57 protein-coding genes, 1 pseudogene and 2 riboswitches (1 of these 60 running past the window's edge) are annotated in these 57,671 nt (G+C 37.8%); of the genes and pseudogenes, 40 read left to right on the top strand and 18 right to left on the bottom strand.

Annotated features, from left to right (window positions below):
- Positions 1-190, top strand: the final stretch of a protein-coding gene (locus ACN6NE_RS24865) for an acyl-CoA thioesterase (RefSeq protein WP_028408348.1). It extends 233 nt beyond the left edge of the window; 190 of the gene's 423 nt are visible here — the last part of the coding sequence; its start codon lies off the left edge, out of view; its stop codon occupies positions 188-190.
- 41 nt (positions 191-231) lie between these two features.
- Here ACN6NE_RS24865 and ACN6NE_RS24860 read toward each other — a convergent pair whose 3' ends face one another.
- Together ACN6NE_RS24860 and plsY are read right to left on the bottom strand one after the other, a co-directional pair.
- Complete coding sequence (locus ACN6NE_RS24860; protein WP_129709608.1) at positions 232-522, bottom strand: HesB/YadR/YfhF family protein; 291 nt, start codon at positions 520-522, stop codon at positions 232-234.
- A 373-nt stretch (positions 523-895) separates the two neighbouring features.
- Complete coding sequence (gene plsY / locus ACN6NE_RS24855) at positions 896-1,489, bottom strand: glycerol-3-phosphate 1-O-acyltransferase PlsY (RefSeq protein WP_474327964.1); 594 nt, start codon at positions 1,487-1,489, stop codon at positions 896-898.
- Positions 1,490-1,694: 205 nt separating this feature from the next.
- On the opposite strand from plsY, the gene ACN6NE_RS24850 reads away from it, so the two are divergent.
- From ACN6NE_RS24850 to ACN6NE_RS24835, 4 genes are all read left to right on the top strand, one after another.
- Positions 1,695-2,108, top strand: a complete 414-nt coding sequence (locus ACN6NE_RS24850) for a CoA-binding protein (RefSeq protein ID WP_129709606.1) — start codon at positions 1,695-1,697, stop codon at positions 2,106-2,108.
- 333 nt (positions 2,109-2,441) lie between these two features.
- Entirely contained in the window at positions 2,442-4,418 is a 1,977-nt protein-coding gene (parE, locus tag ACN6NE_RS24845) for a DNA topoisomerase IV subunit B (protein WP_013057241.1), read from the top strand.
- Complete coding sequence (gene parC / locus ACN6NE_RS24840) at positions 4,415-6,841, top strand: DNA topoisomerase IV subunit A (protein WP_474327961.1); 2,427 nt, start codon at positions 4,415-4,417, stop codon at positions 6,839-6,841. The genes parE and parC overlap by 4 nt, the downstream gene beginning before the upstream one ends.
- Before the next feature lie 212 nt (positions 6,842-7,053).
- Positions 7,054-7,875 carry an alpha/beta fold hydrolase gene (locus ACN6NE_RS24835; RefSeq protein WP_129709602.1) on the top strand — a complete coding sequence of 274 codons (822 nt, stop codon included), beginning with the start codon at positions 7,054-7,056 and terminating at the stop codon, positions 7,873-7,875.
- Here the strand turns inward: ACN6NE_RS24835 and ACN6NE_RS24830 are convergent.
- A pseudogene (locus tag ACN6NE_RS24830) lies at positions 7,861-8,503 on the bottom strand (LysE family transporter). The gene ACN6NE_RS24835 and the pseudogene ACN6NE_RS24830 sit on opposite strands and share 15 nt — an antisense overlap.
- Positions 8,504-8,653: 150 nt before the next feature.
- On the opposite strand from ACN6NE_RS24830, the gene ACN6NE_RS24825 reads away from it, so the two are divergent.
- From ACN6NE_RS24825 to ACN6NE_RS24805, 5 genes are all read left to right on the top strand, one after another.
- Complete coding sequence (locus ACN6NE_RS24825) at positions 8,654-9,421, top strand: YqcI/YcgG family protein (RefSeq protein ID WP_129709600.1); 768 nt, start codon at positions 8,654-8,656, stop codon at positions 9,419-9,421.
- On the top strand, positions 9,396-9,704 hold the full coding sequence (locus tag ACN6NE_RS24820; RefSeq protein WP_129709598.1) for a cupin domain-containing protein: 309 nt from the start codon (positions 9,396-9,398) through the stop codon (positions 9,702-9,704). The genes ACN6NE_RS24825 and ACN6NE_RS24820 overlap by 26 nt, the downstream gene beginning before the upstream one ends.
- A gap of 21 nt (positions 9,705-9,725) precedes the next feature.
- Positions 9,726-10,313 (top strand): cysteine hydrolase family protein, encoded by a 588-nt coding sequence (locus tag ACN6NE_RS24815; RefSeq protein WP_474327959.1) that lies wholly within the window; start codon positions 9,726-9,728, stop codon positions 10,311-10,313.
- A 90-nt stretch (positions 10,314-10,403) separates the two neighbouring features.
- A complete protein-coding gene (locus ACN6NE_RS24810) occupies positions 10,404-10,895 on the top strand; it encodes a GNAT family N-acetyltransferase (RefSeq protein WP_129709594.1) in 492 nt (163 codons plus the stop codon).
- A gap of 103 nt (positions 10,896-10,998) precedes the next feature.
- Complete coding sequence (locus tag ACN6NE_RS24805; protein ID WP_474327957.1) at positions 10,999-11,367, top strand: hypothetical protein; 369 nt, start codon at positions 10,999-11,001, stop codon at positions 11,365-11,367.
- 36 nt (positions 11,368-11,403) lie between these two features.
- Here ACN6NE_RS24805 and ACN6NE_RS24800 read toward each other — a convergent pair whose 3' ends face one another.
- Positions 11,404-12,843, bottom strand: a complete 1,440-nt coding sequence (locus ACN6NE_RS24800; protein ID WP_474327955.1) for an amino acid permease — start codon at positions 12,841-12,843, stop codon at positions 11,404-11,406.
- Positions 12,844-12,945: 102 nt separating this feature from the next.
- Positions 12,946-13,130, bottom strand: a riboswitch (Lysine riboswitch).
- A 174-nt stretch (positions 13,131-13,304) separates the two neighbouring features.
- A riboswitch (TPP riboswitch) is annotated at positions 13,305-13,405 on the top strand.
- 63 nt (positions 13,406-13,468) lie between these two features.
- Here ACN6NE_RS24800 and thiT point away from each other — a divergent pair.
- The 9 genes from thiT to ACN6NE_RS24755 all read left to right on the top strand — a co-directional run bounded on the left by thiT (position 13,469) and on the right by ACN6NE_RS24755 (position 23,499).
- Positions 13,469-14,047 carry an energy-coupled thiamine transporter ThiT gene (gene thiT, locus ACN6NE_RS24795; protein ID WP_474327953.1) on the top strand — a complete coding sequence of 193 codons (579 nt, stop codon included), beginning with the start codon at positions 13,469-13,471 and terminating at the stop codon, positions 14,045-14,047.
- A gap of 155 nt (positions 14,048-14,202) precedes the next feature.
- Positions 14,203-15,621, top strand: coding sequence for an ethanolamine ammonia-lyase reactivating factor EutA (locus ACN6NE_RS24790; protein WP_129709586.1), 1,419 nt, complete (start codon positions 14,203-14,205; stop codon positions 15,619-15,621).
- Between the two features lie 26 nt (positions 15,622-15,647).
- Positions 15,648-17,018, top strand: coding sequence for an ethanolamine ammonia-lyase subunit EutB (locus tag ACN6NE_RS24785; RefSeq protein WP_129709584.1), 1,371 nt, complete (start codon positions 15,648-15,650; stop codon positions 17,016-17,018).
- Between the two features lie 14 nt (positions 17,019-17,032).
- A complete protein-coding gene (gene eutC / locus ACN6NE_RS24780; protein ID WP_116071989.1) occupies positions 17,033-17,746 on the top strand; it encodes an ethanolamine ammonia-lyase subunit EutC in 714 nt (237 codons plus the stop codon).
- A 21-nt stretch (positions 17,747-17,767) separates the two neighbouring features.
- A complete protein-coding gene (gene eat / locus ACN6NE_RS24775) occupies positions 17,768-19,117 on the top strand; it encodes an ethanolamine permease (RefSeq protein ID WP_129709580.1) in 1,350 nt (449 codons plus the stop codon).
- Between the two features lie 140 nt (positions 19,118-19,257).
- Positions 19,258-20,190: a TcaA NTF2-like domain-containing protein gene (locus ACN6NE_RS24770; RefSeq protein ID WP_129709578.1), complete on the top strand. Its 933-nt coding sequence runs from the start codon at positions 19,258-19,260 to the stop codon at positions 20,188-20,190.
- 48 nt (positions 20,191-20,238) lie between these two features.
- Positions 20,239-21,429, top strand: a complete 1,191-nt coding sequence (locus ACN6NE_RS24765; RefSeq protein ID WP_474327950.1) for a TcaA NTF2-like domain-containing protein — start codon at positions 20,239-20,241, stop codon at positions 21,427-21,429.
- A 411-nt stretch (positions 21,430-21,840) separates the two neighbouring features.
- On the top strand, positions 21,841-22,923 hold the full coding sequence (locus ACN6NE_RS24760; RefSeq protein ID WP_474327948.1) for a tyrosine-type recombinase/integrase: 1,083 nt from the start codon (positions 21,841-21,843) through the stop codon (positions 22,921-22,923).
- A gap of 141 nt (positions 22,924-23,064) precedes the next feature.
- Positions 23,065-23,499: a hypothetical protein gene (locus ACN6NE_RS24755; protein ID WP_474327946.1), complete on the top strand. Its 435-nt coding sequence runs from the start codon at positions 23,065-23,067 to the stop codon at positions 23,497-23,499.
- Between the two features lie 36 nt (positions 23,500-23,535).
- On the opposite strand, the gene ACN6NE_RS24750 is transcribed toward ACN6NE_RS24755, so the two are convergent.
- Positions 23,536-23,988, bottom strand: a complete 453-nt coding sequence (locus ACN6NE_RS24750) for a MarR family winged helix-turn-helix transcriptional regulator (RefSeq protein WP_013083345.1) — start codon at positions 23,986-23,988, stop codon at positions 23,536-23,538.
- A 198-nt stretch (positions 23,989-24,186) separates the two neighbouring features.
- Between ACN6NE_RS24750 and ACN6NE_RS24745 the strand changes: the two genes are divergently transcribed.
- From ACN6NE_RS24745 to ACN6NE_RS24735, 3 genes are all read left to right on the top strand, one after another.
- Positions 24,187-24,975 carry an HAD family hydrolase gene (locus tag ACN6NE_RS24745; RefSeq protein ID WP_474327944.1) on the top strand — a complete coding sequence of 263 codons (789 nt, stop codon included), beginning with the start codon at positions 24,187-24,189 and terminating at the stop codon, positions 24,973-24,975.
- A gap of 83 nt (positions 24,976-25,058) precedes the next feature.
- Positions 25,059-25,454 carry a hypothetical protein gene (locus ACN6NE_RS24740; RefSeq protein WP_474327942.1) on the top strand — a complete coding sequence of 132 codons (396 nt, stop codon included), beginning with the start codon at positions 25,059-25,061 and terminating at the stop codon, positions 25,452-25,454.
- Positions 25,455-25,758: 304 nt separating this feature from the next.
- Positions 25,759-26,268, top strand: a complete 510-nt coding sequence (locus tag ACN6NE_RS24735) for a hypothetical protein (protein WP_474327940.1) — start codon at positions 25,759-25,761, stop codon at positions 26,266-26,268.
- 115 nt (positions 26,269-26,383) lie between these two features.
- Here ACN6NE_RS24735 and ACN6NE_RS24730 read toward each other — a convergent pair whose 3' ends face one another.
- From ACN6NE_RS24730 to ACN6NE_RS24720, 3 genes are all read right to left on the bottom strand, one after another.
- Complete coding sequence (locus ACN6NE_RS24730) at positions 26,384-27,664, bottom strand: Nramp family divalent metal transporter (protein ID WP_474327938.1); 1,281 nt, start codon at positions 27,662-27,664, stop codon at positions 26,384-26,386.
- A gap of 156 nt (positions 27,665-27,820) precedes the next feature.
- Positions 27,821-28,759, bottom strand: a complete 939-nt coding sequence (locus ACN6NE_RS24725) for a PD-(D/E)XK nuclease family protein (protein ID WP_474327936.1) — start codon at positions 28,757-28,759, stop codon at positions 27,821-27,823.
- Between the two features lie 503 nt (positions 28,760-29,262).
- A complete protein-coding gene (locus ACN6NE_RS24720; RefSeq protein ID WP_474327934.1) occupies positions 29,263-29,757 on the bottom strand; it encodes a hypothetical protein in 495 nt (164 codons plus the stop codon).
- Between the two features lie 416 nt (positions 29,758-30,173).
- On the opposite strand from ACN6NE_RS24720, the gene ACN6NE_RS24715 reads away from it, so the two are divergent.
- Complete coding sequence (locus ACN6NE_RS24715; RefSeq protein ID WP_129709558.1) at positions 30,174-30,674, top strand: GNAT family N-acetyltransferase; 501 nt, start codon at positions 30,174-30,176, stop codon at positions 30,672-30,674.
- A 35-nt stretch (positions 30,675-30,709) separates the two neighbouring features.
- On the opposite strand, the gene uraH is transcribed toward ACN6NE_RS24715, so the two are convergent.
- From uraH to ACN6NE_RS24700, 3 genes are read right to left on the bottom strand one after another with little or no spacing between them, the layout of a single operon-like run.
- Positions 30,710-31,066, bottom strand: a complete 357-nt coding sequence (gene uraH / locus ACN6NE_RS24710; RefSeq protein ID WP_013057215.1) for a hydroxyisourate hydrolase — start codon at positions 31,064-31,066, stop codon at positions 30,710-30,712.
- Positions 31,063-31,590 carry a 2-oxo-4-hydroxy-4-carboxy-5-ureidoimidazoline decarboxylase gene (uraD, locus tag ACN6NE_RS24705; RefSeq protein ID WP_474327932.1) on the bottom strand — a complete coding sequence of 176 codons (528 nt, stop codon included), beginning with the start codon at positions 31,588-31,590 and terminating at the stop codon, positions 31,063-31,065. The genes uraH and uraD overlap by 4 nt, the downstream gene beginning before the upstream one ends.
- Before the next feature lie 12 nt (positions 31,591-31,602).
- Positions 31,603-32,925 carry a nucleobase:cation symporter-2 family protein gene (locus ACN6NE_RS24700; RefSeq protein WP_474327930.1) on the bottom strand — a complete coding sequence of 441 codons (1,323 nt, stop codon included), beginning with the start codon at positions 32,923-32,925 and terminating at the stop codon, positions 31,603-31,605.
- A 268-nt stretch (positions 32,926-33,193) separates the two neighbouring features.
- On the opposite strand from ACN6NE_RS24700, the gene ACN6NE_RS24695 reads away from it, so the two are divergent.
- The 6 genes from ACN6NE_RS24695 to ACN6NE_RS24670 all read left to right on the top strand — a co-directional run bounded on the left by ACN6NE_RS24695 (position 33,194) and on the right by ACN6NE_RS24670 (position 37,788).
- Positions 33,194-33,781 carry a lysophospholipid acyltransferase family protein gene (locus ACN6NE_RS24695; protein WP_129709550.1) on the top strand — a complete coding sequence of 196 codons (588 nt, stop codon included), beginning with the start codon at positions 33,194-33,196 and terminating at the stop codon, positions 33,779-33,781.
- Between the two features lie 20 nt (positions 33,782-33,801).
- Positions 33,802-34,287 (top strand): hypothetical protein, encoded by a 486-nt coding sequence (locus ACN6NE_RS24690; protein ID WP_013057211.1) that lies wholly within the window; start codon positions 33,802-33,804, stop codon positions 34,285-34,287.
- Positions 34,288-34,506: 219 nt separating this feature from the next.
- Complete coding sequence (locus ACN6NE_RS24685) at positions 34,507-35,580, top strand: branched-chain amino acid aminotransferase (RefSeq protein ID WP_129709548.1); 1,074 nt, start codon at positions 34,507-34,509, stop codon at positions 35,578-35,580.
- 223 nt (positions 35,581-35,803) lie between these two features.
- Positions 35,804-36,031, top strand: a complete 228-nt coding sequence (locus ACN6NE_RS24680; RefSeq protein ID WP_014459922.1) for a hypothetical protein — start codon at positions 35,804-35,806, stop codon at positions 36,029-36,031.
- A gap of 137 nt (positions 36,032-36,168) precedes the next feature.
- Positions 36,169-36,450, top strand: coding sequence for a hypothetical protein (locus ACN6NE_RS24675; RefSeq protein ID WP_129709546.1), 282 nt, complete (start codon positions 36,169-36,171; stop codon positions 36,448-36,450).
- A gap of 411 nt (positions 36,451-36,861) precedes the next feature.
- Positions 36,862-37,788: a manganese-dependent inorganic pyrophosphatase gene (locus ACN6NE_RS24670; protein ID WP_013057209.1), complete on the top strand. Its 927-nt coding sequence runs from the start codon at positions 36,862-36,864 to the stop codon at positions 37,786-37,788.
- Between the two features lie 19 nt (positions 37,789-37,807).
- Here ACN6NE_RS24670 and ACN6NE_RS24665 read toward each other — a convergent pair whose 3' ends face one another.
- Entirely contained in the window at positions 37,808-38,752 is a 945-nt protein-coding gene (locus ACN6NE_RS24665) for a lysophospholipase (RefSeq protein WP_474327927.1), read from the bottom strand.
- A gap of 225 nt (positions 38,753-38,977) precedes the next feature.
- Here ACN6NE_RS24665 and ilvD point away from each other — a divergent pair, with 225 nt between their 5' ends.
- Positions 38,978-40,654 (top strand): dihydroxy-acid dehydratase, encoded by a 1,677-nt coding sequence (gene ilvD / locus ACN6NE_RS24660; RefSeq protein ID WP_474327925.1) that lies wholly within the window; start codon positions 38,978-38,980, stop codon positions 40,652-40,654.
- A 67-nt stretch (positions 40,655-40,721) separates the two neighbouring features.
- Here ilvD and ACN6NE_RS24655 read toward each other — a convergent pair whose 3' ends face one another.
- Positions 40,722-41,150 (bottom strand): GNAT family N-acetyltransferase, encoded by a 429-nt coding sequence (locus ACN6NE_RS24655; protein ID WP_474327923.1) that lies wholly within the window; start codon positions 41,148-41,150, stop codon positions 40,722-40,724.
- Positions 41,151-41,518: 368 nt separating this feature from the next.
- Between ACN6NE_RS24655 and ACN6NE_RS24650 the strand changes: the two genes are divergently transcribed.
- Positions 41,519-42,307, top strand: a complete 789-nt coding sequence (locus tag ACN6NE_RS24650) for a DUF4240 domain-containing protein (RefSeq protein ID WP_474327921.1) — start codon at positions 41,519-41,521, stop codon at positions 42,305-42,307.
- Between the two features lie 46 nt (positions 42,308-42,353).
- Here ACN6NE_RS24650 and ACN6NE_RS24645 read toward each other — a convergent pair whose 3' ends face one another.
- A complete protein-coding gene (locus ACN6NE_RS24645) occupies positions 42,354-43,331 on the bottom strand; it encodes a DMT family transporter (protein ID WP_474327919.1) in 978 nt (325 codons plus the stop codon).
- 85 nt (positions 43,332-43,416) lie between these two features.
- Here ACN6NE_RS24645 and ACN6NE_RS24640 point away from each other — a divergent pair, with 85 nt between their 5' ends.
- A complete protein-coding gene (locus ACN6NE_RS24640) occupies positions 43,417-43,974 on the top strand; it encodes a helix-turn-helix domain-containing protein (RefSeq protein WP_129709536.1) in 558 nt (185 codons plus the stop codon).
- Positions 43,975-44,018: 44 nt separating this feature from the next.
- On the opposite strand, the gene ACN6NE_RS24635 is transcribed toward ACN6NE_RS24640, so the two are convergent.
- Both ACN6NE_RS24635 and ACN6NE_RS24630 read right to left on the bottom strand, forming a co-directional pair.
- On the bottom strand, positions 44,019-44,303 hold the full coding sequence (locus ACN6NE_RS24635; RefSeq protein WP_029321972.1) for a hypothetical protein: 285 nt from the start codon (positions 44,301-44,303) through the stop codon (positions 44,019-44,021).
- A 95-nt stretch (positions 44,304-44,398) separates the two neighbouring features.
- Positions 44,399-44,737 carry a hypothetical protein gene (locus ACN6NE_RS24630; RefSeq protein WP_013057201.1) on the bottom strand — a complete coding sequence of 113 codons (339 nt, stop codon included), beginning with the start codon at positions 44,735-44,737 and terminating at the stop codon, positions 44,399-44,401.
- Positions 44,738-45,073: 336 nt separating this feature from the next.
- Between ACN6NE_RS24630 and ACN6NE_RS24625 the strand changes: the two genes are divergently transcribed.
- The 6 genes from ACN6NE_RS24625 to ACN6NE_RS24600 all read left to right on the top strand — a co-directional run bounded on the left by ACN6NE_RS24625 (position 45,074) and on the right by ACN6NE_RS24600 (position 52,755).
- Positions 45,074-46,192, top strand: a complete 1,119-nt coding sequence (locus ACN6NE_RS24625; RefSeq protein WP_129709534.1) for a GAF domain-containing sensor histidine kinase — start codon at positions 45,074-45,076, stop codon at positions 46,190-46,192.
- Positions 46,193-46,207: 15 nt separating this feature from the next.
- A complete protein-coding gene (locus ACN6NE_RS24620; protein WP_474327915.1) occupies positions 46,208-46,846 on the top strand; it encodes a response regulator in 639 nt (212 codons plus the stop codon).
- A gap of 139 nt (positions 46,847-46,985) precedes the next feature.
- Positions 46,986-47,525, top strand: a complete 540-nt coding sequence (locus ACN6NE_RS24615) for an NADPH-dependent FMN reductase (protein ID WP_129709530.1) — start codon at positions 46,986-46,988, stop codon at positions 47,523-47,525.
- Positions 47,525-48,742 carry an MFS transporter gene (locus tag ACN6NE_RS24610; protein ID WP_474327912.1) on the top strand — a complete coding sequence of 406 codons (1,218 nt, stop codon included), beginning with the start codon at positions 47,525-47,527 and terminating at the stop codon, positions 48,740-48,742. Before ACN6NE_RS24615 ends, ACN6NE_RS24610 begins: the two co-directional genes overlap by 1 nt.
- A 132-nt stretch (positions 48,743-48,874) precedes the next feature.
- A complete protein-coding gene (locus ACN6NE_RS24605; RefSeq protein WP_474327910.1) occupies positions 48,875-52,081 on the top strand; it encodes an SNF2 helicase associated domain-containing protein in 3,207 nt (1,068 codons plus the stop codon).
- A 17-nt stretch (positions 52,082-52,098) separates the two neighbouring features.
- The gene (locus tag ACN6NE_RS24600) at positions 52,099-52,755 is read left to right on the top strand and encodes an MtnX-like HAD-IB family phosphatase (protein ID WP_129709524.1); all 657 of its coding nucleotides are present in this window, start codon (positions 52,099-52,101) and stop codon (positions 52,753-52,755) included.
- An 11-nt stretch (positions 52,756-52,766) separates the two neighbouring features.
- Here the strand turns inward: ACN6NE_RS24600 and ACN6NE_RS24595 are convergent, their stop codons facing one another.
- Positions 52,767-53,861 (bottom strand): acetyl-CoA C-acyltransferase, encoded by a 1,095-nt coding sequence (locus tag ACN6NE_RS24595; RefSeq protein ID WP_474328504.1) that lies wholly within the window; start codon positions 53,859-53,861, stop codon positions 52,767-52,769.
- 13 nt (positions 53,862-53,874) lie between these two features.
- Positions 53,875-54,432: a biotin transporter BioY gene (locus ACN6NE_RS24590; RefSeq protein WP_474327908.1), complete on the bottom strand. Its 558-nt coding sequence runs from the start codon at positions 54,430-54,432 to the stop codon at positions 53,875-53,877.
- Between the two features lie 149 nt (positions 54,433-54,581).
- Here ACN6NE_RS24590 and ACN6NE_RS24585 point away from each other — a divergent pair, with 149 nt between their 5' ends.
- Positions 54,582-56,015, top strand: coding sequence for a class I adenylate-forming enzyme family protein (locus ACN6NE_RS24585; RefSeq protein ID WP_474327906.1), 1,434 nt, complete (start codon positions 54,582-54,584; stop codon positions 56,013-56,015).
- Entirely contained in the window at positions 56,002-56,460 is a 459-nt protein-coding gene (locus tag ACN6NE_RS24580; RefSeq protein ID WP_474327904.1) for a GNAT family N-acetyltransferase, read from the top strand. The genes ACN6NE_RS24585 and ACN6NE_RS24580 overlap by 14 nt, the downstream gene beginning before the upstream one ends.
- Positions 56,461-57,671 lie beyond the last annotated feature (1,211 nt).

Raw genomic sequence — 57,671 nt, 5'->3', positions numbered from 1 at the left:
TTGGGTTGAGAACTATGACGGTCTACGCGTTGTGTACGGCTACGAAATTTTTAATTCAAATGAAGAACTTGCGTTAACAGGAACATCGTCACACGTATGTGTGAAAAAAGAAAACTTTAAGCCTATTTCGATTCGCCGTAATTATCCGGAATGGCATAAAGCCTATGAAGATGCCAAAAAGCAGGGTTAATCGCAAGAATAAAAAGCATCGATAAATCGATGCTTTTTTTCTTACGCTTCGTAATGAAAGTCAGGTTCTTTTGTTTCCTCATTATAATTTACGGTTAAATCATGACCATCAAAGTACCAAAGGTCTTCATCTTCTACGAAGAATGTTAAACCGTCAACTTTTGTTTCAACGCCAATGTTTTTAGGAGAATCTGTGTTTACACCTAAAGAAAAACCTTTTTGAACGTTGCTGCATCCGCCGTAGCGAACAAAAAAGCGAATTGTTTCGTTTCCTTCTAGCATCATTTCATCTTTGTACCACGTAGCTGCTGCTTCTGTTACTGTTAATTTCATTAATTATGCTCCTTCCAATACTGCGGATACATTTATTATAGTAGAAAGGTAGATAAATTACCAATATATACGAATCCAGCTAGGAAGGAATGAGATAAAATAAAACGATTTAATATAGAGGTGAAGGCTTCATTTCTATATTAAATCGTTTCATTCTTTCATTTGAAATCATATTGTTTTCCAATGGTTTCCCAGCAGTGAACGCAGTAGCGGCTTCCTTCTAGCTGTGAATCCATTTTCTTATTTCGTTTGCAAATAGGGCATTTTTTCTTCACATCATTCACCTCCTTATTTTAGTATCAGTATAACTAATAAACAAGAAATGTATTCGCTTACAAAGTGGTTATAAAAAAGAAATAAGAGGAAGATCCTCTTATTTCTTTTTACCTGACAAAAATGTGACTTTCGGTTCTGTTTTGTTAAGAATTCGCGTAATGTTTGCGCGGTGTCTGTAAATGACAAAGGCTACAATTAAACCGATAATCATAACAAGCATGTAGTCTTGCTTAAACAGCGTGTAGATAAAGGTTAATACCCCAGTAATCATTGATGACAGTGATACATATTTCGTTATGTATAAGCAGATAAAAAAACATAATAGTACGAAAGCAAATAAAAGAGGTTCATAACATAAAATCACTCCGGCGGATGTGGCAACAGCTTTCCCGCCTTTAAATTTCGCGAAAATAGGAAAAATATGACCAATGACAGCAAATAAACCAATGAAGAGAATGTTTTGATTCGTATCAAATAAAAGCGGTAAAGAAGCTGCTAGGGTTCCTTTTAGAATGTCTCCAAGCGTAACGATAATTCCGGCTTTTACACCCAATGTACGAAAGGAGTTGGTGCCGCCTAAATTGCCGCTTCCATGCTCTCGTATATCGATGCCGTATCCTAGTTTTCCAACAACTAGTCCAAAAGGAATAGAGCCCAAGATATAGGCAAGAATAGGTAATAAATAATTCATGTTTGAAAGCTCCTTTATTTCTATATCGTTTCTATTTTACCATGAGATACTTAAAAAAACATAGCTAGTTTTGGGTGAGAGACAATTATTTTAAAAAAAGAAGACGTTTACAAAAATAGAGAAAACGGGTACTATATGCAGGAAATCAACTGTAAATCACGAATGTTGTTCAGTACATATTATATAGCTAAGAGAGGTAATAGACATGTCCATTAAAATTCCTTCCCGTCAAGAGCTTGGTAAAATATTAAAAAAAAGCAAGCGCATTGCTGTAGTAGGTTTATCAGATAACCCTCATCGAACGTCTTATATGGTTTCAGAAGCCATGCAGAAGCAAGGTTACGAGATTATTCCGGTGAACCCGACAATCAACTCAGCGCTCGGCGTAAAAGCCGTATCTTCATTAAAAGAAATTGAAGGGCATATTGATATCGTTAATGTATTTCGTCGCTCTGAGCATTTGCTTGAAGTTGCAGAAGAGTTTTTAGAAGTAGATGCAGACGTATTTTGGGCACAATCTGGTTTAATTAATGAAGAAGCATATGACCTGCTCGCTAAAAAAGGGTATACTGTAGTTATGGATCGTTGTATAAAAGTTGAGCATGCTTTAACAAAGTAAGATCTATAAGCAGAACAACCAACCCATGCACACTGCTTGCATGGGTTTCACCATGCGTTGAAATAGTAAGAGCGTTTCCGCTACAATAGACGTTAGGCAGCTAGCTTTATAATGCTTATAATCCATGAATACACAAGATATTGCTTTTATAATACGGAAATTTGTGCTAAAATCTTGTAAGTACGCAAAAATAGAAACATACGTTCTGTTGATGCGAACACTATAAAATTAAAAGATAGGATACATGATCATTTATTCTTAGACACGAAGCGCAAACGTTTGTGTTTCATACATAATGTAGTAATGTTCGTTGTGATGAAAGGGGTAGTATGAATGGCTCGTAAACAACAATTTAATTATAATGAAGATGCAATTCAAGTACTAGAAGGATTAGATGCCGTTCGTAAACGTCCTGGTATGTATATTGGAAGTACGGATACACGAGGTCTGCATCATTTAGTATATGAAATCGTCGATAACTCTGTCGATGAAGCTCTAGCAGGCTACGGAGAAGAAATTATTGTAACTATTCACAAAGATAATTCAATTTCTGTACAAGATAAAGGTCGAGGTATGCCAACGGGCATGCATAAACTAGGAAAACCAACGCCTGAAGTTATTTTAACCATCTTGCATGCAGGAGGTAAATTCGGACAGGGTGGATATAAAACAAGCGGAGGCTTACACGGAGTAGGTGCATCTGTTGTAAATGCGCTGTCTGAATGGTTGACTGTAACCATTCATAGAGATGGATTTATTTATGAACAGCGTTTTGAAAATGGAGGAAAACCGGTTACGACGCTAGAAAAAATAGGAAAAACGAAAAAAACGGGAACAACGATTCATTTCAAACCGGATGCCACGATTTTTTCAACAACTGTGTATAATTATGATACGCTTTGTGAACGGCTCCGCGAATCGGCTTTTCTGTTAAAAGGATTCAAAATAGAGTTAATCGATAAAAGACATGATCGTCACGATATCTTTCATTATGAAACAGGTATTCAAGCCTTCGTTTCATATTTAAATGAAGAAAAAGATTCACTTCATCCAGTCGTCTTTTTTGAAGGGATTCATCATAATATTGAAGTTGAATTTGCTTTTCAATTTAACGATGGTTATTCTGAAACCATTTTATCATTTGTTAATAATGTTCGTACCAAAGATGGTGGAACGCATGAGTCCGGTGCAAAAAGCGCTATGACGCGTGCATTTAATGAATACGCCCGTAAAGTAAGCCTGCTAAAAGAAAAAGATAAAAACTTAGAAGGAACGGATATACGAGAAGGATTAGGAGCCATCGTTTCCGTTAGAATACCTGAAGAGTTGCTTCAATTTGAAGGACAAACAAAAGGAAAGTTAGGTACAAGTGAAGCTCGTTCGTCGGTAGATGCAGTTATTTCTGAAAAACTTGCCTATTTCCTAGAAGAGAATCCAGACGTAAGCTCTCTTCTTGTAAAAAAAGCAATCAAAGCTGCTCAAGCGCGTGAAGCAGCGCGAAAGGCGAGAGAAGACGCAAGAAACGGGAAGAAACGAAAGCGTCAAGAAACCGTTCTAAGCGGGAAGTTAACGCCTGCGCAATCAAGAAATCCTCAGCGAAACGAACTGTACTTAGTCGAAGGGGATTCCGCTGGAGGTTCAGCAAAACAAGGAAGGGATCGTCGCTTTCAAGCTGTGCTGCCACTGCGAGGGAAGGTTATCAATACCGAAAAAGCCAAGCTTCAAGATATTTTTAAAAACGAAGAAATTAGTACGATCATCCACGCGATAGGCGGAGGAGTAGGAGCAGATTTCACCATCGATGATATTAACTACGATAAAATAGTCATCATGACCGATGCGGATACGGATGGCGCTCATATTCAAGTGCTTCTTCTAACGTTCTTCTACCGCTATATGAAACCGCTTGTGGAAGCAGGAAAAGTATTTATTGCTCTTCCACCGCTCTACAAAGTAAGTAAAGGGTCAGGTAAAAAAGAAGTGGTTGAATATTCATGGAGTGACGAAGAATTGCAAGGTGCTATCGATAAGGTAGGAAGAGGGTATATGATTCAACGCTATAAAGGTCTCGGTGAAATGAACGCAGATCAGCTTTGGGAAACAACAATGAACCCAGAGACGCGTACGCTGATTCGTGTTCGTATTGATGATGCTGCTCGCGCTGATCGTCGTGTGACCACTTTGATGGGCGATAAAGTAGAACCTCGCAGAAAATGGATTGAAAGCAACGTAGCGTTTGGATTAGAAGAAGATCCAAATATTTTAGATAATGAAAATGTATTAACGGTCGCAGAGGAGGACGTACAATGACACAAACAGAACGCTTTTTAGATTTACCTCTTGAGGATGTACTAGGCGACCGTTTTGGTCGATACAGTAAATATATTATTCAAGAGCGTGCACTGCCGGATGCAAGAGACGGGTTAAAACCCGTTCAGCGCCGTATTTTATATGCAATGCACGCAGATGGAAATACAGCAGAAAAAGGATTTCGCAAGTCAGCCAAAACTGTAGGGAACGTAATTGGTAACTATCACCCTCATGGTGATTCATCTGTATATGAGGCCATGGTTCGAATGAGTCAAGAATGGAAAGTTAGAAATGTATTAATCGAAATGCATGGAAACAACGGAAGTATTGATGGAGATCCCCCAGCAGCAATGCGTTATACAGAAGCTCGCCTTTCATCGATTGCTGCAGAACTTCTACGAGATATTGACAAACAAACGGTTGAGTTTGTGTCTAACTTCGATGATACAAGCAGCGAACCAACTGTGTTACCAGCTATGTTTCCTAACTTGCTAGTGAATGGATCCACGGGTATTTCAGCTGGTTATGCTACAGAACTTCCTCCTCATCATTTAGGTGAAGTAATTGACGCAACGATCATGCGAATTGATAAACCAACGTGTACAATTGAAGAGTTAATGACGGCTATTCAAGGTCCTGATTTTCCTACGGGAGGAATCATTCAAGGGGTAGACGGGATTAAGAAAGCCTACGAGACAGGTAAAGGGAAAATTATTATTCGCGGAAAAACGGAAGTGGAGTCCATTCGCGGCGGAAAACAGCAAATTGTCATTACGGAAATTCCGTTTGAAGTAAACAAAGCCAACCTTGTTAAGAAAATGGATGAGCTTCGTTTAGATAAAAAAGTGGAAGGCATTGCTGAAGTTCGCGATGAAACGGATCGTACCGGTTTGCGCATCGTAGTAGAACTAAAAAAAGATGCAAATGCTCAAGGAGTACTTCACTATCTTTATAAAAATACGGATCTGCAAGTACCTTATAATTTTAACATGGTTGCTATTGCTAAAAAGCGACCAAAGCTTATGAGCTTGGCTAACATTCTTGATGCTTATATTGATCATCAAAAAGAAGTGGTAACAAATCGTTCTAAATATGAACTGCAAAAAGCACGTGAACGTGAACATATTGTAGCGGGATTGATTAAGGCACTGTCGATTTTAGATGAAGTTATTGCGACGATTAGAGCTTCTAAAGATAAGCGCGACGCTAAAAATAATTTAATTGCCAAATATGAATTTACAGAACCTCAAGCAGAGGCGATTGTGTCGCTTCAATTATACCGTTTGACAAACACGGACATCACAGCTCTACAAGCGGAAGCTGAAGAGCTAGGTGCTAAAATCAACGAGTTAGAAGAAATCTTACATAGCGAGAAAAAACTTTTTAATGTAATCAAAAAAGAATTACGCCGTGTAAAAAAGCAATACAGTACAGAACGCCGCTCAAAAATTGAAGCGGAAATCGAAGAAATTAAGATTAATCTAGAAGTGATGGTTCCATCTGAAGAAGTGATGGTGACAGTCACAAAAGACGGATACGTAAAACGAACAAGCCTTCGTTCTTATGCCGCGTCTAACGGGCAAGACTTCGGTATGAAAGATACGGACCGAATTTTAGCGAAGTATGAAATTAATACAACCGAAACGCTGCTCATCTTCACAAACAAAGGGAATTATTTATATATGCCAGTGCACGAACTTCCTGATATCAGGTGGAAAGACATGGGGCAGCATATCATGAACATTGTTCCAATTGATAAAGAAGAGCAAATTGTACGGGCAATACCGGTGGAAGAATTTAAAGAAAATCAGTATCTGCTTTTCTTTACGAAAAATGGTATGGTCAAAAAATCAGAATTACTTCAATATAAAGCACAGCGCTACTCTAAAGCTCTTGTCGCCGTTAATTTAAAAGGCGATGATAAAGTAATCGATGTATATCAAACGGATGGTAAAAAACAAGTGTTTATTGCCACTCGCTCTGGCTACGGACTGCGTTTCCGGGAAGAAGAAATCAATATTGTAGGAACTCGCGCTTCTGGTGTGAAAGGAATTAACTTGAAAGACGATGATTATGTTGTAAGCGGCGCTATCTTCGATGAAGATGAAGCTCTATCAACTGAATTATTTATCGCCACGCAGCGAGGAGCTGTGAAAAAGACAAAAATTACTGAGTTTGAAGAATCAGCACGAGCGAAACGAGGGCTAGTGATGGTCCGAGAACTAAAATCTAATCCGCATCAAATTGCAAAAGTAAAAGTAATCTCTAAAGAACATTACATGATAGTGGAATCATCTAAAGGTCAAATCGAGCAGGTTGATCCATCTACAATGCGAGCTAGCGACCGATATAGCAACGGTTCATTCGTATTGGACCAAAGTGAAGCTGGCAATTTAGTTGACGTGTGGCTGGAAGAAAAATAATAAAAAAAGTAGTAAAGCTCTTAAAGCTTTACTACTTTTTTTTGTTTAATACTTTTAAATTAAACTATGTTCTAAATAAACAATATAAAAAACCTCCCTACTTCTTATCCCAAATAAGCATCATACACCTCCTACACAAGCCTCTAAGAAACTTTTGAATGTTCCAATTGTCCTAAACATATATATAAAAGAACATCTAGGAGGTGTTATAGATGAACTATTTTATTCACGTAACTCCTAAGACTAAACTTTTTGTTCGGGATATTGGAAAAGGGGAATCCGTTCTTTTCCTTCACGGGTGGCCTGTTAACGCTAAAATGTACGAATACCAATTTACAACGTTGCCGGCCCGCGGTATTCGATGTATCGCTCCTGATCTTCGCGGATTCGGAAAATCAGATGCGCCTTTCACCGGCTATTCTTATAATCAATTAGCAGATGATATTCGCATGTTAGTAGAAAGACTGGAGCTTAAAAATTATACGCTCGTAGGCTTTTCTATGGGGGGAGCCATTGCCATACGATATATGAGCAGACATTTAGGATATGGCGTGAAGAAGTTAATTCTATTAGGAGCAGCGGCTCCAAGCTTTATTCAAAAAACTGATTTTCCATATGGACTTCCTTCTGAAGAAGTAAATACAATTATTCAAAATACGTATAGAGATCGTCCTAACATGCTTGAAGAATTTGGGGAAAAGTTTTTTAATCAGCCTACCAGCTCAGCTTTTAGAGGGTGGTTTCAAGATTTAGGTTTAGAGGCATCTGGTCATGGAACGATTAAAACTGCGGTGTCTTTACGAGACGAAGACTTACGGGAAGATTTGAGTCAAATTTTCGCTGAGACATATATATTACACGGAAAAAAAGATCAAATTTGTCCATTTGATCTTGCAAAATTTATGAATCGTCATATTTCATTTTCTACACTTCTTCCATTTGAAAATAGTGGACACGGTCTTTTTTATGATGACCGTGAGAAAGTAAATGACACTCTTATTGAACTCATCGCTAAAAGCTCAGCCTATAAGTAAGGATATACATTTAAAACCGAATTGGCAGCCAAATAAAAAAAGTAAAAAACCGGCACCTAACGTAATGAAGCGAAGAAGCTTAGGCGTGATAAATTTTCTTGTAAAATGAATGCTGCTGGCAATATTTAAATTCCAAAGAAGGATGCCAAAGATAATAAAGAAACTGTGAAAAAAGACAGATAGCCACGTTTGACTTTGGAGGCTTTCGCTTAAGCTTGACCCAAATACACCAAACCAAAACACAATATTTAAAGGGTTCATAAGAGCAATGAAGAAACCTGTAAAAAACGATTTATCTTTTTTAATAGAGGGTTTTATTTACATCTACTGAAAAGGAACGAGAAACAGCTTGTTTCATACTTTGAAAGCCAACAAATGTGAGCATGACAAAACCAGTTGCATACAGGGCAACAGTAACAGCCTGCATCTGAACAAAAGGCGTTAGCCCTATTAAAATGAGGAGCATAAATAAAATATCGGCCGTCATGCCTCCTAAACCAACTAGCCAAGAAGCCCAAAATCCTTTTATCAGCCCTTTTTTAATCATCTCTATATTAATTGGACCTACCGGTGCTGCGAGACTAATACCTAGAATTATTTGTTTTATAGCAATCAAAAACCACTCCACAAACACAGCCTCCTTTCTAACTTGTCCAATAGTAGCTTATATATATAGATTAGAGTTTTATAATTTAGAAGCGGCATTTAGTTAAAAATGCTCATAAACTTTCTTTTCTTTAATACACATGTAACGTTGAGTTCCATAAGGAGGGTTTTAATGGCATCAAAAATGCTTTTTCGAGCTAATGAGATTTTAGAGTCAACGCATGTCCCGTTTTGGGGAAAAGATGCTTTTCAATATTTCCAAAGCGATATATTATCAGAAGAAAATCCATTTCCTTGTATATTAGGGGTAGAAGGCTTTAAAAAAGATTTACTGCGTTTTTCATTTGTGACTACTTCTTATAACTACCAAGATATTAGGAATGCAGCTTCGGCACTTAGAGAATACATAGATACGTTCAAGACCATAGGTCGCTATACATCCTTTGTGTTATTCTTTAAGCCTGAACATAAAGAACGATCAATGGAAGAGTACGAAACAATGTTTTGGGATACGCTGACATTTCTTCATCAAATTGATCAAAAGAAATGGCCGCAAGACATTCCAAAAGATCCAAAAGATCCATTATGGGAATTTTGCTTTCACGGAGAACCTATTTTTGTCGTCTGTAATACGCCTGCTCATTCTTTGCGTAAAAGTCGTAAGAGCAGAGGATTTATGATTACATTTCAGCCTCGGTGGGTGTTTGAAGGTATGACAGGAGATTCAAAAATAGGACGGCACGTACAAAAGGTGGTCCGCGATCGGTTAAAAACATATGATGACGTATCAGCTCACCCTGAGTTAGGATGGTATGGACAGCAGGAAAACCGAGAGTGGAAGCAATATTTTTTCCACGATGATAACAACTATACTACCGGACAGTGTCCGTTTAAATTAAAAAGGAGTGAGCAGCATGGATGTAAAAAAAGCCTCTATTAAAAAAGGAGTTGGCGGAAAGTTTGAAGAAGTAATTAAAGAACTGCTTCCGGCGTATACTGGATACGTTGAAGTACAGCACGATATTGCTTTTCAAACGCACCCATCTCATACCCATCCAACTGATGAAATTCTTCATATACTTGAAGGATCTATTTACTTTACAGTTGAACGTGATACGGTTCTATGTCAGGCAGGAGATCGGGTACATTTACCGAAACAAACGGTTCATTCTTCAAAAGCCGGTCCTGATGGGTGCACATACGTTATTTCCATTTTAAAATAAAGATGAAAGAAGATGATGCTTATGCTACGTTCCCGGCCAGTGCTGCTGCTTATCGATGTACAAGAAGGGTTTTATTCACCACAGTGGGGGGAAAGAAACAATCTAGATGCAGAAAAACATATGCTGACGCTACTCCAAGCATGGAGGCGCCAAGATTATCCTGTCATTCACGTACAGCATGCATCCGAAAATCCAAATTCTCCTTTACACCCAAGTTCGAAGGGGTTTCAGTTCAAAGAAGGATTTGGTCCACAAGAAGACGAATACTTAATTCGCAAACACGTGAACAGCTGCTTCATTGGAACAGAGCTAGACAGTTATTTAAAAGCAAATGGCTACGATACGCTTATCTTAATAGGATTAACTACTAATCACTGCGTCTCTACGACTGCCCGCATGGCTGGAAATCTAGGGTACAGGACGTACGTTGTAAACGATGCAACAGCTTGCTTTGATTGTATGTCCTACGATGGAAAAACAAGGCTTCCTGCAGAAGATGTACATACATTCGCACTGTCTTCTTTGCATGAGGAGTTTGCAACGGTCGTTTCTACAAAAGAGACACTTCAAGTTCTTCAAACCTTTCAATATGCTCAAAATCATAACTGATGTGCATGTGCACATCGGTTTTTTATGTAGATTATGTTTATTAAAAGAAGTAAAATAAAGATAATTCTATACTATAAGGAGTTTGTACATATGATCATTCGTTATGCTAAAGAAGAAGATTTACCTATGCTTGTTGAAATTTATAACCAGTCTGTTCAAGCAAGTGCTGCTACTTTTGATTTAACGCCTGTAACAGTAGAGCAAAGAAGGAGCTGGTTTGATAATCACATTAGCAATGAACTTTTTCCGCTTATTGTTGCGGAAAAAGATGGGGTAGTAGCGGGCTATGCTTCGCTTTCTTCTTATCGAGATAAAGAAGCGTACATTCAAACGGTAGAGCTATCGATTTATATTGATAAAAACCAGCAGGGGCATGGCATTGGAAAACAGCTTATGAAGTGTATTTTGGAATTAGCTAAAGAACTCAACCACCACGTTGTCATTTCAGGGATTACAAAAGGGAATGATATCAGTGTCAAAATGCATGAGCAATTTAATTTTACATTTTGCGGAGAATTTAAAGAAGTAGGCTGGAAATTTAATCAGTGGCAAGATGTGCTTTTTTATCAGCTTATTTTATAAGATGTATGACACCTTTACACATTGTAACGTTTTAGTTTCATGTGTAAAGGTTATTAAAATAATAAGTCGTTTTATTATTTTAATACGAAAGGTGTTAGCTATCATGAATACACATTTTCAATATCAGCATCTAAGAGCTATTCCAAAAAGATGGTCCAAAAACGAACTGCATATCCAGCTGAATAGAATCAAACACAACTCTGAACTATCTACTATAGCAGCAGATCCGCTTTTTCATCTGTTAGAATGTACCCATTCGGGCCTTCAAACTAAACAAGAAATCATAGACTACATTCAAAGCATTCCTACTCATCAACTTCCATCTTTTGTAACCCATTTAAGCAGGTTAATTCAGCATATTTATTATATAGAAGCTGCTGATTACTGTAATCGTCCCCTCAAAGGTTATATGCTTGTTATGAAAAATCAGCCCGCATATATATCTCTTCATTTTGCTGATCAGATCACATAAAAAAAGCTCTCTATTCTTTTGAATAGAGAGCTTTTTTTATTCGTATTTTTTCACTGTTACTTGGCATTCTTTTAACGGAATAAGTTTTGACTTTTTCGTCCATTTGTATCCTAACCAAACAATTAAGAATAAAGGAAGTCCGATATAAGAAACAAGTACACCGTACCAGTCAATCGAATCACCCATAAACGCCGAATAGTTTTGACCTAAAATAACAACAGCACATAAAATAAAGGCAAAGATAGGACCAAACGGGAAAAGTTTTGCGTGATATGGAAGTTCGCTCAAATCATGACCTTGGGCAACAAATGCTCTTCTAAAACGATAGTGGCTGATTGCAATTCCTAACCAAGCAATAAAACCAGACATACCAGAAGCGTTAAGTAACCACGTGTATACTGCACCGTCTCCAAAAAATGAAGCACCAAATGCAAGTGTACCGACAAGTGCCGTTGCGATTAAAGCATTAACCGGAACGCCTCGTTTATTTACTTTTGCTAAGAACCTTGGTGCTTTTCCATCTTTCGCTAAGTTCCACAGCATACGCGTAGAAGCATACATACCTGAGTTACCAGCAGATAAAACGGCTGTTAAAATAACGGCATTGATAGCCGATGCTGCAAACGCCAGACCTGATCGTTCGAATATTAGAGTAAACGGACTTACCCGCACATCATCACTTGCTAATGAATCCGCTGTGTATGGAATAAGCATCCCAATAACAAAAATAGCTAAAATATAAAATAACAAGATGCGCCAGAAGACTTGTTTAACTGCGCGAGGAACCGTTTTTTCCGGATCTTCACTTTCTCCAGCTGCGACTCCAAGCAACTCTGTTCCTTGGAATGAAAAACCAGCAGCCATAAAAATACCTAGGACAGTAAAGAATCCACCGTGAATGGGTCCATCACCAAGCGTGAAGTTTTTAAAACCTGGTGCTTCATTGTTAAAGATACCAAAAATCATCATAATACCAATAACTAAAAAGATGATAACCGTTACTACTTTAATTAACGAAAACCAAAATTCAGATTCACCAAATCCTTTTACAGAAAGGTAGTTAAGCCCAAACATAATTAATAAAAACAGGGCACTCCATAAAATAGAAGAAGAGTTTGGGAACCAAAATTTCATAATAAGGGCTCCAGCGGATAATTCAGCTGCAATCGTAATAGCCCAGTTATACCAATAGTTCCAGCCGAGAGCGAAACCAAAGGATGGATCTACAAACCGAGACGCATACGTACTAAACGAACCAGCTTCAGGCATATAAGCTGCGAGCTCCGCCAGGCTGGTCATCAAAAAGTAAACCATGACACCAATGATAGCGTAAGCTAAAAGCGCTCCCCCTGGTCCTGCTGTGTGAATTGCTCCACCACTTGCTAGGAATAAGCCTGTTCCAATGGCTCCTCCTAATGAAATCATCGTTAAGTGGCGAGATTTCAACCCACGTTTTAATTCTTGCTGCTCTTGCATAGATAAATACTCCTTTCGAATGTACGGAAAGAGACGGGATAACATAAAAAAAGCCCGCAGTATATGTGCGCGCTTTTAAATCTGAAAACCGCGTCAGCCTTCCGTGAAGATAGCTCTTCACATCACTTGCATGATGTGACAGTTCTGTTCCTGTTCGGAGACAGCCCCAGCTTAAATCAACCGAGAAGTGATCTAAACTTCGGCAATTTTTCCTTTCAAGCAACATCCTCAATGTTCTCTGCATTTCCGTTGCTTTACTATTAAAAACTGCGACCTCTACCTCATCGATTAGGATGAGGGTTTTTTATATTCATTTGACATAAAAGAAGTATACCAAATACTAAAACGATTGTCATTATAAAAAATAGATTCAGAAAATAGAAACATCTTTGAAACCTCTCGAATCTATTTTGTTACATATGGTATAATGAATGTTGTCATAATACTACATAAATATCCGAACGTACCACAGGGGGAGCCGCCGTGCTGAGAGTGAACAAATTGTTCAGACCCTTCGAACCTGTTAGTTAACGCTAGCGTAGGAATGTGGAAATAGTAGCATATATTTGCTTACTCCTGTGTAAACCGTTTGATATGAATGATTCAAAAAACAGGAGTGAGAAACGTGAATAAAGCATTACCTTTACAGGCTAAAATTGAAATAGCCATTTTTGCAGCATTGGCACTTCTACTTGATCTTTTGCCTTCCATTAAGATTGCAACGGCTGTGAGTATTTCGTTCTCCATGGTGCCCATTTTTATTATGTGCTTTCGCTGGGGAGTAAAAGGCGGAGCTCTATCTGGTCTATTATGGGGGCTGCTGCAGTTGGCAACAGGAACGGCTTATATTTTAACAGCGCTACAAACGTTTATTGAATATATTGTGGCTTTTGCTTTTATAGGTTTTGGAGGTATTTTTTCGCAATCTATTAAAATAAATTTAGCTAACAATAACAGATCAAAAGCTTTTGTTTTGATTGTTTTATCCCTTGTTATCGGCAGCTTCGCACGGTATTTCTGGCACTTTATTGCGGGTATTATTTTCTGGGGATCATACGCGCCAAAGGGCATGTCCGCTCTATGGTATTCTTTTTCAATGAACGGGATTTCAATGGTAGGGTCACTAATAGCCTGCTTAGTCATTCTTTCATTGTTAATTCCATCGGCATCAAGAATGATTGTAACTAAATCACACTCATCATAAGCAAAAAGACTAAATCTACCAAGATTTAGTCTTTTTTGTCATTTGTCACCTTTGTTTACACAAAGTGTGTCAGGTTTGATAACATAGTTAGTGAAATATTCAAAAAATTGTTTTATGATAATCACCATATTCAAACGAGATAAGGGATTGATAGCATGCTACAGAAATGGATAACGAGCATAGGTTTAGATATTGGAACAAGCACAACAAAACTGATTGTAAGCAAGCTGTTAATAGCAAATCAACAAAATCAGTTTACGCTGCCAGGCTGTCAAATTATTGATCGTCGCGTAACGTATGCAAGTTCTATCTATACCACCCCTATGCTAAACGATGTTGAAATCGATGTTCAAAGATTAACGGTACTACTAGAACAAGAGTATAAGAATGCAGGAATCTCCTTAGATCAAGTGGAGGCAGGCGCTGTGATCATTACAGGAGAAACGGCTAGAAAGCAAAATGCAGAAAGTATCGTTCACTATCTAGCCGAACATGCTGGGGATTTTGTTGTTGCAACAGCCGGCGCTGACTTGGAAGGAATATTAGCAGCAAAAGGATCAGGAGCAATTCAACGTTCCGCTGAAACCAATGCAGTAATTGCCAATATTGATGTAGGGGGAGGAACTGCTAACATCGCTTTATGTCAAAATGGAAAAGTGATAGAAACGTTTACACTGCATGTGGGGGGAAGGTTAATTCGTCTGAATTCAGACGGTTTTGTAACCTACATTTCACCTTATTTAACTGAATTTTTAAAAAATAATTCTTTAATACTGCGAGAAGGTGAAAAAGAAACATTTGAAAAGCTCTCGTCTATCTGTCAATTACTAGCTGAAGAAACCGTGAATTATGTAAAAGCGCTGAATCAAAGTTCCTCGCTGCTCGTTTCTCCTCATACAAGATCTTCTATACCTCCTGAAACGATCATGGTTTCAGGAGGAGTAGGAGCAATGATGAAGAAACAAAAGCCAAAAACAGTGAAGGAAGTGGCCATACACGGAGACGTTGGTCCGCTTCTAGCATATCATTTTCAATCCATCCAAGTATCTCAAGCCGCTGAGACAACGCGCGCTACTGTAATTGGGGCTGGTATGCAAAATACAGAAGTTAGCGGATCAACCGTATACATTGGGTCGAAGCGGCTGCCACTAAAAAATATTCCCATTATAGAAATACCCGTTCAGCAAGAGGAGACATGGAATCCGCAGCTGTTTCAAGAAAGAGCTCGAGCTTCATGTATGCAGGCTTCAACTATTTTCAGTGCAGAAGATCCCCCCGCTGCTATTGCTTTATCTCATTTTCCTTACTGCAGCTATAAGATGCTTCAAGAATTAGCAAAAGTAATAAGCGCTGAATTTATTGCTTGTTTTAAGGGAGCTAAGTGCCTAGTTGTTCTATGCGAGCAAGATATTGCAAAAGCTTTAGGACAAGCATTAGCTAAACAGAGGAAAGAGTTAGAAATTATTTGTTTAGATCAAATTGATTTTACACACGGAGATTACATTGATCTAGGTTTACCAGTAGCTGGAGAAGCGATCTCCGTTTCCGTTAAAACGCTCGCTTTTTCATCATAATCTACTAAATATACAAGGAGGAAACGATGTTTAAAACTACACGATTGTTAGGAGAAACATTTTCATTTTATAGCTTAAAAGAAATCATGGCCAAAGCAAACGAAGAGCGTTCTGGAGATCAGCTCGCAGGAGTTAGCGCTGAGTCAATGAAAGAACGAATGGCAGCAAAGCAAGTCCTAGCTGATATCACACTTGCTGATATTCGAAATTACCCGCTGCTCAGCGCAGATGAAGACAACGTCTCAGCATTAATCGAAAGTCAGATTGATTCATCGGTTTACGACATTATTAAAAATTGGACAGTAGGGGATTTAAGAGAATATATATTATCCGATCAGCATAGCGGAGAAGACCTTCTTGCACTTAGCAAAGGATTAAGCAGCGAAATGATTGCGGCAGCTACTAAAATTATGTCCAATTTAGATTTAATTCAAGGAGCTGCCAAAATAGAAGTGCAAACTACTTGCCAAACGACTATCGGCCAAAAAGGAGTATTGGCTTCTAGAGCCCAGCCTAACCATCCTTCAGATAACTTAAAAGGAATGAGAGCATCTCTATACGAAGCGTTAAGCTATGGAATTGGAGATGCGGTTATCGGAATTAACCCTGTTATTGATACAACAGATAATATCTACGCGCTTTTAAATGAAACAAAAAATATAATCAACGAATGGTCAATTCCTACTCAAAACTGTGTATTATCACATGTGACGAGTCAGATGAGAGCAATCGAAAAAGGAGCATCTGCTGACTTGATTTTTCAAAGTTTAGCGGGCACAGAAGCCGGTAATGATTCATTTGGCATTTCACTGTCTATGCTTGATGAAGCGACAGCGCTAATTCATGAAAAAGGAACGGCAAAAGGTCCAAACCGCTGGTATTTTGAAACAGGACAAGGTTCTGAACTGTCAGCAGAAGCTCACTATAATATTGATCAAGTAACGCTCGAAGCTAGATGCTACGGATTAGCTCGGCACTACAAGCCTTTCTTAGTTAATACAGTTGTTGGATTTATTGGACCTGAATATTTATATAACAGCAAACAAGTTCTACGAGCTGGGTTAGAAGATCATTTTATGGGCAAAATGCATGGCCTGCCTATGGGAGTAGACGTATGTTACACCAACCACATGGATGCTGATCAAAATGACATGGATAATTTAAGTATGCTTCTGGGAACAGCTGGAGTGAACTTTGTTATAGGAGTGCCCATGGCTGATGACTGCATGCTAAACTACCAGTCTCTTAGTTATCATGATATCGCAACCGTACGCAATGTGTTAGGCCGTACCCCAACGCCGTTATTTCAAAAGTGGCTTGAAGACCAGCGTATTTTGGAAAACGGATGCTTTACATCAAGAGCTGGAGATCCAACTATTTTTATGAATTTGATTTAAGGAAGGTGCTTACTATGATACCAAAGTCAAATCGAGATCCGCTGGAAACACTTAAACAATTTACGCCTGCCCGCATAGGTGTCGGCCGTACAGGAACAAGGCCGTTAACAAAAGACGTTTTATCTTTTCGCACGGATCATGCTGCAGCCGTAGATTCTGTATATGGAGCAGTTTCAGAAGATATTTTAGCTGAGTTTAACCTTTTCTCTGTGAATACACGCGTGGAGTCAAAAGAACATTATTTAAAACGGCCGGATCAAGGAAGATTATTAGCAGATAACGCTAAGAAAGAAATTTTTAAAAACTGCGTACAGCAGCCTGATGTACAAGTAGTAGTCTCGGATGGACTGAGCGCCAAGGCAATCGAAGAAAACATAAGCGACGTGTATCCAGCTCTAATCGACTCCCTGCAGTCATATGGACTTCGTATCGGGACTTCATTTTTTGTAAAAGGGGGACGAGTTGCGTGTATGGATGAAATAGGCGAGATCATAAAGCCAAAAGCACTTGTGCTATTGATTGGGGAGCGACCTGGACTGGTCAGTGCTGAATCAATGAGTGCTTACATGTGCTATGAACCTAGCAAAGGCAAAAAAGAGTCTGATCGTATGGTTATTTCTAATATTCATAAAAGAGGGACGCCTCCTATTGAGGCAGCCGCACATATCGGTACCATGATTGACAAAATGATCAAGCAGCAAACAAGCGGTGTACATCTTATTGTCTAAACATCAAAAGGAGGAGAACGTATGGCGTTACAAAAACAATTAAAACCTATTCATTTATGGGCTATTTCAGTTGGTATGGTTATTTCAGGACAATACTTTGGGTGGAATTACGGGTTTGAACAAGGCGGAATTATCGGACTTGCAATTGCAACCTTAATTGTAACCGTGTTTTACACAACGTTTATGTTCAGTTATGCAGAGCTTTCAACATCTATCCCGCAAGCCGGCGGACCTTCAGCTTATGCAAGAAGAGCACTTGGACCTTTTGGGGGATATATCGCAGGAATCGCATGCTTGCTTGAATTTATTTTTGCTCCCCCTGCTATTGCAGTGTCAACAGGAGCATACCTGCATTTTCTCATTCCAGCTGTTAACCCTGTATACGCAACGGTAGGTGCCTTTATTTTCTTTGTTTTATTAAATTTAATCGGGGTAAAAGAAGTAGCGGTGATTGAGCTTACAGCTACCATTGTTGCACTAATTGGTTTATCTATTTTTTATGTAGCTGGTTTGCCTCATGTACAAACATCGAATATTTTTAATGATCATTCATTTATTAACGGGCCAACAGGGGTACTAGCAGCTATTCCATTCGCTGTTTGGTTTTATCTGGCAATAGAAGGAGGAGCAATGGCAGCGGAAGAAGTGGAAAATCCTAAGAAAAACATTCCTAAAGGATTTATTGGAGCGATTATTACTCTAGCAACCGCAACGTTGTTTACACTATTTGTAACAGCAGGACTTGGCGGAGGAAGCGGGAAGCTAGCCGATTATCCACTTCCACAGGCACTGTCTTCTGTATACGGAAACGGCATTTCAACCGTTGTTGCTATTATCGGGCTATTCGGCTTGATTGCTAGCTTAAATGGAATCATCATGGGATTTTCAAGACAAACCTATGCGCTTGCACGAGATGGTTACTTCCCTAAATTTCTTGCTAAAACGAATAAAAAAGGAGTTCCTGTCGGCGGTTTGTTGATTCCGGGAGCAATCGGCGTGATTTGTGCGGGATCTGCAACATTTGCCAATGCACTTATTATCTTATCCGTTTTCGGAGCAATGATGATGTACTGCATCAGTTTAGTTTCTCTTTTTATTTTACGTAAAAAAGAACCTAATCTATCCCGTCCTTTTAAAGTGAAATACCCGGTAGTGCCAAGCGTGGCCTTAGTATTAGGGATTCTATGCTTGTACAGCATCATAAAATACAGTGTGCTTACAACAAGTTTAATGCTATTTGGCGTTTCTCTACCTTTAATTTATGTGATTCTTGGAATTTTCCTTCTTTCAATTATTTACTATGTCTTTTATGGTTCTAGACAGCTCAAAAAAGAAGCAGCCAATTCGTATCAAGAAGCATCCATTAAATAGGAGAAAAAACGGCTCGCTGTAAAGGCAAGCCGTTTTTCTTGTGAAATTAAAGGGTTGAGCGTTTTTTTGTAGAATGATATACTAGGTCTGTTTGTTGGAAGAATATACATACATTTATATTAGATAAAGAAGGGGCAATTATGATGAACAAACGTAATACAATCATTATCACGGTTGTTTCATCTATTCTGTTATCAGCCTGTCAGCAAGAAGAAACATTAAAAGACGGAAATACAATGATAGTAGAAAAAGATGCAAAAAAAGTACTAAATGAACCAAAAACACAGGTGGAAAGCATTCAATCGATTGATTTAAATAAAGAAGCAATGAGCGGGAAATTTATTACAGCCTGGATGACTGATTACTTTTCAGCGTTTGGGAAAGCAGTGGATCAAAACTCCTTTGATGATCTAAAGGCTTTTTTGAAAGCGGACAGTTCTTTTTATAAAGAGCAGAATCTTCTTGTTGAAAATTTCACACGCCAAGGCATCGAGCAGAAGAAGCAAACGTTTCATATTGTCAATTGGTATGAAGAACCTAACCATATGTTCAAAATACAAACCCACGAGGAAAGCTTATTAAAGCAGCCAGGTAAAGATCCTTATACTAAAATTTGTGACCGCCTTTATACAGCCGTTTATCAAAACGATACGTTAAAGTTATCGAGTGTAGAACCATTTGACTTTTCATCTAAACCAAATGCAAGCACTGAAACTCCCACTACACAAACAACAGATTTACACGACTACGATGGAAAATGGACCACTGGCAATGATAACGGATCTCCTATCATTCAATTTCTTGCTACATCCAACTCGGAAGCAACGATTAAAATAAATTCGTACCAGCCACCTAGCAAAATCCGCGTGTCAACCGTTGAACAAAAAAATATTCGCTTTGAAAATAACCAAGCAGCCATTAAATATGAAAATGATGGACAAGGAAATAAAGGAACAATTGTCATTACGCTCAAAGAAAATTCCATCTCATTGCTTGCTAAAACAGATCAAAATAAAAAGGCAAAGTGGGGAATTCCAAGCGGTGATTACGTGCTCGATACGTTTGAGAATTAAAGATCATTTTTAAAAACAGACTAAATTCGGCATTGAGGAGGACACCTTATGCATAAAAAATGGACGATTGCATTCGTTCTACTGCTGCTAATGGTTTTGACAGCCTGTGAAGAAAAAGAAACAGTTAAGTTATCCAAACCAACCGAACCTTCCTCAGATGAAGTGATCCCAAAAGATCAAGCTAACTCATCTCTTCCACCTGATCTTGTATCAGAAAAAAAAGCAGAAAAAACTGCGGTTGAGACGATGAACAAAATTTCAAGTACCTATAAAGAATTAGGCGAAGAGTATGAATGGGAAAATGAATCTAACCCTGCTGATTACGAAACGCTAAAAAAAGCGTTAACGCCATATGCAACATCATCTTTAATTGCAACAAAGCTAAAAAGTATTTCTACTAATTATTACTGCAAAGAATGCAATATGAGCTTTTTTCCTGATGTAACTCATCTGATTCGATTTGAACTTATTAACAATCATGCTGGGCAATTTTCGGTCTCGGCTATTGAGCCAATTAGTAAAGAAGGAAGCGGCGGACTGACCATTTACATGAATTTTAAATACGTTAATAAACATTGGAAATTAAACGAATGGGATGAAGTTACCTATCATCAAAAATACCTCAACATTACGGCCGATGAATATATCGAATACGTAAAGTCAATTAATCCTTCTAGTGATATTTCATACCAAGGTAAAACGACCCGTACAAATGAAAAAGGGGAAAAGGAAGAAATCTTGGTTTTCAAAGAGAACAATACAAAGTATGCCATCAGCAAAAACAGCTCTCAGCGAATCGACGATTTTAAAGAAGATGAAAAAGAAAAAGAAGAGAAGGAAGAAAAAGATTTTAATTTAAAAAAAGTCCAAAAAGTTGATCAAGAAACAGCGGATATTTTTATTGAACATTATTTGCGAGATTTAACAAAGTCCATTAACACGAATAAATTTGAACACGTACAGCCTTATATCCAGCGGGATAGTGTTTTGTGGAATGATCAAAAGCAGCTTGTGAAAATGCTGTATGAAAGAGACATTCGAGAAGAACTCGTTGATTATTCCATATTAGACGTGGAATCTGTGAGTGAAGAAGAGGGCGAAGCGGTCTATACAATCCAAACGAAAGAAGTCCTTTCAATTACAACGAACGGTCAAAGTCAGGAAAAAGAGTATTATCGAACCTATACCGTTTCCTACAGCAATAAACAGCTGCACCTGACTAAAATTGAATCACTTTAAAAAACATCACGCTCTGCGTGATGTTTTTGTGTATACACAATTTGCAGATTTCTTATCGTGATAAATTTTAGTGTTCCAGCATAAAAAGCATACTTTACTTTTGAAAGGGTAAAAAACATATCTTTAGAAAGAAGCCTTTTTTTAAAATTACTTTACCATACTAACGCAAGATAACTCTTCCTTATCAAGCGTTCATATGATAAAGTAGAGAAATAAGCAGAAAACAGAATTTATTTTACATATAATGGATGTTTTTATTAAAATCTTTAAAAATTTGCTTTTTAAATTGAGTTTTGAGAGGTTTTTAAAAACTTTTAATGGTATTTGTAGTGAATTGATAAAAATTCGTTATATTCCATTCTGGATCATTTAAAAGGGATACCTTTGTTTTCAATAATTAGGAGGGGTAAAATGGAAGAATTTGAATTGTCGCCTGTGAAAAATTCGTTTCGCCAGCTAAAAGAGCAGTGGGAAGAGGCAGAGCTGTTAGATGAAGATAACAACTTAAATTTAAAGCACGTTTCAGATGAAAAATTTATTCAGCTCTTTTTTTCAATGCGTATTATCAAAAAATCACTTTCTCCTCATACGATCAGATCTTACAATCAAGACATGAAAACGATTCTGTCTTTTTTCTATGAACGAGAGATTACATTAAAATCGATTGGATTTATGGAAGTCAAATTATTTAATGAAGAAATGATGAATCAATATGCCAATCGCACCGCTGCAAGAAAACTAGAATTTTTTAGAAGAATGCTAGAGTTTGGACACGCTACTCATTTTTATCCTTCGCTATATACGACGTGGATTGAAAAACCATCTATTGCAAAAGGACATTACAGCGACAAGGAAAAACAAAATCGCACCGAGTACCGAGAGCTAACCGACCGCGAAGCCCAGGTGATTGTAAATGCGTTAGAATCAGTCGTGCGCATTCGTCAGCATGAAAAGGAATTCAAAGCGCGCAATCGCTTAATGGGAATGCTTTTGTATATGAGTGGAATGCGTTCGAGTGAACTGCTGAGTTTAAATTGGGGAAGCTTCCGCGAAGACCGCCGCGGAAATTTGGTTGTAGATGTGATTGGTAAAGGAAAAAAAGAACGAACAATTCCCGTGTTTGATGATGTGAAAGAAACGCTTATCACTTACCGGCAAGCCTTAAATGAGAGCACCGAACTAAGTCCTTTTGACACCGAACCGCTTTTTTACTCCATTAAAGAGTACTATCGTACCGGCGAAAAGAAGCGATTATCCTATACAACGTTGTATCGAACGATTAAATCAGCTGTTTATAAAGTAAAAGGAAACGCGTCTATTTCTCCTCATTGGTTTCGTCATACCTTTATTACAAACAGTTTAACTAATGACGTTCCGCTTGCGGTTGTAAAGCAAGTAGTAGGGCATTCTTCTATTGCTACAACGAACGTTTATCTGGAAAAACTTCAAGAAGATACGGTATACGACGCGTTTCGAAAATCGGGTTATCGCTAATTACTTATAATATTTTTATGTAAACTATAAAACATATATTTTCATTTTTACTGCTTATGCGTATGAAATAAGTTGTATAAATGAATAAGTTACTTTTCCTACAATATAATGGTAGAAAGTCGATAAAGGAGGGAGTTACCTATGACGGCTAAACATCCGCTTCACTACCATTTCGGAGAAGTAACGGAGCTTTTTCATTACATATACGCAGTTTGTGAAACAGCAGGTATTTATATTGACTGGAGCGGAACAGCCCAAACCGTTCAGCTATATCGAAGCAAAGAATCTTTTTTATCCGGAGAACGCTACATCGGAGCGATTCAGTATGAGGGAAGCAATCAGTTTCAAAAAAGATGGCCTTCTACCGTCAGTTTGAGATTTCGACGTGCGAACTTGTCGTTTATTTTAAAATATTGTTTAGAACAAATTGAAGAATACCGCAAAGACACGAACAAAGAACCCTTCATTAATCCAAATGCAGAATCCATCGCGTTTAAATTCACCTCTTTAACAGATGAAACCAAACAAGTGATTTCAAAAATCAAAGAAGTACTATGCATCGCCAACTACGTGTAAAACCCCGCAGAATGTTAGCTGTGGGGTTTTGGGGATTTAACGCAGGTCTTCTGTGTCTTGAAGCAATTGTTCCGCGCGGTATTCAAGTTTTTGTAAAGTTTCGGTATAAATTTTCACCTGCTGCTCGTTTAATTCGGACGTTAATTCGAAAAATACCTGCTCCACAGCAGGCGTTACTTCTGTTTTTAAACGCAGGCCATCTTCTGTTATTTGAATAAAAAACGAGCGGCGATCTTCTGGATTTCTGATACGCTGAATCCAATTTTGTTTTTCTAGTAAATCTAAAATTTTAGTCAGCGTCGCTTGATCTTTATCCGCTCGTTCAGCTAATTGTTTCTGCGTACTATATTCAGCTTCTGATACGCGTTTTAAAACGGTCCACTGTTCTGGTGTAATCCCAAAAGGGCGCAAGCGTGCGGCAACTACTCTGCTTAAGCGCTTACTTGTACGAACTGTGGGAATGCCGAACATTTCTTCTAACGATTCCATATAAAACCTCCTGCATACATACATGCTGTGATTATATCAGCTGTTTTTATTTCTGTAAATTTGTTTGTAAAAGTGATGTCTTATAAAAATAAATTTACAGAATAAATCACAAATACACTAGACTTATTGTGTGTATCCTTGTAATCTAGTGTAAGAATAGTTAAACTTTTTCAAAAACAGTAGGGGGTACACACATCCATGATTAAAGCGGTATTTTTCGACCTAGATGACACGCTACTTTGGGACCAAAAAAGCGTAAAAGAAGCATTCGTTGCAACATGTACATATGCAAGTGAGAAATATAATTTAAAACCTGAAGAACTAGAAGAAGCGGTGCGTAAGGAAGCAAGAGAATTATATGCTTCGTATGAAACCTATGAGTTTACGCAAATGATTGGCATTAATCCATTTGAAGGATTATGGGGAAATTTTTTAGACGATCATGATGAATTCCACAAAATGAAAGATATTGTTCCTACTTATCGCAAAGAAGCTTGGACTCAAGGTCTTCGTGCCCTAGGAATTCACGATGATGCTTTTGGAGCAGAGCTAGCTGAGCGTTTTCCGTTAGAGCGCCGCAAAACACCGTTTGTATACGAAGAAACGTTTGAGGTGCTTGATCAATTAAAAGGAAAGTACAAGCTGCTGCTGCTAACAAATGGTTCACCTGACTTACAAAATACCAAATTAGATATTACATCAGAACTAGTTCCATATTTTGATGAGATTGTGATTTCAGGTGCATTTGGCCGCGGTAAGCCTGATCCATCTATTTTCGACCATGCTTTATCACTTATGGATTTAAAGAAAGATGAAGCAATTATGGTTGGAGATAATTTAATGACAGATATACTGGGTTCTTCTCGCGTTGGAATGAAATCTGTATGGATTAATCGTCACGATAAAGAGCGAAATGAAGTCATTCCTACTTATGAAATTACCCATTTAAGTGAACTGCATTCAATTTTAGATGAACTAAATTCATAATACGAACAAACAAAAAAGAGGCGGAAATCGTCTCTTTTTTGTTATAAAAATAAGCACAGCAGTCTTTGCAGGTCCTATATCCGTTGCAAATCTCACTGACTTCATTCACATTGTACCAATCTTATCCTGTTAAAGGAGCTAAACAAGTAAACACCCAGTACATTGTCGTATCCGTTCAGTTTCAGCGAACACCTAATGAACATTCGACTGTAGTATTAAACGACACAACGTTTACATTACAAGACACAGCAACTCATCAAACCTACGAACCGTCTGACGGAGGAAATTTATCGACAGAAACCCCGCACACCCTGTGGACAGCTTTTTCATCACCGTCACTATCTGACGATGAACCACTTAACCTCGATGTTGCATTTAAAATTCCAAAAAAGGCCAACCATACGTATAACCTGTTAATTACACAGCAATCAGAACGAGCGGATGTGTTTAAGTTTGAAGAAGCCAAACAAGATTATTAATTACATACAGAAAAAAACGCCTGTCTTTTGTTTTATAGAAAAAGAAGGCGTTTTTTGTAAAACCATCTTGTTTTCCATAAAAAGAGCAAATGATACTACAACCCCTGAATAAAAAGAAAGAATATACAAGGGGAGCGGAGCAAACGATAGACATAAAAAGAAAAAGAAAATAGACATAAAGCGCGTTGGTGTAGTCAAGTTCAAAAAGAACGTGTATCATTGTAACTGCTGGTAACAAAAGATGGACACAAGTGGATAAAAAGTTATGAGAAAGGAAAAGGTGCGTACATCACGTTAAAGACATATGAATCATAAACATACAAAAACAACTACTGAATTCAGTAATAAAAAAATAAACATGCATTTAAATAGAAAGCTATCAGCAGCTAGTATAGCTGCGTTTCTTTTCGCTTTGCTTTTTTGTTTTATACCAGGTATAAAAGAGTCAATTCCCAGTTTTTCTATCAAAAAAACCAGTCCACATTTCGTTGATTTATTTCCTTTATACCTTTTATTTTTTACACCCTTCTTTTTAATAATGGGGACGTTAGGCACGGTTATCGTTGATTTATTAGTCAGTGCGTTTGTAAAAGACCGTAGTAAAAAAATTGATTTTATCATGTCATTCATATTTCACGCCATTTTTGGGTTATTAATGTTTGAATTCGGAATGATGGGCGTCATTCTTATTTTTATTGTTGATCGCATTCTTTCAATCCGTAAAGAAAACTATTCTTATTTATATCCATTGGGTTGCTTAGTACTGTCGGCCATTATTGGAACTCTCGTCTATTTCATTTTTACTATCGTTTAATAAAAAATAATAAAAAAGAGACCTCAAAAAGTTAGATGCATCCTAACAAATGTGGTCTCTTTTTTTGCTTTTTTTCTTCTTAAAAAAACCCTATTTGGGTAAGTTGTTTAGTTTGCTATGCTATCGTTTGATAAATCAAAAAGATATTTAAACAAATGACTAATGCAGCTATCACCCAAGCTACAGTAGTTGTTGCTTTATGATTAACCAATCCGCCCATGATTTTTTTATTACTCGTAAACATAATAAGAGGAACGAGCGCAAATGCAATTCCGAACGATAAAATAACTTGACTGACAACTAGTGCACTTGTTGGATTTACGCCAAATCCGATAATCAAAAGCGGCGGAATAATTGTAATGAACCGGCGAAGATATAAAGGAATTCTGCGTTTAATAAATCCTTGCATGATGACATCTCCAGACATTGTTCCGACCGAAGAACTTGAAAGTCCTGAAGATAATAATCCAACCCCGAACGCAATAGCTGCAAAGGGACCAATTAAATGTTCAAATTGTGTAAAAGCCACGTCCAAATCTTGCACGTTTAGTCCGTTTTTAAAGAATAGAGCGGCTGCGACAATCAGCATGCTTGCATTAATTGCACCAGCGATAATCATGGCAATCACAATATCAATAAATTCAAAGCGAAAAATCGCTTTTTTCTCCGATTCTGTAGTTCCTACCACGCGGCGCTGCGTAAGAGCTGAATGCAAATAAATCGCGTGCGGCATAACTGTAGCACCTAAAATTCCGGAAGCTAACAGCACGCTGTCTGTTCCGTGAAACTGAGGGACAAATAAGCCATGGACAACACTTGCGCCCTCTGGATGCGCAAGAAACATTTGAGTCCCAAAAGCTAATACTACAATAAAAACCATCGCCGCAATAGCTGCTTCTAACAGTCGAACACCTCGTCTTTGTAACTCTAAAATAGCAAAAGAACCTACCGCTGCGATAAGTGCAGCTAGGAACAAAGGAATATGAAATAATAAATAAATTCCAAGAGCAGCCCCAATAAATTCTGCTAAATCCGTCGCCATAATGACCAATTCTCCTTGGATCCAAAGCCCAAAAGAAACGAAGGACGGGAAGTGTTCCTGTGCTATCTCGGGTAAATTCAAACCTGTTGCAATCCCTAATTTAGCTGATAACGATTGAATTAAGACAGCCATTAAGTTAGAAATTAATACAACCCAAAGCAGCATGTATCCGTATTGAGAGCCTGCTGCAATGTTGGTAGCAAAATTACCTGGGTCAATATAAGCAACCGCTGCGATAAAAGCAGGCCCTAAGAAAGGCAATAATCGCTTAATTCCTTTTGTTTTACCCGACAATACATCTTGAGCACTTAGCTGCATAGCTGATAATGCTTTACTGCCGTTTTGATCTTTCATGTCTAGTGCTCCTTTCTTTGATGAACAATAAATAGCCCAAGCTAATTTTTTTATATGAAGTATAAAATGTTTCCTTAATGCAAATTATATGCTAGCAAAGGTTCTTTTGACAATAAAAAAGTTTAGCAAAAAATATAGATCATCTTCAGCTGTTTTTTATCCCGTTTGGCACAATTCTTTAAATGCACAGCCGTGACAGGAGGCAAGCGTATCTGTTTGAGGGAAATGCTCAAGCGGAAGAGGCTGATTTACCTCTGAGTCTTCCAAAAAAGTTTTCATATAATCAATGCTTGTATCAACTTGCTGAAGAACAGCTTCAATTTCGTGAAGAGTAAGCTGATACGTACGCGTACTGCCTGAAAGCAAGTATTCGTTTCGGACTTTTATCTGATCAACGGAAATATTATATTCAGCTAGCACGTAGAGGGCATATATCGCCAGTTGAAACAAATCATCTTTTGTTTGTTTACTTGTTTTCCAATCAACAATCGTAAATTCGTCTGTGACTGGATTTTTAAAAAGAGAATGAAAAGGCGCATATACTTTATGATCATACACATTTATAGAACGAAACGACTGATGAGGCTCCACTTCTAAAAAAGGTGAAGTTACGATGTCGCAAAACAATTTACTTTGTAAAAAGTGATGGACACAAATGTGTACCCGTTTTTGCATGTCTTTAAGATCTTTTTTAGAAATATAGCCGTTTTCGTAGAATTCTAAAAGCATCTTATACTGAGCAGGCTTATGATACCAAAGCTCTCCATAGTCAGTAGAATCACGCAGTGCGTTATTTAGTAGCTGCTGCACTTTCTCCGCTAAGTTTTGTTCATTAGGGACAAGCTTTGTAGATGTATAGTCAGAAATGGCCTCTGTAATCACTTGACGCACGGCTTGTCCGGCGTACATAGATAAAGTGGAAACCTTTTTTAAACGATAAGCGCTCTGAGACTGCGCAGAAGCGCTGTCAAGCCATCCGTTATGTGAGACATAATAATGATATGCATACTTTCGGTTGCACTGTGTGACCATTTTATGTCTGGAGTACGACCATGAAAATTCAGGGAAATCAGTGATTTGAAACAAGCTATTCACATCCTTTTTCAAAAACTGCGCATAGGTTGGTCTATTAGTATATTCGTACATGAGTTAAAATAGACTGAAAATGTAGAGAGTGAATAGCTACGCATGCATATTATTTTGTGGATTCTCGCGAAATATGTATAAATAGAAAAAAATATTTAAAAATTGATTGCTTTTTTCTATGGAGGATGTTATATTAATAAAGCGATGAGCTAATTTGTGTAAGTCGAAGGACATGCTTTCGAGCTAAACGTGTGAATGTGGTCACACGGTCCCCGCCACAAACGCATCAAAGACGTCCTGCGTGGACGTCTTTTTCATTTTATAAAAAAGAGAGCTTATGCTCTCTTTTTTTTGTGAGATTATTTACTGAAAAAGTTAAGGGTTTTTATTTGAATGCTTCACTATATTTTTAATACTTCTTTTTCACCGTTTTTTATTCCATACATCGTTTCCTACTTGCAACAAGAGTTTTCTTATCCGATTTTCTCGACCAAACTTAAATATATAAAAACTTACTGTATTTGCACATTTGCCGCATATTGCATTGTTCCTCTTGTAGAGTTAATCGCAATATCAAAAACGTACAAACCTTGATTTTTAGGAACCTTAAATTCATTATTTTTGACAAACAGCTTGGTTTTTTCACCGTTATCTCTCCATATATGCACACTCACACTACGAATATAAGCACCGTCTAAGTTCGAAAAATGGAGCTTAACCAATTGTTGCTGCTTCAATGGGATACTTTTTTGCTGCGATATGTATGTATATAAATCATATACATTTATTTCTTTTTTTGTTGTTGAACGGCCGTTTGACCAGTTAATAGAACCTTTGTGAAGGTGATAGGTATGTTCGTTGACCGCAAGCGCAGCTTCAGGTTTGTTTTGATCGTATTCTTCCTCTAGAAAGAAAGCACTGTTCTTAAGTAAAAGTAAGAAGAACACAATAACAGCTCCTAGACCGCTTAAGACATATACACCACATTTTGTGGGTTGTACTTTCATAATAATTTCCTTTCACACACCAATAATTAAGGAGGATATGTATATAAAATTTCCACTTTTTCTATTTTAAACGATTACAAGTAAAATTACATTTATTGCTTTCTTTCTTCATGAAAAACAGGATAATAGTCATATGTTTTCTATAAAATGTCTCCTTAGATCCAATTCAAACCCATATAAAAGGAAGATAAATGGAAATTAAAAGAGGGAATCTAAAAAATTTACAGAAGTTGATAAGTGATTTAAAATTATACAGAGGAAAAAAGCATTTCAAAAAAAGGGAGATTAGTAGGTTTTTTGTTCTACTTCCGCTTCTTAAAAAGTCGTATTTTTCGCAAGAAACTGTAAAGCTATATTTTATAAAGGTGAACCAATACATATACAAACAAAAGGGAAACACAAAAAGGGGGATCAGCATGCAAATTAGAGAACTAGAATTACATGATGCTGCAAACTTTGTAGATTTGCTTAAACAGATTGAAGAGGAAAGTAAGTTTATGCTGTTTGAAAGCGGAGAGCGAAAGCTGAGCACAGATCAGCAGGAGAAAAACATCGAAATCTTTAAGCAACAGCCAAACTCTACGATTATTGTAGCAGAAGAAAACGAGATGCTTGTGGGATATATAGCTGCAACAGGGGGCGAAGCTAACCGAAACGCTCACATCGCTTCTCTAACATTAGGTATTCGAAAGACGTTTCAAAATCAAGGGATTGGGACGGCTTTAATCAGTGCACTTGAAGAATGGGCGAGAGAACACCATATTCATCGTCTTGAACTTACAGTCGCTATACAGCATGAAAAGGCTCTTTCTTTATATGACAAAGTAGGATTTGAAATTGAAGGAACAAAAAAACATTCACTGCGAATTGGCGGTTTGTTCATTGATGAGTACTATATGTCTAAATTGCTGAACTAAAAAAGAAACGACGTTTAAAGACGCCGTTTCTTTTTTTAACTTCCTCTATAAATTTGGTATCCCCACGGTGACACAAGCAAAGGGACGTGATAATGTTCTTGTTCAGAAGACAATCCGACTCGAACAGAAACTTGATTTAAAAAGGGCGGATTTGTTGTTTGGACTTCTTGTTTTTTATAATATTCTCCAATATGAAACAGAAGTTCATAATCTCCTGATTCAAACGCTTCAGAAGAGAAGAGCGGAGTTACTAATCTTCCGTCTTCATTTGTAGTACCGTGTGAAATTTTTATTCGTTTACTTTCCGACTGAATATGATAAAAATCAACTTTGACAAAAGCAGCCGGACATCCGTGGGTAAGATCTAAAATATGCGTTGTGATTTTAGTCATGCTCGTTTCTTTGTCTCCTTATCTTCAGTAATTTTATCAGTTAAGCGAAAGAAAGCAATTTTATATACTTCTTCTAATGCCGTATCAAACTCCGTTTGCTCGGTATTTAGTAAACGACTTTGCATTGCCTCGTAGATATCTTCTTTTTGTTTACCTCGTACTGCCAAAATAAAAGGAAAAGGAAACTTCTCCATATACGTTCCATTAAGAGAAGAAAACTGTTCATACTCATCTTGCGTTAAGTTTTGTAAGCCTGCTTTGGTTTGTTCTTCAGTAGAAGCAGATGTCATGGCAATATTTTCACCTAGATTTGGATGAGCTTGCAGCAGCTTTAGCTGTTTTTCTACAGATGCTTGCGCTACAATTTCTGTCATCATGGCATGAAGTTGTTCAACGGAAGAGAAAGGGCCTTTAAAATAAGCCTCTTCAGCAACCCAAGGTGAATGTTCAAATATATCACCAACTAGTGAAACAAAATGCTGCTTGCTAAGCTGATTTACATACTGCACAGATACGTTATTCATACTACACCACCTTTATTTTATTTCTGAATAATCTGTCTTCTTCAAAGAGACAGAAGGTACTTTTCGTTCAATTGATGCGTTAAAAAAGAGATTTAATAAAATGGCAGCTAAACTTCCCGTAATAACTCCATCGCTTACAATTACGCGCAAAGCATTTGGGAGCTGAGCGAATAAATCAGGTACCACCGTTACACCAAGGCCGAGTGAAAGAGAGCACGCAATAATCAGCAAATTTTCTTGTTTAGACAAATCAACAGCACTTAGCATTTTGATGCCTGATGAAATAACTAAACCAAACAACACGACCATTGCTCCCCCTAAAACAGGGGTGGGAATAATGGTTGTAAAAGCAGCTATTTTCGGAACAAGCCCCAGTAATACGAGAATGAAACCGGCTACTACCACTACATTTTTTGTTTTTACTTTTGATAATTGAACCAGTCCTACATTCTGAGCGAATGTATTGTAAGGGAAAGCATTAAATAGCCCTCCAAGAACAATGGCGATTCCTTCAGCACGGTAGCCTTTTGTAAAATCTTTTTCCTTTAATTCCCGATCGCACAGCTTTCCTAATGCTAAAAATACGCCTGTAGACTCAATGATAATGACCAAGCATACGAAAATCATTGTTAAAATAGGGCCGATTTCAAAAGTGGGCATCCCAAAATAAAAAGGAGTGGGAACGTGCAGCCAAGAAGCTTCATTAAAATTAGTGAAATCAACTTTTCCCATTAATACAGCGGCTATTGTTCCGGCTACAATTCCAATCAACACAGAAAGAGAACGAAGAAAACCGCTGAAAAATCGATTTAAAATTAAAATAAGCGCTAGAACACCAAAAGAAAGAAGAAGATTAGAAAGAGAACCAAAATCTTTGCTTCCCACTCCTCCTGCCATATTTCGAACAGCGGATGGTACAAGCGATAAACCAATCATCGTCACAACCGTTCCGGTGACAACGGGAGGGAAAAATTTAATAATTTTGCCTAAAAAACTTGCTGCCAGTACGATGAAAATACCACCGGCAATAATCGCTCCGTAAACAGCGCTAATTCCATATTGAGTTCCAATTGCAATCATAGGAGTCACCGCTACAAACGAGCTTCCGAGTACAACAGGAAGACCAATACCAAACCACCTGTTCGTCCATGCCTGCAGCAGCGTAGCTAGTCCGCATGTTAGTAAATCAATGGCCACAAGATAGGATAAGTCATGGGCATTTAAATTCAATGCGTGCCCCACTATCAGTGGAACGAGAATGGCACCCGCATACATAGCAAGTACGTGCTGTAAACCCAATGAAGCTAATTGCAACGGTCGATTTTGGTTATTCAACTAAAAACCTCCTTTAATTATATCACATTTAATGTTAATAAATATTACATTTATAATGATACATTAATAGTAAAATGTTTTTTAAAGGATGTCATTAGTCAAGTTGACCAAAAAAGAGGATTCAATATCTACTTTTTTACAATATATAGAGAAACAGATAAGCTATTGTGTAAAAAGATGTTACATTTATTTTTTAGTACCAGATATTAATATCAAGTGATGTAATTTTGTATATATTTTCAAATAATAGAGAGAGGAGGAAATGTTTATGTATAATCTTGCGGCTCACGTATGTAAATTTTTATTGAAAAGAAGAGGTAAGCTTTACATAAGGAATAAAGAGTCTTTACCAACAGACACAGGTTTTGTGATCGCTTGTTCGCATAAGGGATGGGTAGACGTTGTAGCGCTTGGTGCGGCTATTTTGCCTCACCAAATTCATTTTATGGCAAAAAAGGAGCTTTTTAATCATATACTCACTAGTAATGTATTAAAAAAACTTAACGCATTCTCAGTAGATCGTAACAACCCGGGACCCAGCAGCATTAAAACACCTATTAAATTAGCAAAAGAAGGACATATCGTCGGGATTTTCCCTAGCGGCACGCGAACAGAGGAAGACGTTCCCTTAAAAAGAGGAGCAGTCACTATAGCGAGCATGGCAAAGGTTCCTATTGTACCCGCAGTTTACAAAGGACCTGCAAATGTAAAAGAACTATTTTCGAAGGTTCCTATTGTTGTCTCCTTTGGAAAACCTATCTACCTTGGAGAAGATAAACTGACAAAAGACCGCCTTGCCGACGTGTCAAATCAATTAACAGCTTCAATTCGTGCGTTAGAGGAAACAGCAAGATAACTTCATAGCGGAGGTGCACCATGAAGGATTGGGTACAGAGAAAGCTAAACGATGTAATTAGTGATGATGTGCAGGCAAAAATGAAAGAAAAGATGGCTGAAAGTGGCGTAACCGTTCCTATATCCGCTTCTATGCTCATGCGAATTTTTCAAAAGCAAATGACAAAGCAAGATCAAATTCAGCAATTTTCTATTTCATTTCAAGACTCCTATATTCACGTGAATGGAATTATTAAAAAATTTCTGGTGAGAATTCCATTTTCCATTGTGCTAGAACCTCTTGAGGCAAAAGAACGTACGCTTTTATTCAAAATCCATGAAATGAAACCTCTTAATCAAAATTGGATCAACTATCGAATTTTTCACAAGCCGCCTGTTACTACGTATGAAGAGAAACAAATTCATATCAATCTCAATGAAATTGATAAAGTGAAGGTCATTCCAGTAGGGAAAATCAAACAATTTTCAATACAAGATGAAAAGCTTAGAGTGAAAATTGGTTTATAAATGGTTGTAAATAAAATGTAGAAATAGTTTTTTTAGAAAGAAAACCTTTTCAATTCAGCACTTAATTCGATTAGGTGCTATTCCTTTATGATTTTTATAAAATTTTTAGAATTTTTCGTCTCTAACTATTGTGACACGCTTCCCTAAAGTTGTACAATGTAACTTATATAGAGGTTTAAGCGAAAAACCCGTAAATATAAAGAGCAAGGAGAAACAACTATGACAACTTATTCAATCGATGTAACACTAAGTCAAACAAAAAAAGAAAAGCCGCAATCTGATCAATTGCAATTCGGGAAAGTCTTTACGGACCATATGTTCATTATGGATTATACAGAAGGCCAAGGATGGCACGATGCTCGTATTGTACCTTATCAACCTATCACATTAGATCCGGCATCCATGATCTTTCATTACGGGCAGTCTGTTTTTGAAGGACTAAAAGCATATGTAACAAAAAAAGAGCAAGTATTATTATTTAGACCAGATGAGAACTTCAAACGTTTAAATAAATCAAACGATCGTCTTTGTATTCCTCATGTTGATGAAAACTTAGCGCTAGAAGCGTTAAAGCAGCTGATTAAAATTGACCGCGAATGGATTCCTACTGCTGAAGGTACATCACTATACATTCGCCCGTTTGTCATCGCAACAGAGCCTTACTTAGGAGTAGCGCCATCTGACCGCTATCAATTTATCATTATTCTTTCTCCAGTTGGTTCATATTACAAAGAAGGGATTGCTCCTGTAAAAATTGCGGTTGAAAGCGAATTTGTTCGTGCTGTAGCCGGAGGGACAGGGACGGCTAAAACAGGCGGAAACTATGCTTCAAGCTTAAAAGCTCAGCAGCTTTCTGACTCAAAAGGCTATTCACAAGTACTGTGGTTAGACGGAGTTGAACGCAAATACATTGAAGAAGTAGGAAGCATGAATATTTTCTTCAAAATCGATGGAGAAGTAGTAACGCCATCTGTGAACGGAAGCATTTTGGAAGGAATTACGCGTAAATCTATCATTGAGCTGCTAAAACACTGGGATATGCCTGTAACTGAGCGCCGTATTTCTATGGAAGAAATTAAGCAAGCTTATTCCGAAGGCAAACTAGAAGAGGCATTTGGAACAGGTACAGCTGCAGTTATTTCTCCAATTGGCGAACTATTTTGGAATAACGAGAAAATGGTCATCAACGGTGGAAACACGGGAGAAGTATCACAAAAACTGTATGACACTCTAACAGGTATTCAAAATGGTACAGTGGAAGATCCATTCGGCTGGGCAGCGGAAGTAGAATAAATTTCGGTAATCGAATATCTTTTTACGTAAAAGAAGCGGGACAGCTCCTGCTTCTTTTTTGTTTGTTGCCGAATAGTTCAAAAGAAACAAGTTATTTTTTGGATATTTAGAACTACTTATATACTTTTATTGTAAAATGAAATATAATTATCCTTATAAAAGTAATACTTTGTCTTTATTGAAATTCACAGCATTACTTATTCGTTATAAGGGGAAGAACAAAATGCTTTTTTTATCACATGATGAAAAAATTAAACAGCTGGCTTCACACTTAGCTGAGCGACTCGAAAGAGAATTAAACCAAGAAACCTCAGATGAACAAATGCACGTGCTCATCGGCTATTTATTTGCTTCTCATTTAATCGAGCACCGTCCTACGGGTTATTACGTAAGGTCTCAATACCCTGAGCAGCTAAAAGATTTATATGAAACTTTACACGTCCATCAATAAATTATCTCTTCCTCTTTTGTCCTATATCGTGTAGAATTTTAGAAAATATATGATTTTCTAGTTGATGGCAGAGCTAGGACATAACGTGGTGTGGCATTTACCTTTAAATGATTAAGTAATGGCTTTAGAGGTGAATAATGTTAGCGCAGATCAAAGAAATGAGTTTAGATAAAAATCGTCGTAATCCACATTACCGCGTATTGTTGCAGTGTCCAGACGGGAGTGAACTATTCATTCACTTTAATTATACATACCGATCAAAAACATATTGGTCAAGAGATGTATATTACAACAATGTTCATAAAAAATCTCAGCTTTCTTGGTATACCCAAAGCGTAGAGGAAATGACTGCTCAGCAGTTTCTTGAAGAGCTAGGAGCTAAAGTAAATGAACATTTCAACTTTACACTGCGACGATAACCCAAAAAAGCGCCCTTTAACAAGGGCACTTTTTTGGGTTATTTTATATAAACAAGGGCAAAATAATACATATTCTCTTTAATAATAGTCACTGCTTCCTTACTTTTTCTTTATAAAAATTGGCAAGATACTGCGTTTAAGTTATCTATCAAGTGATGAAGAGACGGGTTGTGTTTTATCACTAATTTTTATATAATGAACGTGTAAAACCCTCTATTTATATCGGAAATAGAGGTGTTTTTACTGTGAAAAAGATACAAAATGGCAAAATATCTGCGGATGAACATCATTTTTCGCAAAAAAATTAAAATAATGTAAAAGTTTATGTTAAAATGGCAATGTTGCGTGAACGAATTAACTAACTTTACGCAAGAATGCTATTTACATACGTAAGAAGGAGAGAGATTTAAGATGGCAAAGACGTTAATTTTTGGACATAAAAATCCTGACACAGATACAATCTGTTCTGCAATTGCATACGCTGATTTAAAGAATAAATTAGGTGTAGACGCTGAACCAGTTCGATTAGGCGATATTAACGGTGAAACGCAATTTGCTCTTGAAAAGTTCAACGCTGAACTACCACGTTTCGTTGATGAAGTATCTAAAGAAACAAATGAAGTTATTTTAGTGGACCACAACGAACGCCAGCAAAGTGCAAACGATATTGATCAAGTTCGTGTGCTTGAAGTAATTGATCATCACCGTATTGCTAACTTTGAAACAGCAGATCCTTTATACTATCGTGCAGAGCCAGTTGGATGTACGGCAACGATCTTAAACAAGATGTATAAAGAAAACGGCGTAGAAATCGAACCTAACATCGCAGGTCTTATGCTATCAGCTATCATTTCTGATTCTTTATTATTCAAATCACCAACTTGCACAGACCAAGACGTTGCAGCTGCTAAAGAATTAGCGGAAATTGCAGGTGTAGATGCAGAAGAGTACGGATTAGCAATGCTGAAAGCTGGAGCTGACTTGGGCGATAAAACAGCTTCACAATTAATTTCATTAGATGCTAAAGAATTCAGCATGGGTACAAGCAAAGTAGAAATTGCACAAGTGAATGCAATTGACGTAAACGACGTTTTAGTGCGCAAAGTTGAATTGGAAGAAGCTATTACTAAAACAATTGAAGAAAAAGGATTACAATTATTCCTTTTAGTTGTTACTGATATTTTAAACAGCAACTCTACTGCATTAGCACTAGGTTCTGCTGCTTCAAAAGTAGAAGAAGCATACAACGTAACGCTTGAAAACAATACAGCTGTCTTAGAAGGCGTTGTATCACGTAAAAAACAAGTAGTTCCTGTATTAACATCTGTATTTGCTTAATAAAAAAAACGGTTCGTGTTTAGACACGAACCGTTTTTTTGTCCATTTGCACGTCAAGCCAATTTAGTATATCTTCTATCACTTCATCTTTATTTAATTCATTAAGCAACTCATGACGGCACTGTGTAAAAAAGCGGTAGCTTACGTCTTGCAATCCTGCTTTTTTAAAGTCGTTATATACTTTGAATACACCTTTTGTATAGCTGCCTACTGGATCATGTTCTCCAGATATTAAATAAATAGGCAGGCTTGATGGTACTAGCTTTATATTAGCTAAATTAGAGATTTGTTTGATTCCTGTTAATAAGTCATAGAAAAATCCCGCTGTGAAAACTCCTCCGCAGTAAGGGTCATTTACATATAAATCTACAGCCTCATTATCTTGACTTAACCAATCAAAAGGTGTTCGAGCAGGATGAAAGGATTTATTGTACTGTCCAAAAGAAAGTTTATCAAGCAATGGACTAGCAGATCGTAATCCTTTTCTTTTTTTCTCTATTTTCGCAGCTAATATGCCGCCCTTCAGTGAAAGGGAAGGAATGCTGCCAGTACCTGAGAGCATCACACCATGAATGTGCTCTGTATTCAATTGAATATATCTTCTCGTTAGAAAAGACCCCATGCTGTGACCGAAAAGAAAGATTGGTAAGCCGGAGTGTTCCGTTGAAATGTGCTTAGTCAGAGCAATCATGTCGTAAACTACGGTGTCAAAACCATTTTCCTCAGCAAAAAAACGCTTTTCTTCATCTTTTAAAGCTGTTTGACCGTGACCGCGGTGATCATTTCCATATACGATGTAGCCATGTTGAGTTAATACATTAGCAAAGTATTCGTAGCGTCCAATATGTTCGGCCATCCCATGGGCTATTTGGACAACGCCTTTTGCAGAATTGTTTTCAACATCCCATTTTTGTGCAAATATTTCTTTTTCCTGATGACCTCTGTAGTAAAAGGATTGTTTCATGCTCAGCATCCACCTTCTGCTTCCCTGTAAAATAAGGGATATATGTATATATTATACTAATTTATGCAGGTGATTTTACTATTTTGAAATAAAAAATGATTATTTTGTCATAAACCTTTACAAACCTTTATGTGATTTGTTAAATTAGTATTTATATTAAAAATTATTAAACAATTTAAAAAGATTCAGTTTTTAATAGGTTAGATGAATACGGAGGGAATTATTGTGGCAGAATTAAGAAGTAACATGATCAAAAAAGGATTCGACAGAGCACCGCACCGCAGCCTACTGCGTGCAGCTGGTGTAAAAGAAGAGGATTTCGGCAAACCGTTTATTGCGGTTGTCAATTCATATATTGATATTGTACCAGGTCATGTTCACTTACAAGAGTTTGGTAAAATCGTAAAAGATGCGATTCGCGAAGCTGGTGGCGTACCTTTTGAAATGAACACTATCGGTGTAGATGACGGTATTGCGATGGGACATATCGGTATGCGCTATTCATTACCAAGTCGTGAAATCATTGCTGACTCAGTTGAAACGGTAGTATCTGCTCACTGGTTTGATGGAATGGTATGTATTCCAAACTGTGATAAAATCACGCCTGGGATGTTAATGGCTTCATTACGTCTGAATATTCCGACAGTTTTTGTTAGCGGCGGACCAATGAAGGCTGGCGTAACGAGCGACGGTCGTAAGATTTCTCTTTCTTCAGTATTTGAAGGCGTAGGAGCTCATCAAGCTGGTAAACTTGATGATAAAGGATTACTTGAATTAGAACAATTCGGCTGTCCGACATGTGGATCTTGTTCAGGAATGTTTACAGCGAACTCAATGAACTGCTTAGCTGAAGCGTTAGGACTTGCTTTACCTGGAAATGGTACAATCTTAGCAGTTGCTCCTGAACGTAGAGAATTCGTTAAAAAATCAGCTAAACAGCTTATGGAATTAATTAAATTAGATTTAAAACCACGTGATATCGTAACAGAAAAAGCAATCGACAACGCGTTTGCTTTGGACATGGCGTTAGGTGGTTCTACAAATACAGTTCTTCATACGCTAGCTCTTGCGAATGAAGCTGAAATTGAGTATCCATTAGAGCGTATTAATGAAGTGGCAGAACGCGTGCCTCACTTAGCAAAACTGGCTCCGGCTTCTGATGTATTTATTGAAGACTTACATGAAGCAGGAGGCGTATCAGCTGCTTTAAACGAGCTATCTAAAAAAGAAGGGGCTCTTCATTTAGATACGATGACAGTTACTGGAAAAACGCTAGGTGAAAACATTGCCGGATGCGATGTAAAAGACTATAACGTTATCCACCCAATCGATAAGCCGTTCACCGAAAAAGGCGGACTTGCTGTATTGTTTGGTAACTTAGCTCCAGACGGCGCGATCATTAAAACAGGCGGTGTTCAAGACGGCATTACTCGCCACGAAGGACCAGCAATTGTATTTGATTCTCAAGACGAGGCGCTGCACGGTATTGCTAACGGAAAAGTAAAAGAAGGACATGTTGTAGTCATTCGCTATGAAGGACCAAAAGGCGGACCGGGAATGCCTGAAATGCTAGCTCCAACTTCTCAAATTATGGGAATGGGACTAGGTGCAAAAGTAGCGCTATTAACGGACGGACGCTTCTCTGGCGCTTCCCGTGGATTATCAATTGGCCACGCGTCTCCAGAAGCTGCTGAAGGCGGACCGCTAGCATTTGTCGAAGATGGCGACCACATCGTGATTGACATTGAAGATCGTTCGATGAATGTTCAAGTTTCTTCAGATGTTTGGGCAGAACGAAAAGCAAACTGGAAAGGCTTTGAGCCAAAAGTGAAAAAAGGCTATCTTGCAAGATATTCTAAACTTGTAACTTCTGCAAGCACGGGCGGAATTATGAAAATCTAATAGCACAAAAAAGGCTCTCAGCAGAGAGCCTTTTTCTTTACTAAAGTAACTGTGCAAAGAAGCATTTTTAACACGAAAATTCTTTTTTCATAATAACGTGTGGGATACCGTCTTCCATAAAGACATCAGAAACAGTCTTATAGCCTAATTTATGATAAAAAGGCTCAGCCTGAACTTGACCGTGAAGCTTAGCTTGAGTTAATCCTTCTTTTTTCGCTGCTTCTTCTAAGCTGGTCACCACTTCTTTTCCGAGCCCGTATTTTCTAAATTCCTTTAATACGCATATTCGCTCTATTTTGGCGTAATCGTCTACTATGCGGAATCTACCAGAAGCTGCCGGTTTATTGTTATAGTGAATCAACATATGTTTTGCCGTTTCCTCATGTTCATCAAATTCATCTTTTAATGGCACGCCTTGTTCTTCAACAAACACTGTTTTACGTATATGAAATACTTCTTCAAGCTGCTCTTTTGTTGTAACATGCTTAATTTTCATCGAAAATCCTTCCTTTGCTGCGAATTTATGATTCTTTTTTGTATAATAAAGATATCTGATATAAAAGAGTATAAAGGAAAAACAAAATGTTGTAAATGCAACAAAAAAAACAAACGAGTGAAATATTACATACATGATGTTTTAATTTCTCGCTGTTTGAACTGTATCAGTAGCATTAAATTTAAATGCCGAGCGGAGTATGCTCAAAAAATAGCACTTCAGCTTTTAACAAACTTTAGAAAGAATTACAATCAGCTAGAACATGTTACAAAAGGAAAGAAAATGTATTATGAAGCGCCATGGCTCTACATAACTTGTAAAAAGAGAAATATTCACAATAGTAGTAGGATGAAAAAGGGGAATGTATCATGCAAATAACCTTAGTGTATAAAGATGAGCAATCGAATAAATTTTGGAAAGTTGAAAGAAGAGACAGCAAGTTAGTCATTCACTTTGGAAAAGTTGATACAGCCGGTCGCATGCAAGTGAAAGAGTTTGCTTCCGCAGAAGCTTGTGAAGCGGAAGCTGAAAAGCTGATTCGTGCAAAATTGAAGAAAGGATATAAGCCTTTAACTTGTTCAATGCAAGTAATGAAAGACAGTACGATGTCAGAGGATCTCTTTTGGGAACTGATAAAAAAGGCGAAGACAAAATTAGATGTCGATGAGCAAATGGAATGGCTCCGCTCCACGCTAGCAAAGCGTTCTGAAAAAGACATTTTCCGCTTTGATCAGCTATTAAATCAGCATTTTGATCAATCCTATACTTCTTCATTGTGGGCAGCAGCTTATATTGTAATGGGCGGTTGTTCAGATGATTGTTTTGATTATTTTAGAGCGTGGCTTTTATATCAAGGAAAAGATATTTATTATAAAGCAATTGAATCTCCTGAGACGATGATTTCTGTGCTTAAACCACTAGAAGCAGAAGGCTATGCTCCTCAATTAGAAGAATTACTTGCTGTAGCATGTGAAGCTTACGAAGAAAAGACAGGTTTAGATAACGACTATTATTATGATAAATATGACCAGTTTGACCCAATGTGGTACGATGAGCAAGATTTGGATCTTGATTGGGATGAAGATGATGAGGACGGTTTACAGATGCGATTCCCTGTGCTTTGGAGTCGCTATTGGAACAATCACCTCGAATACTAAAAAGAAGAGATGAAAATCTGTATACAGATTTTCATCTCTTCTTTTCTTATTTTGATAGAGTGGGTGACGGCGCGGTCTGAGATAGTTTTGTTTTTTTGTTTAACATACTATTTATGATCATTCCGATTACAATTATTATCATACCAGCTAACGCGATCCCTGTTGGCATACGGCCATTTAATAAAAATACTTCGCCAAGAACGGTAAAAATCATGCTGCCTGATTGAGTTGCTTCAACCGCTCCAAGCAAACCTAAATTTTCTTTTGCCAAGTCTGTTGCATAAAAGAACGTCATAGTAGCAATTACACCCGAACTCATTGCCAAGATGAAGGCTTGAGAAAATTGGGGAGCACTCGGAATACCTGTAGTAAAGAAGCCGTATATTGCGTAAATAATGCTTAGCGGAATGCTTCCTAAAGCCATTCCTAAAACACGTTGGAACGTATCGAGCTTTCCGCTGCATATTTCCATCATTTTTCGGTTTCCAAGCGGATATAAAAATGCAGCGACAACAACAGGTAGAAACCCTAGAATAAACTGCATAGCCGTAATATTTTCTGCTTCTTTTACCTGCATAAGAATCACGCCTACTAAAATAAACGCTGAAACGCTAAGGGTTTTTAGCGGAATTTTCCCTCTTACTTTTTTATACCCTTCTGCAGTTTGAACTTTTATAAAAAACAACGGAGAAAGAAGGGCTCCTGCTAGAATGGTCACTTGCCACGTTCCCGCCACTAGCCATGATGGTCCGAAAAGTGAGGGAAAACTTAAGAGAGAATAAAAGCCTACTCCTGCAAGTGTACCCCAGCCAAGCCAAGCCCACGGATGTTTTTTCATTTCCTTCCACAGAGGCATAAATTTCTTTTGCAGCAGCACTAAAATGAGTAAAATAGGAATAGCGAATAAAAAGCGGAGGGATGCAGTCCATGCCCAACTCGTTCCAGATACATTCATTGCTCGGTTGACAATAAACGTAGCGGAAAAGAACATGGAAGATAATAGTCCCCATATTATTGCTTTCATTGTTTACCCTCCTTATTAAATATATTATAATATGTTATCTACTCAAAAAAGTTTATCATAATATATATCAGAAAGGAAGGAAGAAATGCATACAGAAGAGATGATTAAAAAAGTAGGCAGTGAATTACGAAAAATCAGGGTGCAAAATCATTTGACGCTGGATGAACTGGCTGAAAAGACAGGAGTTAGCAAACTCACATTAGGAAAAATTGAAAGAGGAGAGACCAATCCTACTTTAGGGGTGATGTGGAAAATAACCACAGGTTTAAATATTCCTTTAACCAAATTAGTGTCAGTAGAACCTTCAGTATCTCTATCTAAGTGCGGAGAAGGGTTTTCTCTCAAAGGGCCAGATGAAGCTTGGAAAATAGAGTTTATGTTTCAACACCAAATGGATTCGACGATTGAAATGTACCGAGCATTTCTTTCTCCTCTTGTTACATACTACCCTGAACCTCATCACAAAGGATTAATTGAAGTAGCAACGGTAATGGAAGGCAGAATTGAAATAAAAATCGAAGAAGAAGTATACGAGTTAAAACAATTTGATTCGGTGAAATTTGAAGGAAGTCATACACACTCATACAAAAATCTCGAAGAACGTCCTGCTGTGCTGCATCTATTAGTAAAATATGAACAATAAAGCGGCAGAGCCGCAGTAAAACGAACCATAAAAAATGATTCGTTTTACTGCGGCTCTAAGAGCTGTTTATTCATCAGTTTGTTTTGATAGCTAATGTATTTCTTCACCCTGATGATAATTAATGAATATTCTTCAATCAAACGGTGGATAGATTGAACCATACACTCTGGATAATGATGTTTTTTTTGTAAATATACTTTATACTTTCGAATTTGTCTTTCGAAATATAAAATAACTTGTTCAGGTGTTTTCACCAGTAAAGATTGCATGTATTCATCTACTTGCTTTTCGAGAAACGAGTAGCGATTCGTGATAAAAAATGTCTTCATCTTATTTTCCTCCCTATATGTTAGTGGTACAAAAAAGAAACCCTTGTGCTAGGATTCCTTTTTTGCTTTTTATTTGAATCAGCTGTGCGCAACTTTTAGGCACTGATACTCGAAATCGAAGACTGTCTATATTTTTTTATTTTGCATTTTATATATGTAGGCGTTTCGCCGAAAAGATTTGCTACATGTGCAATAGCTCCATAATACGTTTTAGCATCCATCATTTCTTTATTCACAATATAGTCATACAGGGATGATTCAATATCATCAACAAAAGCTAAAATGTGACGCTTTTCGAATAGGAGTTGATAAAGTTCATTAATTAAGTATGGGCTTTGATCAAATTTGTCTTGAAGCTGCTCTACTCGGTACTTTGTCATAGGCACTTCACACAAGATAATGTATCGTAACTCTTCTAAAAATAATTTATTCATCTTTCTCACATCCCTATTCTGTTAATAATTATATAATAGCACTATGCCTTTATATTTGGAAGCGTTTTCAATGTATTAATTTTAATATTTTTTTCTTCTCATTTTCTTTCGTTTTTTCTTTTCTTACGTGAATTATCTGTAGTATAGTTCGTTTTACGTAAAGACTCTAGCTAATTGTTAAACTACCTGACATACTTTTTGAAATTTTTATTATTGGTGTCAAAAACTCTTACATACTTAAGGGGAAACACCTTAAAAAGAACGTCCTATAAGCCGGAATCGTCTTTAATTGTGATAAAATAAAAAATGGAAAATACATCATATAGGAGAGAGGCTATGGAAAAAGATCATATTTCAGAGCTTAAGATTTTAAAAGACATCGCCGAGATTTTGAATGAAGGCACTAATTTACATACAATGCTTCACGATGCTCTTTTAAAACTGCTGCAAATAACAGATTTACAAACAGGATGGATCTTTTTTATTGACGAAAATGGAAAACATGAGATGATTGCCGCTCAGCATTTGCCGCCGGCTTTATTAAATAAAACCGCTCAGCCTATGTGTAACGGAAGCTGCTGGTGTGTTGATCGGTATATGGATGGCCGGCTTCAAAAAGCTTCTAATATTATGGAGTGCAAGAGACTTGAAGATTCCGTCATTCATGAGTGGGGAGATACACACGACATTACCCATCACGCAACGGTTCCCTTACAAGCAGGGGATGAGCGCTTTGGATTATTAAATGTAGCTGCCCCTCATAAAATTCATTTTGAACAGCGAGAGCTTGATTTATTAGGATCCGTCGCTCTTCAAATTGGCACGGCTATCAAGCGGATTAAGCTGACTCAATCTCAGCAGGAAGTAAAACTTATTGAAGAAAGAAACAGACTGGCCAAAGATCTTCACGATTCTGTTAATCAGCTGTTGTTTTCAATTAATGTCACAGCCAAAGCCGGAAGCAGCTTAGCGAAAGATGTACAGTTAAAAGAGACTTTTTCCTTAATCCAAGAAACCGCTCAGCATGCTCAAGTGGAAATGAAAGCATTAATTTGGCAGCTTCGTCCTCAAGGATTAGAAAACGGCATTGTCAGTGCGTTAAAAAGCTATGGTCAAATGCTAGGTCTTAACGTAAAAGAACAAATTAATGGAGTGTCTGTTTTGCCTGCTGTGATTGAAGAGACACTGTGGAGAGTCGGGCAAGAAGCTTTTAATAATTGCCGAAAGCATGCCGGTACGGCAGAGGTACATTTAAACGTAAATATAAGCAAAGAACAAGTAATTATGAAAATTCAAGATAGCGGCAATGGATTTATATATATCGCTTCAGCAGAATTGCCAACGCTTGGGTTAAAAACCATGCAGGAGCGAATAAACAGATTAAATGGCAATCTATCTGTTACAAGCAGCATAGGAAACGGAACGGTTGTGGAAGTATCTATTCCTCTTTCATAACAGAAAGGAGCGCATATGAAAATAAAGATTCTAATCGCAGATGATCACCACGTTGTCCGAAAAGGGCTTGTCTTTTTCTTACAGACGCAGCCAGACTTAGAAATTGTAGGAGAAGCTTCTAACGGAGAGGAAGCTTTAAAGTTAGCGACATCCCTAGAGCCACACATTGTTTTAATGGATTTATCGATGCCGATTCTCGATGGAATCGAAGCAACAAAAGAATTAAAAAAACAAGCCCCGCATATACAAGTCATGATTTTAACAAGCTTTTCGGATCAAGACCATGTAATACCGGCACTAGAAGCTGGAGCTTCAGGCTATCAGCTAAAAGAAAGTGACCCAGATGAACTTGTAGTAGCTATTCGAAAGCTAATGAACGGAGAAAATCAGCTTCATCCAAAAGTCACCACACACTTGCTAACACGGTTAACCAAAAGCAGCGAAAAGAAAGTCAATTTTATTGACCACTTAACGAAACGAGAAAAAGACGTGTTAAAAGAAATTGCAAAAGGTAAAAGCAACAAAGAAATTGGTGCTTCCTTACATATTACAGAAAAAACAGTAAAAACACATGTATCTAATATTTTATCGAAGCTCGGTGTTCAAGACCGCACGCAAGCTGCTCTATATGCTGTGCAGCACGGCATTTCCTAACCTACGACTTTAGTTGTAGGTTTTTCTCTGTGCTTCTCCGTCTATATTGGTAGCTTTCTTTCTATCAATAGCATGACGAAAAAAAGTTCAATCATCCCTATACTATACATATAACCAAACGACAGAGGAGTAGATAAACATGAACATACTTATTATGAATGGATGTCCTAGAGAAACAGGCCGAACAACACAAGTGACGAGAGAGCTTCACAAAAGCTATCAAAGTTCTTTTCTAGATTTAAGCCAATTATCGCTTCCTATATTCACAGGTGAACCTCATCAGTATGAAACAGAAGAAGTACAAGAGCTAATTGAAAAAATAGAAAAAGCGGATGGTATTTTACTTGCGACGCCCGAGTACCACGGAGCTATGAGCGGAGCGTTAAAAAACGCGTTTGACTTCTTAAACAGTGCGTATTTTGCGCATAAGCCCGTAGCACTTTTAGCAGTATCAGGAGGAGGAAAAGGAGGCATTAATGCTTTAAATAACCTTAGAACCGTTACACGCGCTTTGTATGCGAATGTTCTATCTAAGCAGTTGGTATTAGACCCTGCAGACATCGTGGAAAAAGGGACTTTGCGAAAAAACGCAGCTGACGGAATTCATGAATTAGTTAATGAGCTGAATCTGTATACACAAGTGTCTAAGCAAATTTTAGAAGCTAAGCAAAATGTTTGATGAAGGCGCTCCATACAGACCGGCGCTTTCAGGCCGTAGTAGCTGCTAATGTTTTATCTTCTATCGGCTCCGGTATTACGATGCTTGCCATTCCTTTACTGTTAGTTGCATCTCCACATGGAAATAGACTATTTGGCACGATTATGCTGATTATGACGGTGATTAGCTTTATAGCTACTCCGTATATAGGTGTTCTTATTGATCGAATGTCACGAAAGAAACTGCTGTTAACCGTAGAATTGATAGGTTTTATCACGGTCATGTTATTTGTAATCGTCGGTTTTGTTACAGATTATTCAACGATTCACTACGTAATTTTGTACGGAACCGGAAACCTTTACTACACGTTTTTTTATCCAACGATTTTTGCGTTAAATCAAGAAGTTTTTTCAAAAGATGCGTTTCAATCATTAAACAGTATCATGGAAATACAAGGGCAGCTATCGAGTATGCTTGCAGGAGCTTTGGCGAGTCTAGTCATTACTCGTTGGTCGCTTCAATGGATTTTAACAGTCGATGCAGCTACGTATATAGCTGCATTCCTTTGTCTATTGAGTATTCCATATAAACAAAGCAGGGAACGAAGCGACAAGAAACACACTGCTATGAAAGAAGGTTTAACATTTATAAAAGAAAATCGCTCGGTCTCTCTTTTTTTACTGCTTTCTTTTATGCCTTTCATCGCTGTGATGATGACGAACTATTTATTTCCTATTTATGTGACTCAAGAATTAAACGCAAGTCCAGCAGCATATGGGATTGAAAGTGCTGTATATGGTTTCGGGGCGTTAACGGCAGGGGTATTCATCGTATCTATTATGAAAAGAACAGGCACAGAGCTAGCGATTATGCTTAATATAAGCCTTTTTGCACTCGGAATATCTATCATCTTCTTTATGAAGCTTTTGCCGGTTTATTTTTCTATTGTGTTTCTTCTTGCTTTTGCAAATGCAGGTACAAGAATAGCTCGAAATACGTTTATGATGCAGAAAATACCGAATATCATCGTGGGAAGAGTCGACAGCTTTTTTCGCTTTATCACGTTAGGTATTCGAATTTTACTGATTTTCTTCTTTACGTACGTTACGGCTAACGATCGTATAGGACTGGCTTTTTTAGGACTTAGCCTGCTTTTATTATCATCCGCTGGAGCGGGCTGGATACTCTACAAAAGAAAACAGCGAAAACAGTCTGCATTGCTTAAGAGTGTTTTATAATGTCTGTTGCATGTTATAATAGAGGAATTGACAAATAATGTTCAACGTTATAAACGTTGAACATTATTTGTTCTGAATAGAAATTAAACAGAAACAGCATTGACTGTTATGCGATTGGAAGATTGTGAAGCGATGATAAATAAAACATTAAACAAAGAACAATTAAAAGATTCGTACTCAAGCAGAACGTACTATAGAGGACACACGTATTACAAGCAGGGGCGTGTGCTTGATTTGGAATACAATGAACAGACCACTACGTGGACAGCATCCGTTCGAGGCGCGGAAATGTATACGGTAATGGTTGAACAAAAAGGAAATTCTTTTTATTCATTCTGCGATTGTCCTCCTTATCACGAGTTTTCAGAATGCAAACACGAAGTAGCTGTTTTATTAACCATTTGCGATGAGCGAGCAAAGCCGCAGCCAATTAAAACGAAGCCTTTTCGCCAAAGCAAAGAATACGAGAATGTAAATCATTTTATCGACTTATTTTCAAGCTATCAGCAAACAATAAGCGACCACAGAAAATATGCAGATAAAGATCCGTTGAAAGTGGAATTTATTTGCAAGTCTTACTCAGAAGAATTTTTACGTTCAGAAGGAATGTACGTAGCGCTTGAAATGAAAGTAGGCGTCGACCGGACGTATGTAGTAAAAAACATTCAAGAATTTTTAACAGACGCTAAAGAATTCAAAACTCACGAATTTACCAAGCGCTTCGAATATGACCCGGCGGAACATTTTTTTATAGAAGAAGATAGGAAAATCATTGAGCTGCTGATGGATATTATGACAAATGAATCATTTTATAAAAATTCTTATTCTATGTATCGTTCGTCTGCAAATAACAGAGAACTAATCATTCCCTCCATCATAGCCAAAGAGTTATTTCAATTGCTCAAAGATCGGAACTTTACATTTATTCATGACCGGCACTCATATGAAAATATTATCTTTGCTGAAAGCTCAGCTCCTTTTTCGTTTCAGTTAAATAAGCACCCGGCAGCTGGATTTGAACTAGACTTTACGGAGCTTCATCAAGCTTCGTTTTTTGATCGATACGGGTGGCTATTTTTAAAGGGGACGTTTTATGAGCTATCTCAAGATCAGCGTATGCTTCTTGAAGGGCTTCGAAAAACGGCGCCTTTGAAGCCAGTCGTACCTATAGCAGAAGAGCAGATGAGCAATTTTTTATCTCACGTCGTTCCAGGACTAAAAAAAGTAGGGAAAGTGGATATCGCAAAAGAAGTATCCCATCAGATTATTGCACCTGAACTAAAAGCAAAAGTATTTATTGACCAGGAAGATGAACAGCTGTTTGTGACGCTTCGGTACCACTATGGAGAGATTTCAATTAATCCATTTTTACCTCAACCTGAAAAGTACAATAAAATCTTAATACGAGATTTAGAAAAAGAAGACCGCGTGATGGATTTAATTGAAACAGCTCCTTTAAACATTTATAAAAACCAGCTGTATTTAAATCAAGATGAATCATCTTTATATGAATTTTTGTTTCATATTGTTCCAAAGCTTGATGAAATAGCGGATGTGTATATTACGGATGAAATGAAAAATTATGCTTATACGGATTTTTCTGCGCCAGTAACAACGGTTGACATCAAAAACAGCAATGGGTTATTAGAAATTAATTTTGATTTAGGAGACATTAACCATCAGACCGTTCAAGATGTTTTAAAATCTGTTTTAGAAAAGAAAAGCTATCATCGTCTAGATAACGGTGCGTTTATTCCTCTTGAAAACGAAGGCTTTGAGCATATTCAAAATCTGTTTCGTGAGCTGAACGTAACCGAGAAAGACTTAAAGGATAACTCATTGCAAGTACCTTTATACAGAGGAATGCAAGTGGAAGAGATTATGAGTGCGGGTGATAAATCAGCTGCTAAGTTTGGCTCAGCATTTAAAAGGTTACTCACACAGCTCAAATCTCCAGAAGAAATGGATTGGGAAGTACCGGAATCCTTGCAGGCATCGCTGCGTGATTATCAGTACAATGGGTTTAAGTGGTTTAAATCTCTGGCTCACTACTCTTTAGGAGGCGTACTGGCTGATGATATGGGGCTTGGAAAAACGCTTCAAAGCATTGCCTATATCCTATCTGAAAAAGAGCTTGATGAAGATAGCTGTACCTTTTTAATTGTTGTGCCGGCTTCCTTGATTTATAACTGGCGCAATGAATTGGAGAAATTCGCACCGAATCTAACGGTTCAAACCATTACAGGAACGCCAAGCGAGCGTGAGGAGAAGCTAAAACGAACAGCTGACGTATGGATCACATCTTATCCAACGTTGCGTCAAGATATTGATTTGTATCAGCACCTTCATTTTCATGCTTTAATTCTAGATGAGGCTCAGAGCATTAAAAATTATACAACGAAGACAGCAGTAGCTGTTAGGACTATTTCAGCTAAAAAACGTTTTGCGCTGAGCGGTACGCCTATTGAAAACTCACTTGATGAGCTTTGGTCAATTTTTCAGACCATTCTTCCTGGTTTATTTCCAGGGCTTCGCCAGTTTAAAAACATGTCATCGGAGCAGGTCAGTCGAATTGTAAGACCATTTTTACTGCGACGAGTAAAAAAGGATGTGTTAAAAGAACTGCCTGATAAAATTGAAACAACTCATTTATCTGAGCTGACTAAAGAACAAAAAGAGTTATATGTAGGCTATTTAGAGCAATTAAAATCATCTTTAGCCGGTGAAGATTTTAATAAAAACCGAATGAAGATCTTGGCGGGATTAACAAGACTTCGCCAGGTTTGCTGTCATCCGTCTTTATTCGTTGAAAATTACGAAGGGTATTCAAGCAAATTAGAGCAGCTGCTTGAGATTACAAGAAATGCTGTTGCCAACGGAAAACGTTTGTTAATCTTCTCTCAGTTTACAAGCATGCTTCACATTATTCGAGAAGAGCTTCAAAAAGAAAATCTCTCATACTTTTATTTAGACGGTCAAACCCCATCAAAAGAACGAGTGGAAATGGCGGATCGGTTTAATAATGGAGAACAAGACATTTTCTTAATTTCATTAAAAGCCGGAGGCACGGGCTTAAATTTAACGGGAGCCGATACGGTTATTTTATATGACTTATGGTGGAACCCCGCGATTGAAGAACAAGCGGCAGGCCGTGCACACCGCATTGGACAAAAAAATGTTGTGCAGGTCATCAAGCTTATTTCTCAAGGAACCATCGAAGAAAAAATTTACGGCTTGCAGCAAAAGAAAAAAGAACTCATCGAACAGGTTATTCAGCCGGGAGAAACAATGCTTTCTAGTTTGACAGAAGAAGAGCTTCGAGAACTGCTTAGTATGTAGCAAAGGATGTGGGATGAATGAAAAAATGGGCGTTTGTATCAGATTTTGATGGAACAATTTCAAAAAAAGATTTTTATTGGATTGTGATTGAAAAGTATTTTCCAGAAGGTGAAGAACTTTTCCACCGATGGAAAGCAGGAGAAATGAAAGATATTGATTTTTTATCTACTGTTTTTCAATCCATTCACCAAGAAGAACCGAAAATTTTAGAAGAAGTAGCGAATATTCCAATTGATGAATACGTGCCTACTTTTATTAAAGCTGTTCAGAAAAACGGCGGAGATTTTTATATTTTAAGTGCTGGAACAACGTATTATATTAAACCGATTTTAGATAAATACGGTGTTGAAAAAGTGGAAGTTTATTCAAATGAAGGATATTTCCATCAAAACAACGTTCACTTGCGTCTAGACCGTGCTCACAGATGGCATTCAGAACGCTACGGCATTGATAAATCTGCTGTTATTCAAGAACTAAAGGAAGCATACGAAACGATTTATTTTGCTGGAGACAGCGAGCCGGATTCGCATCCGGCAAAATATGCAGATGTCACATTTGCAAAAGATTCTTTGCAAGATTTACTGCGCGAACAAAATGTTTCATTTGTTCCGGTTGAGACATTTGAAGATATTGAGCAATATTTAATACAGCACAACGTGATAAGAAAAGGATAAAAACAGCGGTATTATTTGATTACTTCAAATAATACCGCTGTTCCTATTCCTCCTCCGCTTCCTAAAGCCGCTATTACATATCGCACGTCATGGCGCTTGCTTTCATAAAAAAGACGCGTAGCTAAAATAGCTCCTGATGCTCCGTATGGGTGTCCTAGCGTCAATGCTCCTCCGCGAATATTCACTTTCTCTTCTGATATCCCGAGTTCTTGCATACAAGCGACAACTTTAACGGCAAATGCTTCATTTATTTCAATTAAGTCAATATCATTTACCGTAAGAGAATTTCGCTTCAAGATATTTTTAATCGCAGAAACGGGCGCAATAGCAGGGTAAAGAGGTGACACTCCTGAAATATCAGCGTCGATAAAGCGTAAAACGGGCTGAAAGCCTAAGGCCCGTGCTTTTTGCTCTTCCATCACAAGTGTAATGCAGGCTCCGTCGTTAATTCCGCAGCTGTTGGCTGCAGTAACGGTGCCTTCTTTTTTTAAAAAGACAGGGCTGGCTTTTTGCAGCAGCTTTGTTAGGTTTCGTTTTTTCATAAATACTTCATCGTGCATCACGTTTGGAAGAGGAAGCGTTTCTTCTTCAAATAATCTCTTTTCAAAAGCCTCCCAGCTTCTTTGATGACTTAAAAGAGCATACCTGTCTTGCTGGTCTTTAGATATGTTGTATTGCTGGGCTACGTTTTCTGCTGCAATTCCCATGTCAGGATCACCAATTTTATCGGGAGAAAAACGTGCTCTTTTTTCAAAAGGAGAGGTGCTTGTACTTTCAACGCCTCCAGCTAAATAACACGTTCCCGCACCTGCTTTTATTAAATAGCTGGCCATTCGAATGGCCTCTAAGCCAGCTCCGCACTGACGATCAATGGTCATTCCTGGGATAGAAAAAGGGAGGTCTGCTTCTAAAGCCGATAGCCTAGCTACATTTCCTCCTGGCCCTACAACATTCCCTAAAATAACGTCATCAATTTCATGCTCGATTCCTACGCTAAGCTGTTTTAATAAAGGAGCAGCTAGTTCTTGAACATGAAAATTTTTAAGTACGCCGTTTTCTTTTCCAATGATTGTACGCTTCGCTTTTACAACTGCTGCTTGATAGATAGTCATCACTTCCTTACATAGAAGCTGTGTTGGAACGGCCAGGTACCGTTACTGCTTTTCGAACTTTTGTAATTAAATAAGCCGCGACCACTGCTTTTATACAGTCACCTGGAAGGTAAACGAAGCTTAGCTGAAGAGACTTCAGAAACGGAATGTGAAGCTGCATTGCCTGTACAGGAATGCCGCATGCGTATACTAACACAATCCCAAATAACACATTTATGGCAAATGCCTTTGCAATCGTTACATTTTTTAACTTAGATAGCGTCCAGCCAATAAAGAAAGCTGCAAACACATAGCCAATGATATATCCAGCACTCGGGCTCAAAAATACGCCAATTCCTCCGCGCCCTCCAGCAAGTAAAGGAACGCCAGCTGCTAGTAAACATAAAAAAAGAAATTGACTTAAAGCTCCTAGTCTAGCGCCAAGAATTCCTCCCGATAGCATGACACCCATAGACTGAAGGGTAATTGGAACGGGTGTAAAAGACAAAAAAATAGGGGGGACGAGTCCTAGAGCTCCCATTATAGCTGTGAATAATGCAACATACGTCATATCTTTTGTTTTCATCGTAAACCTCCGCTATGTATGATAAAACATGACTATCGTATATTATTAAACTCCAATTAGTCAACTATATTTTTATGTCAGTTTACATTTATCCTTTTCTCAAACGTACATTTACGGTACACTAAAAGAAAAAGGGAGTTTAAGCAGTAATGAAACGAATTGAAGAACTAATTTTTTATCAGTGTCAACAAAATCCTGATAGACTCGCACTATCGGATTCTATTGATGAACTAAGCTATAGTCAAATGTGGGATCGTGTATGCAAAGCGGAAAAACAGCTCCAGGAAAAAGGGATGGAAAAAGGAGAGCTCTTTGCTTTAAGTATGCCAAATAATGTAGAAGCTGTTGTGTCATTTTTAGCGATTTTAAAAGCTGGTGGAATTGTGATGCTTTTACATAATGAGTTAACAGAGGCTGAAGTGGATAACTATTTTTCTATTCAATCCCCGAATTGGCTATGGAAAACATCTTCTTTAACTAAAATAACAAAAGAAAAACCAATCCTGCCCGTACGGCGAGTGAATGCACTGTCCGATCTATTTTTATTTGGATTTACCTCTGGGTCAACAGGTAGGCCGAAAGGATTTGTAAAATCGCATTATTCTTGGTCTTCATCATTTCAAGAGTGGTCGGATATATTTTCTTTAGTGCAACACGACAAAGTGCTCGTTCCTTTACATATCTCGTATTCTGCCCAGCTTTACCCAGTTTTGCATGCACTTTGCAGCGGTATGCAAGCTATCATGCTAGAAGCGTTTACACCTTCGGCTGTTTTTAACAAGGAAGCTAGCTGTATGTCTATTACACCTGCATTAATTTCTCCATTGCTTCGTTATGTACAAAGCAGACCAAAAGAAAAACGACTTCTGCCAAAAACCATAATTTCAGTAGGTAATAAATTATCTCCTTCTGTTCGAAAGAAATTTTCACAAGCGTTTCCTAATACCTCTCTGTATGAATATTACGGATCTTCCGAAATGGGATTTGTTACGGTGCTTTCACCCCATACAGCTGAAACGCTGCCTCATACAGTAGGCTATCCTGTTGACAGCGTAGACGTTTTAATCCTGAATAAGCGTGGAAAAGAAGTAGAAAAAGGAGATAAAGGAACACTATTCGTGAAAACAACTCAAGCATTTGAAGGGTTTGTTAAGGACAGCGAAGAAACGAACCGCTCATTTTTTAACGGATATGTTACGTCCCATGATATTGCGGTTCAGCTTCAAGACGGAAGCATTACCATCGTAGGGAGAGACAAAAACGTGATTAAAAGCAGCGGAAGCTTAGTGTATGCTGAAGAAATTGAAGAGCTGCTTTTACAAATACCGGGCGTTAGCGAAGCAGCCGTTTTTAGCGTGGTAGATGCTGAACGTTCAGAAGTCGTAGGTGCCGCAATTGTCTTAGAGAACGTTTCTCTTTCTGATGTGAGACAAGCGCTTACAAAACGAGTATCTGCTTATAAAATCCCGCGCGTATGGAGAATTTTAAAGTCCTTTCCGCGAATGAAAAATGGTAAAATTGACAAAGCGACGATATACAGCTACTTTACAGAGAAAGAAGGGAAGACATATGATTTCATTTGAACCCATTACAGCTGACACGATGTATATTGTGTCAGAGACTATCAATTCAAACGAAGCTTATAACGTATTAGAAAACGGCAAGAAAGAGCGGAGTGAAGAAGAGCTTTTTAAAGAATACATGAATGAAAAAACAGACAGTTATTTTATAAAAGCTGATGATACATACGTAGGAGTTATTGATTACATGAAACAAAACCCTAACGATGACCATCCATGGATTGGAGCTTTTATCATTCATAGCGCCTATCACAATTTTAGTTTCGGAACGCAGGCCTATCTAGCGTTTGAAGACAAGCTAAAAGAAGAGGGAATTTCCGTTCTACGCCTTGGTGTCCTGTCTCAAAATCCTAGAGCCAAGCTGTTTTGGGAACGTCTTGGTTTTACCCAGTACGCAACTAAGCCGCTGCATCATAATCAAGTTAACTGCTTGAAAAAAGAGCTGTAAAAACATCCATGGGTTATATCCGCGGATTTTTTACTGTGCATTAAACGTTCGAAAGAAAATATAGTAACCACTTTATTATTATCAGAGCCTTATGCTCCTGTTGAAGGCAACGTAAGCCTTCTATTCGATGCGACTTGAAGTAACCGAACTGATTGTCATAAAATTTTATGTCTTCAATGCGTTCGTTGCCTATGAAATTGTAACAATTCCTTATATATAAGTAACTTTAAATGTAAGTCGAAAGTTACTTTATTCATTGGGACCTTGCAACTGTACTCAATTTTAGCAGGAGAAAAGAAGGTATTCCTAATATAAAATTAACTATTTGAGCTGTTTAGTATATGAATAAAAAGTGTACTTTTTATTCATATATTTTTGCTAATGCACTTGAAAAGAACGTTGAGAAATCAAGAATGGATAAAAAACTGAGTAAAAAAGAAACAAGACCTCATCTAAATCCCTTCTCCCAAGATGATTCTTTTTGGTGATGTGTACCGAAAAGAGTGTTTATGGTGCGACAAGAAGTCGCTTTCTTACAGTGTAGCTAACGCTACTCATCTAGACGCAGAGATGATCTCCATCCGAAACGGCATGCTTGGTAACGAGTCTGTCGGTTGCATGAGGAAATGCGGAAACAGAGGACAAATGCATGATCCAGAATACTGCTAGGAGAAGATAGGTATGGTAAACGAACGTGAAGGTTTGTAAGCTTCGTTACTCTTAGCCCAAGATAATGCATAGATTGGCTTGGGTCTTGGTAAGAGGAAAAGTAGAATCATAAGGCTACTCTAATGCGTCCCGCATCTTACCCGGAGTAAAGAACCTACCTACCCCTATCGCATCTGTAGAATGTGGAACTTGGTAAGCCCTATGTCATCTGCACAAGCAGTAGGATGACTGCAAAGTCAAACGATGTGGCAGAGGGTATGGGATATGAGAAAAAGCGAAAGCCGTTACCCTGAAAAGGGACAGGAAAGCAGAAACATTGTATAACTGGACGGATACTGTCGTCTCTATTGACAATGACATGCTCGAAAGAGCGCCCACTTCTCATTGGTCTTCAACACGAAAATAAATTTGTGGCTATCTTCTAACGAAAAGGAGCGTGCTGTTATGAATACCTCTCTACGAGCGTCGGCGCACGTCTCGCATAAAGGTTGGTACTCTATTAATTGGAATACTGTACAAAGATATGTAACGAAGTTACGACA

This window comes from Priestia sp. 53B2, assembly GCF_056099005.1.
The sequence above is the reverse complement of the archived record's forward strand: the minus strand, read 5'-3'. Positions and strand labels throughout refer to the sequence as shown.

Bases quoted from the DNA above. Each gene is read 5' to 3' on its own strand.
- eat (WP_129709580.1), top strand. From the start codon at position 17,768: ATGGCGTTACAAAAACAATTAAAACCTATTCATTTATGGGCTATTTCA.
- ACN6NE_RS24735 (WP_474327940.1), top strand. From the start codon at position 25,759: ATGAATCATAAACATACAAAAACAACTACTGAATTCAGTAATAAAAAA.
- ACN6NE_RS24815 (WP_474327959.1), top strand. From the start codon at position 9,726: ATGCTACGTTCCCGGCCAGTGCTGCTGCTTATCGATGTACAAGAAGGG.
- ACN6NE_RS24825 (WP_129709600.1), top strand. From the start codon at position 8,654: ATGGCATCAAAAATGCTTTTTCGAGCTAATGAGATTTTAGAGTCAACG.
- ACN6NE_RS24650 (WP_474327921.1), top strand. From the start codon at position 41,519: ATGCAAATAACCTTAGTGTATAAAGATGAGCAATCGAATAAATTTTGG.
- ACN6NE_RS24635 (WP_029321972.1), bottom strand. From the start codon at position 44,303: ATGAAGACATTTTTTATCACGAATCGCTACTCGTTTCTCGAAAAGCAA.
- ACN6NE_RS24675 (WP_129709546.1), top strand. From the start codon at position 36,169: ATGTTAGCGCAGATCAAAGAAATGAGTTTAGATAAAAATCGTCGTAAT.
- eutC (WP_116071989.1), top strand. From the start codon at position 17,033: ATGATACCAAAGTCAAATCGAGATCCGCTGGAAACACTTAAACAATTT.
- parE (WP_013057241.1), top strand. From the start codon at position 2,442: ATGGCTCGTAAACAACAATTTAATTATAATGAAGATGCAATTCAAGTA.
- ACN6NE_RS24760 (WP_474327948.1), top strand. From the start codon at position 21,841: ATGGAAGAATTTGAATTGTCGCCTGTGAAAAATTCGTTTCGCCAGCTA.
- ACN6NE_RS24610 (WP_474327912.1), top strand. From the start codon at position 47,525: ATGAAGGCGCTCCATACAGACCGGCGCTTTCAGGCCGTAGTAGCTGCT.
- ACN6NE_RS24730 (WP_474327938.1), bottom strand. From the start codon at position 27,664: ATGAAAGATCAAAACGGCAGTAAAGCATTATCAGCTATGCAGCTAAGT.
- ACN6NE_RS24720 (WP_474327934.1), bottom strand. From the start codon at position 29,757: ATGAAAGTACAACCCACAAAATGTGGTGTATATGTCTTAAGCGGTCTA.
- ACN6NE_RS24640 (WP_129709536.1), top strand. From the start codon at position 43,417: ATGCATACAGAAGAGATGATTAAAAAAGTAGGCAGTGAATTACGAAAA.
- ACN6NE_RS24600 (WP_129709524.1), top strand. From the start codon at position 52,099: ATGAAAAAATGGGCGTTTGTATCAGATTTTGATGGAACAATTTCAAAA.
- ACN6NE_RS24670 (WP_013057209.1), top strand. From the start codon at position 36,862: ATGGCAAAGACGTTAATTTTTGGACATAAAAATCCTGACACAGATACA.
- ACN6NE_RS24590 (WP_474327908.1), bottom strand. From the start codon at position 54,432: ATGAAAACAAAAGATATGACGTATGTTGCATTATTCACAGCTATAATG.
- ACN6NE_RS24745 (WP_474327944.1), top strand. From the start codon at position 24,187: ATGATTAAAGCGGTATTTTTCGACCTAGATGACACGCTACTTTGGGAC.
- ACN6NE_RS24860 (WP_129709608.1), bottom strand. From the start codon at position 522: ATGAAATTAACAGTAACAGAAGCAGCAGCTACGTGGTACAAAGATGAA.
- ACN6NE_RS24580 (WP_474327904.1), top strand. From the start codon at position 56,002: ATGATTTCATTTGAACCCATTACAGCTGACACGATGTATATTGTGTCA.
- ACN6NE_RS24695 (WP_129709550.1), top strand. From the start codon at position 33,194: ATGTATAATCTTGCGGCTCACGTATGTAAATTTTTATTGAAAAGAAGA.
- ACN6NE_RS24680 (WP_014459922.1), top strand. From the start codon at position 35,804: ATGCTTTTTTTATCACATGATGAAAAAATTAAACAGCTGGCTTCACAC.
- ACN6NE_RS24630 (WP_013057201.1), bottom strand. From the start codon at position 44,737: ATGAATAAATTATTTTTAGAAGAGTTACGATACATTATCTTGTGTGAA.
- ACN6NE_RS24805 (WP_474327957.1), top strand. From the start codon at position 10,999: ATGAATACACATTTTCAATATCAGCATCTAAGAGCTATTCCAAAAAGA.
- uraH (WP_013057215.1), bottom strand. From the start codon at position 31,066: ATGACTAAAATCACAACGCATATTTTAGATCTTACCCACGGATGTCCG.
- ACN6NE_RS24655 (WP_474327923.1), bottom strand. From the start codon at position 41,150: ATGAAAATTAAGCATGTTACAACAAAAGAGCAGCTTGAAGAAGTATTT.
- ACN6NE_RS24850 (WP_129709606.1), top strand. From the start codon at position 1,695: ATGTCCATTAAAATTCCTTCCCGTCAAGAGCTTGGTAAAATATTAAAA.
- ACN6NE_RS24765 (WP_474327950.1), top strand. From the start codon at position 20,239: ATGCATAAAAAATGGACGATTGCATTCGTTCTACTGCTGCTAATGGTT.
- ACN6NE_RS24585 (WP_474327906.1), top strand. From the start codon at position 54,582: ATGAAACGAATTGAAGAACTAATTTTTTATCAGTGTCAACAAAATCCT.
- ACN6NE_RS24790 (WP_129709586.1), top strand. From the start codon at position 14,203: ATGCTACAGAAATGGATAACGAGCATAGGTTTAGATATTGGAACAAGC.
- ACN6NE_RS24820 (WP_129709598.1), top strand. From the start codon at position 9,396: ATGGATGTAAAAAAAGCCTCTATTAAAAAAGGAGTTGGCGGAAAGTTT.
- ACN6NE_RS24785 (WP_129709584.1), top strand. From the start codon at position 15,648: ATGTTTAAAACTACACGATTGTTAGGAGAAACATTTTCATTTTATAGC.
- ACN6NE_RS24625 (WP_129709534.1), top strand. From the start codon at position 45,074: ATGGAAAAAGATCATATTTCAGAGCTTAAGATTTTAAAAGACATCGCC.
- ACN6NE_RS24715 (WP_129709558.1), top strand. From the start codon at position 30,174: ATGCAAATTAGAGAACTAGAATTACATGATGCTGCAAACTTTGTAGAT.
- parC (WP_474327961.1), top strand. From the start codon at position 4,415: ATGACACAAACAGAACGCTTTTTAGATTTACCTCTTGAGGATGTACTA.
- ACN6NE_RS24665 (WP_474327927.1), bottom strand. From the start codon at position 38,752: ATGAAACAATCCTTTTACTACAGAGGTCATCAGGAAAAAGAAATATTT.
- ACN6NE_RS24605 (WP_474327910.1), top strand. From the start codon at position 48,875: ATGATAAATAAAACATTAAACAAAGAACAATTAAAAGATTCGTACTCA.
- plsY (WP_474327964.1), bottom strand. From the start codon at position 1,489: ATGAATTATTTATTACCTATTCTTGCCTATATCTTGGGCTCTATTCCT.
- ACN6NE_RS24615 (WP_129709530.1), top strand. From the start codon at position 46,986: ATGAACATACTTATTATGAATGGATGTCCTAGAGAAACAGGCCGAACA.
- ACN6NE_RS24750 (WP_013083345.1), bottom strand. From the start codon at position 23,988: ATGGAATCGTTAGAAGAAATGTTCGGCATTCCCACAGTTCGTACAAGT.
- ACN6NE_RS24690 (WP_013057211.1), top strand. From the start codon at position 33,802: ATGAAGGATTGGGTACAGAGAAAGCTAAACGATGTAATTAGTGATGAT.
- ACN6NE_RS24810 (WP_129709594.1), top strand. From the start codon at position 10,404: ATGATCATTCGTTATGCTAAAGAAGAAGATTTACCTATGCTTGTTGAA.
- ACN6NE_RS24685 (WP_129709548.1), top strand. From the start codon at position 34,507: ATGACAACTTATTCAATCGATGTAACACTAAGTCAAACAAAAAAAGAA.
- ACN6NE_RS24755 (WP_474327946.1), top strand. From the start codon at position 23,065: ATGACGGCTAAACATCCGCTTCACTACCATTTCGGAGAAGTAACGGAG.
- ACN6NE_RS24645 (WP_474327919.1), bottom strand. From the start codon at position 43,331: ATGAAAGCAATAATATGGGGACTATTATCTTCCATGTTCTTTTCCGCT.
- ACN6NE_RS24620 (WP_474327915.1), top strand. From the start codon at position 46,208: ATGAAAATAAAGATTCTAATCGCAGATGATCACCACGTTGTCCGAAAA.
- ACN6NE_RS24835 (WP_129709602.1), top strand. From the start codon at position 7,054: ATGAACTATTTTATTCACGTAACTCCTAAGACTAAACTTTTTGTTCGG.
- ACN6NE_RS24770 (WP_129709578.1), top strand. From the start codon at position 19,258: ATGATGAACAAACGTAATACAATCATTATCACGGTTGTTTCATCTATT.
- ACN6NE_RS24800 (WP_474327955.1), bottom strand. From the start codon at position 12,843: ATGCAAGAGCAGCAAGAATTAAAACGTGGGTTGAAATCTCGCCACTTA.
- uraD (WP_474327932.1), bottom strand. From the start codon at position 31,590: ATGAATAACGTATCTGTGCAGTATGTAAATCAGCTTAGCAAGCAGCAT.